Origin of the sequence: Alteribacillus sp. JSM 102045 (assembly GCF_041949975.1) — a bacterium.
Lineage (GTDB): Bacteria > Bacillota > Bacilli > Bacillales > Marinococcaceae > Alteribacillus.
In genome coordinates this window covers 1-43,241 of sequence record NZ_JBHFQG010000032.1, presented here as the reverse complement: position 1 = coordinate 43,241, position 43,241 = coordinate 1, and the positions used below count along the sequence as shown (strand labels likewise).

The 43,241-nt window shown below is 38.9% G+C and carries 34 protein-coding genes and 2 pseudogenes; 32 read left to right on the top strand and 4 right to left on the bottom strand.

Going from position 1 to position 43,241, the window contains the following annotated elements; translation table 11 throughout:
- From ACE1TI_RS17215 to ACE1TI_RS17135, 17 genes and pseudogenes are all read left to right on the top strand, one after another.
- A pseudogene (locus tag ACE1TI_RS17215) lies at positions 1–285 on the top strand (thiamine biosynthesis protein MoeB); the annotation flags it as partial.
- A 33-nt stretch (positions 286–318) separates the two neighbouring features.
- Positions 319–795: a molybdenum cofactor biosynthesis protein MoaE gene (locus ACE1TI_RS17210; protein ID WP_375008790.1), complete on the top strand. Its 477-nt coding sequence runs from the start codon at positions 319–321 to the stop codon at positions 793–795.
- Complete coding sequence (gene moaD / locus ACE1TI_RS17205) at positions 788–1,021, top strand: molybdopterin converting factor subunit 1 (protein WP_375008789.1); 234 nt, start codon at positions 788–790, stop codon at positions 1,019–1,021. The genes ACE1TI_RS17210 and moaD overlap by 8 nt, the downstream gene beginning before the upstream one ends.
- A gap of 522 nt (positions 1,022–1,543) precedes the next feature.
- Positions 1,544–2,650, top strand: coding sequence for an XdhC family protein (locus ACE1TI_RS17200; protein ID WP_375008788.1), 1,107 nt, complete (start codon positions 1,544–1,546; stop codon positions 2,648–2,650).
- Between the two features lie 14 nt (positions 2,651–2,664).
- The gene (locus ACE1TI_RS17195) at positions 2,665–3,276 is read left to right on the top strand and encodes a nucleotidyltransferase family protein (protein WP_375008787.1); all 612 of its coding nucleotides are present in this window, start codon (positions 2,665–2,667) and stop codon (positions 3,274–3,276) included.
- Complete coding sequence (locus tag ACE1TI_RS17190; RefSeq protein WP_375008786.1) at positions 3,269–5,695, top strand: xanthine dehydrogenase family protein molybdopterin-binding subunit; 2,427 nt, start codon at positions 3,269–3,271, stop codon at positions 5,693–5,695. Before ACE1TI_RS17195 ends, ACE1TI_RS17190 begins: the two co-directional genes overlap by 8 nt.
- A complete protein-coding gene (locus tag ACE1TI_RS17185; RefSeq protein WP_375008785.1) occupies positions 5,696–6,151 on the top strand; it encodes an SRPBCC family protein in 456 nt (151 codons plus the stop codon). It begins immediately after the preceding gene.
- 35 nt (positions 6,152–6,186) lie between these two features.
- Complete coding sequence (locus ACE1TI_RS17180; RefSeq protein WP_375008784.1) at positions 6,187–7,068, top strand: FAD binding domain-containing protein; 882 nt, start codon at positions 6,187–6,189, stop codon at positions 7,066–7,068.
- Between the two features lies 1 nt (position 7,069).
- Positions 7,070–7,564, top strand: a complete 495-nt coding sequence (locus ACE1TI_RS17175) for a (2Fe-2S)-binding protein (protein WP_375008783.1) — start codon at positions 7,070–7,072, stop codon at positions 7,562–7,564.
- Positions 7,565–7,579: 15 nt separating this feature from the next.
- On the top strand, positions 7,580–9,139 hold the full coding sequence (locus tag ACE1TI_RS17170; protein WP_375008782.1) for a class I adenylate-forming enzyme family protein: 1,560 nt from the start codon (positions 7,580–7,582) through the stop codon (positions 9,137–9,139).
- Positions 9,139–9,942, top strand: a complete 804-nt coding sequence (locus ACE1TI_RS17165; protein ID WP_375008781.1) for an enoyl-CoA hydratase/isomerase family protein — start codon at positions 9,139–9,141, stop codon at positions 9,940–9,942. The genes ACE1TI_RS17170 and ACE1TI_RS17165 overlap by 1 nt, the downstream gene beginning before the upstream one ends.
- 64 nt (positions 9,943–10,006) lie before the next feature.
- Entirely contained in the window at positions 10,007–10,810 is an 804-nt protein-coding gene (locus tag ACE1TI_RS17160; protein WP_375008780.1) for an enoyl-CoA hydratase/isomerase family protein, read from the top strand.
- 152 nt (positions 10,811–10,962) lie between these two features.
- The gene (locus tag ACE1TI_RS17155; RefSeq protein WP_375008779.1) at positions 10,963–12,192 is read left to right on the top strand and encodes a benzoate/H(+) symporter BenE family transporter; all 1,230 of its coding nucleotides are present in this window, start codon (positions 10,963–10,965) and stop codon (positions 12,190–12,192) included.
- 189 nt (positions 12,193–12,381) lie between these two features.
- The gene (locus ACE1TI_RS17150) at positions 12,382–13,914 is read left to right on the top strand and encodes a class I adenylate-forming enzyme family protein (RefSeq protein WP_375008778.1); all 1,533 of its coding nucleotides are present in this window, start codon (positions 12,382–12,384) and stop codon (positions 13,912–13,914) included.
- 92 nt (positions 13,915–14,006) lie between these two features.
- Complete coding sequence (locus tag ACE1TI_RS17145; protein ID WP_375008777.1) at positions 14,007–14,951, top strand: helix-turn-helix domain-containing protein; 945 nt, start codon at positions 14,007–14,009, stop codon at positions 14,949–14,951.
- 168 nt (positions 14,952–15,119) lie between these two features.
- Positions 15,120–16,217 carry an NAD(P)-dependent alcohol dehydrogenase gene (locus ACE1TI_RS17140; protein ID WP_375008776.1) on the top strand — a complete coding sequence of 366 codons (1,098 nt, stop codon included), beginning with the start codon at positions 15,120–15,122 and terminating at the stop codon, positions 16,215–16,217.
- A 21-nt stretch (positions 16,218–16,238) separates the two neighbouring features.
- The gene (locus ACE1TI_RS17135; protein ID WP_375008775.1) at positions 16,239–17,708 is read left to right on the top strand and encodes an aldehyde dehydrogenase family protein; all 1,470 of its coding nucleotides are present in this window, start codon (positions 16,239–16,241) and stop codon (positions 17,706–17,708) included.
- Between the two features lie 180 nt (positions 17,709–17,888).
- On the opposite strand, the pseudogene ACE1TI_RS17130 reads toward ACE1TI_RS17135, so the two are convergent.
- Positions 17,889–18,057 (bottom strand): annotated as a pseudogene (locus ACE1TI_RS17130) (IS3 family transposase); the annotation flags it as partial.
- Positions 18,058–18,360: 303 nt separating this feature from the next.
- Here ACE1TI_RS17130 and ACE1TI_RS17125 point away from each other — a divergent pair.
- On the top strand, positions 18,361–18,630 hold the full coding sequence (locus ACE1TI_RS17125) for a cupin domain-containing protein (RefSeq protein ID WP_375008774.1): 270 nt from the start codon (positions 18,361–18,363) through the stop codon (positions 18,628–18,630).
- Positions 18,631–18,778: 148 nt separating this feature from the next.
- Here ACE1TI_RS17125 and ACE1TI_RS17120 read toward each other — a convergent pair whose 3' ends face one another.
- Positions 18,779–20,080 (bottom strand): purine/pyrimidine permease, encoded by a 1,302-nt coding sequence (locus tag ACE1TI_RS17120; RefSeq protein ID WP_375008773.1) that lies wholly within the window; start codon positions 20,078–20,080, stop codon positions 18,779–18,781.
- 381 nt (positions 20,081–20,461) lie between these two features.
- Here ACE1TI_RS17120 and ACE1TI_RS17115 point away from each other — a divergent pair, with 381 nt between their 5' ends.
- The 14 genes from ACE1TI_RS17115 (at position 20,462) to ACE1TI_RS17050 (ending at position 39,321) form a co-directional block, all read left to right on the top strand.
- Positions 20,462–21,451: a LacI family DNA-binding transcriptional regulator gene (locus ACE1TI_RS17115; protein WP_375008791.1), complete on the top strand. Its 990-nt coding sequence runs from the start codon at positions 20,462–20,464 to the stop codon at positions 21,449–21,451.
- 18 nt (positions 21,452–21,469) lie between these two features.
- A complete protein-coding gene (locus ACE1TI_RS17110; protein WP_375008772.1) occupies positions 21,470–22,651 on the top strand; it encodes a thiolase family protein in 1,182 nt (393 codons plus the stop codon).
- A gap of 15 nt (positions 22,652–22,666) precedes the next feature.
- Complete coding sequence (fabG, locus tag ACE1TI_RS17105; protein ID WP_375008771.1) at positions 22,667–23,407, top strand: 3-oxoacyl-ACP reductase FabG; 741 nt, start codon at positions 22,667–22,669, stop codon at positions 23,405–23,407.
- Positions 23,408–23,424: 17 nt separating this feature from the next.
- Entirely contained in the window at positions 23,425–24,303 is an 879-nt protein-coding gene (locus ACE1TI_RS17100; protein ID WP_375008770.1) for a 3-hydroxyacyl-CoA dehydrogenase family protein, read from the top strand.
- A 17-nt stretch (positions 24,304–24,320) separates the two neighbouring features.
- Entirely contained in the window at positions 24,321–25,931 is a 1,611-nt protein-coding gene (locus ACE1TI_RS17095; RefSeq protein ID WP_375008769.1) for an acyl CoA:acetate/3-ketoacid CoA transferase, read from the top strand.
- 4 nt (positions 25,932–25,935) lie between these two features.
- Positions 25,936–26,961 carry a DctP family TRAP transporter solute-binding subunit gene (locus ACE1TI_RS17090; protein ID WP_375008768.1) on the top strand — a complete coding sequence of 342 codons (1,026 nt, stop codon included), beginning with the start codon at positions 25,936–25,938 and terminating at the stop codon, positions 26,959–26,961.
- 99 nt (positions 26,962–27,060) lie between these two features.
- Positions 27,061–27,558, top strand: coding sequence for a TRAP transporter small permease (locus ACE1TI_RS17085; RefSeq protein ID WP_375008767.1), 498 nt, complete (start codon positions 27,061–27,063; stop codon positions 27,556–27,558).
- Complete coding sequence (locus ACE1TI_RS17080; protein WP_375008766.1) at positions 27,555–28,826, top strand: TRAP transporter large permease; 1,272 nt, start codon at positions 27,555–27,557, stop codon at positions 28,824–28,826. Before ACE1TI_RS17085 ends, ACE1TI_RS17080 begins: the two co-directional genes overlap by 4 nt.
- A gap of 15 nt (positions 28,827–28,841) precedes the next feature.
- Positions 28,842–30,047, top strand: a complete 1,206-nt coding sequence (locus ACE1TI_RS17075) for a class I adenylate-forming enzyme family protein (RefSeq protein WP_375008765.1) — start codon at positions 28,842–28,844, stop codon at positions 30,045–30,047.
- Between the two features lie 268 nt (positions 30,048–30,315).
- A complete protein-coding gene (locus ACE1TI_RS17070; protein ID WP_375008764.1) occupies positions 30,316–32,112 on the top strand; it encodes a GmrSD restriction endonuclease domain-containing protein in 1,797 nt (598 codons plus the stop codon).
- A 208-nt stretch (positions 32,113–32,320) separates the two neighbouring features.
- Positions 32,321–32,929, top strand: a complete 609-nt coding sequence (locus tag ACE1TI_RS17065) for a recombinase family protein (protein WP_375008763.1) — start codon at positions 32,321–32,323, stop codon at positions 32,927–32,929.
- Positions 32,930–33,023: 94 nt separating this feature from the next.
- Positions 33,024–35,036 (top strand): type I restriction-modification system subunit M, encoded by a 2,013-nt coding sequence (locus ACE1TI_RS17060; RefSeq protein ID WP_375008762.1) that lies wholly within the window; start codon positions 33,024–33,026, stop codon positions 35,034–35,036.
- Positions 35,033–36,325: a restriction endonuclease subunit S gene (locus ACE1TI_RS17055; protein ID WP_375008761.1), complete on the top strand. Its 1,293-nt coding sequence runs from the start codon at positions 35,033–35,035 to the stop codon at positions 36,323–36,325. The genes ACE1TI_RS17060 and ACE1TI_RS17055 overlap by 4 nt, the downstream gene beginning before the upstream one ends.
- Positions 36,322–39,321 (top strand): type I restriction endonuclease subunit R, encoded by a 3,000-nt coding sequence (locus tag ACE1TI_RS17050; protein ID WP_375008760.1) that lies wholly within the window; start codon positions 36,322–36,324, stop codon positions 39,319–39,321. Before ACE1TI_RS17055 ends, ACE1TI_RS17050 begins: the two co-directional genes overlap by 4 nt.
- A gap of 225 nt (positions 39,322–39,546) precedes the next feature.
- On the opposite strand, the gene ACE1TI_RS17045 is transcribed toward ACE1TI_RS17050, so the two are convergent.
- Positions 39,547–41,100: a UvrD-helicase domain-containing protein gene (locus ACE1TI_RS17045; protein ID WP_375008759.1), complete on the bottom strand. Its 1,554-nt coding sequence runs from the start codon at positions 41,098–41,100 to the stop codon at positions 39,547–39,549.
- Positions 41,087–42,859 (bottom strand): ATP-dependent nuclease, encoded by a 1,773-nt coding sequence (locus tag ACE1TI_RS17040; protein ID WP_375008758.1) that lies wholly within the window; start codon positions 42,857–42,859, stop codon positions 41,087–41,089. Before ACE1TI_RS17040 ends, ACE1TI_RS17045 begins: the two co-directional genes overlap by 14 nt.
- Positions 42,860–43,241: the final 382 nt, after the last annotated feature.

The following is a 43,241-nucleotide window of genomic DNA, read 5'->3' as shown; positions in this document are numbered from 1 at the left end:
TACCTGTACTTAGTGAACGAACAGGACACAAAGCTTGAAGTTTTATGCGGACGAAACACCGTCCAAATTCGTCCCTCTGAAAAACAAGAGTATGATTTTAACAACCTGGAGAGCGAGCTTAGTGAATTCGGTAAAGTACGTAAAAACAGCTATCTTCTCATTTGCAAGCTAAGCGACTGCCGGCTCGCCGTTTTTCAGGACGGCCGGGTGCTTGTCCATGGAACAAAAGAAATAAACAAAGCCAAAGATTTATACCACCGCTTTATCGCAAAAGAAAAGGAGTAGAGATGATATATATTTTCAAAAGGTGGGAAAGAGATGAGTGAAAATAAACGCTTTGAGGTGACGGATCATCCTATTTCCATAGAGGATGTCATTCAGAAAGTCAAGCGCCGTGAATGTGGAGCGATTACGACCTTTATCGGCACCGTCCGTGAATTTACACATGGTAAACGAACATTAAGGTTGGAGTACCAGGCCTATAAAGATATGGCTGAAAAAATGCTCGCACAGATTGATAAGGAAGTACAAGAAAAATGGCCGGATACGAGGAGCGCGATCACTCACCAAACTGGCACATTAGAAATATCAGACGCGGCTGTCGTGATCGCCGTATCCTCCCCTCACCGAAAATCTGCTTACGAGGCCAATGAGTACATCATTGAGCGTATCAAAGAGATCGTGCCTATATGGAAAAAAGAGCATTGGGATGATGGCTCAGCCTGGATCGGGGATCAGTTAGAAAACACTCCCTATCCGGAAGGAAAACCCCCGAAAGGAGCAAGCAATGATTAAAGTGTTGTTTTTTGCCCGGCTGCAAGAAGAAACCAGAAAGAACAGTTTGGAAATAGAAAAAGCTGGTGTAACAATAGACCAATTAAAGCAATGGCTTGAAGAAGAACATGGCTTATCTTCTCTTGATCATACGATGGCAGCAGTAAATGAAGAGTATGCTGATGGATCGGAAGTGCTTGAAGAGGGAGATACGGTTGCTTTGATTCCGCCAGTAAGCGGCGGGTAGGATTGAAGTATCACTCAAAGCGCATTTCCGTAATGATTTGAAATAACGGGCCCTTTAGGCCAACTAGACTATAGCTCATAATATCTTCTAACTTCTTGATCCATAAAAAAACACGCTGAATGACTAATCCTAATAAGTTGTTCAGCGTGTTTTTTTATGGGGCGAATCAATTATTCATAAAAATAACTTGTATAAGTAAATCGCAACTTTCAATATTTTGCTTTTAATTTTTTAGATAAAGCGAATTATCCTGATCAAAAGCTTCTTACAGAATATTTCTTATATAAATGAAAGTTTAAAAAATTATTAAAATGCCGATTGAAGTTTTGGCAAGACACGTAATATAAATTGAGGGAAAACCCGAGAAGAATAGGCTTAAGACCACAAAATAAAACTTTTATTATTTTTAAAATCCTTGTCGAAAAAAGCAAAATAATGAAAATGGAATAAAGTGAATTTTAAAACAATTACATCAAAACTATTTATATAATCCACTTATAACCGTTAAATGAGGTGAATATTATGCTTCATCTTATAAATGAACTAGAACATTGCTGGCTTCACAAAGAAAAAGCAGTAATTGCCACTATTATAAATACGGAAGGTTCAACATACCGTCAGACTGGAGCTAAAAGTATTTTTTATGAAAACGGAAATATAATTGGCGTTTTAAGTGGGGGGTGTGTAGAAGGAGATATATTTGAATATTGTAAGACAGTTATGAGAACTGGAGAACCTCAAATTATAAATTATGATTTAAGAGACGAGGATGCTTTATGGGGGTTAGGAGTTGGATGTGACGGAGGACTCACCATATTTCTCCAATTGTTTGACCCGGAAAAAAATCCTTTGGTCGCTCACAACATTCTACTCACTTATCGTAAATCATTAACGAGTCCCGAGCCCTATAGACTTGTTACTGTGACAAGATCAGGAGAAGAAGAAAAAATATCTGCGGGCAGTGTGTGGGACTATAACGATTTTATGGAAGAAACCGACCCTTCAAAGGTGGAGGATTATACATTATTTAAAATAAAAGCGCTTTCTAAAGAAGAGGGGAAACCGTTTCCAGTTGAATGTTTTATGGAAACTATACAACCTACTCCAAAAATTGTAATTTTTGGAGCAGGATCCGATGCCGTTCCAGTTACTCAATTAGCAAAAAATTTGGGGTGGCATGTGAGTTTGGTTGACCATCGTCCTGAATACTTGACGAGAGAAAAGTTTCCACATATAGACCGTTTCGTGCATATTTCTTCTCCAGGTGATATGGAAACATTGGACTTTGAGGGAGATGTGTCCGTTGTCATCATGTCTCATCATTTTGAAAAAGATTTGTTTTATTTAGAGAAAATGTTATCAAAAAATCTAACATATCTTGGGGTTTTGGGAGCTAGACAACGAACAAGAAGATTAATGGAATCGCTAGAAAGACAAGGAACAACTTTTCCAAGCGATATGAGCAATTTGCATTATCCGGTGGGGCTTGATGTCGGTGCAGAAACTCCAGAGGAAATTGCGTTAAGCATTCTAGCCGAAATGTTAAAAGTGAAAAACGGTCGTAACGGTTCATCTCTTCATTTGAAGGCAGGTTCCATTCACGGACAAAAAATGAAAGTGCTTTCATGAAAAGGTTTTAAAAGATGAATAAAAAAACAAAAATTTGGTTGGTTGTATTAGCGGCGGGATTCTCTACGAGGATGGGAGCACAAAAGCTTTTATTTCCCGCTCCTAAAGAAAGCATGTTAAGAATGGTTGTTAAAACAGCATGTAACAGTAAAGCTGATGGAATAGTTGTTGTGCTCAATCCACATTTCCCATTATTAGAAAATGAGTTGAAGGATTTGGATGTAAAAGTTGTTTGGAATAGTGAAGCTGCATCAGGAATGAGTACTTCCTTAAAGAAAGGAATAGATAACTTGCCAAAAGGTATCGACGCAGCAGGTATTTTACTTGGTGATCAACCTGGTATGAAAGAAGAAGTGATAAATGACCTCATTAGCCATTACACAAAAGAACGTGTTGTTATCAGTCAGCCAGCCTATGACGGAATTCCAAATCATCCAGTACTTTTTGATAAAACATTGTTTAAAGATTTAAAAAAAGTAAGTGGAGATAAAGGAGGCAGAATGGTAATAGAAAATAACAAAAAAGATCGCCGCTTGTTGCATAAAAAAGGATTTAAACTGCATGACATTGATACAAAGCAAGACTATGAACGTTATGTTCTAAAAGAGGTGTTCAAAAATGACTGATAGAATTGGACATTCTATGCGCAGGGTAGAAGATGCACGATTAATGTCAGGTGAAGGAAGTTATGTTGATGACTTAGAGCCTTTCGCTAATATTCATCACGCAGCGATTTTGCGCAGTCCGTATGCCCATGCAAACATTAAAAAAATCAATACCGAACAAGCCTTAAAGATGGAGGGGGTTGTGGACGTACTAACCGGAGAAGATATTTTAGAACATACAAAACCCTTCCCGGTAGGTGTATCAGAACCTATCCATTATTACCCTGCAGCTGTAGATAAAGTGAGATTTGTAGGAGAGCCTGTAGCTGTAGTAATAGCAAAAGATCGGTATCTCGCTGAAGATGCGTTAGATACGATTAAAGTAGAATATGAACCTCTTGATGCCGTAGTCGACATTGAGGAAGCAATGGAGCATGATGCACCGATTTTACACGAAAATATCGGTACCAATATTGCTAACCAGCGATTCTATGATTATGGGGATTCAGAAAAAGCTTTTGAAGAAGCGGATATGGTCATAAGCCATAAATTTCACTTTCCAAAATATAGTGCTACTCCCGTAGAAAATTATGGAGTTATCGCAGATTATACATCTAGTGAAAATCAATATACCGTATGGGCTAACTTCCATGGCCCGTTTACTTTACACACTGTGATGTCAGCCGCATTAAATGTTCCAAGTAACCAACTGCGGTTGATGGTACCAAAAGATATCGGCGGAAGTTATGGAATTAAATCCGGTATGTTTCCGTATATCGTTTTAATGGCTGTAGCTGCCAGAAAAGCAGGAGTGCCAGTGAAATGGACGGAAGATCGACAAGAGAACTTGATGGCCAGTTCTAGTGGAACAGACAGAGTGACCTGGATAGATGCAGCTGTAAATAATGATGGTACGATTCTTGGAATGAAAATGAAAATGGTAGACAACGTTGGCGGATATATAAGGGCCCCTGAACCAGCGAGTTTATACCGAACGCATTCTAATACGCTTGGACCTTATAAAATAAAAAACTTACAGATGGAAACAGTCGCTGTTATGACAAATAAAAGTCCTACTGGACTCATACGAGGGTACGGAGGACAACAGCTGTATTTTCCGCTTGAGCGCATGATGCAGCACATTGCAAAAAAGTTGGATATCGATGCAGTCGATTTAGTAGAGAAAAACTTAATTCCTTCCGATGCTTTTCCGTATGAGACTCCTTCTGGGGGCATTTATGACAGTGGTAATTATCAGAAAGCCTTGAAAACGGCCCTGGACACAGCTCAATATAACGAATTTAGAAAGAAACAAAAAGAAGCGTGGAAGAAGGGAAAGTATCTTGGTATCGGTTTAGCAGCGATTGTGGAACCTTCGGGGTCTAACATGGGTTATGTCACGGTCGCTCTAACGCCAGAAGAGCGTCAACAGTCTCTGCCTAAATCAGGATGTGCAGAAGGAGCTACTGTCAGTATTGATCCACGAGGAAGTGTTACGGTCAGAATCAGCACAGTACCATCGGGACAAGGTCATGAAACGGTAGCTGCACAAATTGTTAGTGAAGTGTTAAATGTGGAACCAGAAGCAGTAAAAGTAATTGCTGAGATGGACACTGCCACAAACCCTTGGTCCGTTGCTTCAGGAAGTTATTCCAGCCGCTTTGCTCCCATTGGGTCAAGTGCTATATACCAAGCTGCTCAAAAAGTTCGTAATAAATTGCTTCGTATTGCGGGACACCAACTTGGTGAGTCTTCACAAAACTTAACCATTAAAAATGGCCGGGCCGTAGCAGAAGAAGATGAAACAAAACAAGTGAGCTTAAAAAGGTTGATAGGTACAGCGCATTGGAACCCGACAGATTTGCCAGAAGGCATGGAACCAGGCATGCACGAATCTGCGTTTTATACAATTTCAGCAGCTAAGGCACCTGCACATGACGATACAGTGAATGGATCTGTAACGTATGGTTTTGTTGCAGATGTAGTTACCGTGGAAGTAGACCCTGATACAGGACATGTAGACATTTTAGATTATGTGACTGTACATGATGCAGGTAAATTGCTCAACCCTACTATAGCAAATGGACAAATATTAGGGGGACTGGCGCACGGACTTGGCGGAGCTATGTTTGAAGAGCTGGCATATGACAGTAATGGACAACTGCAAAGCGGCAGTTTTATGGATTACCTTTGTCCTACTGCTACAGAGATTCCAAACATTACAATCGAACATCAAGAAACACCTTCTCCGCTCACCCCTTTAGGAGCTAAAGGTTTAGGTGAAGGAAACACTATGAGTGCTCCATCAGTCATAGCAAATGCAGTAACGGATGCTTTGACGCCCTTTGACATTATGATAGATGACCTTCCTCTTTCCCCAGATAGAATATGGAGAAAGATTCAAGAAAAAAAACGAGCTGTTGTAAAGGAGGAATACTAAATGGAAGGCAAAGGCGAAATCAAATTACCAGGTAACAAGGAAGAGGTATTTAACCAATTAATGGATCCTGACGTTTTGGAAAAATGCATTATGGGATGCAAAGACTTAGAAAAAATGGAGGAAAACAAATATAAGGCCGACCTTTCCGTAGGTATTGCGTCTGTTAAAGGAAAATATGACGCAACCATAACATTAACGAATGTGGAGGAACCAAACCACTACACTCTTATTGTGCATGGGGAAGGCAACCCAGGAATTGTGGATGCAGAAGGAAATATTCATTTAGAATCTGATGGAGCTAATGAAACGTTACTTCATTATACGTATACAGCTGACGTGAAAGGAAAAGTGGCATCTATTGGGCAGCGTATGCTCGGTGGAGTTGCCAAGTTAATTATAAATGACTTTTTTAAGAAAGCTAAAAAAGAATTACAAAGGCAGCAGTCCGCTTCCTAGTATTGGCGATTACCGTTCAAAAAGGAGTGAGAGAAGTGAAACCGGCTCAATTTGACTATTTCCGTCCATCAACAGTAAAAGAAACATTAGAGCTTTTAACCGATTATGGAGATGAAGGAAAAATTCTTGCGGGAGGGCAAAGTTTTATCCCTATATTGAATATGAGGATGTCAGAACCGGAGTGTCTGATAGATATTAACCATTTAAAAGAATTAGATTATATAAAACTGGAGGAAGGTTATTTAAAAATAGGTGCTCTCACGCGCCAAAGCGATTTAGAGAAATCTGAATTAGCAGCAAATAATGTTCCGATTCTTAGAGAAGCCTCTAGATTTATCGGTCATTCTCAGACAAGAAACCGCGGGACAGTAGGGGGAAGCCTGGTTCACGCCGATCCCAGTGCAGAACTTCCTCTTACTCTCTTAACTCTAGGTGCAAAAGTGATTATTTCGAATGCAGATGAAGAAAGAGAAGCTCCTTTGGATGAATTTTTTCTAACTTATTTGACAACAGATATGATGCCTGATGAATTGCTGACAGCTATTCATATACCGATAGATTCCATTCCAAAAGGATACGCTTTTGAAGAATTCAGCCGCAGGCATGGAGACTTTGCTCTAGTTGCTGCAGCTAGCATGCTTGATGTTGACGAAGACGGAAACATTTTAGGTGGAACAATAGCAGCAGGAGGTATTGATGCTGTTCCCTTGTTGGCAGAAGAAGACGATTTCAATCTATTAATAGGACAAAAATTAACCGAACAAGGGATAAAAGAAGTCGTACAAAAAATGGTAGAGAAAGCCGAGCCGGATTCTGATTTACATGCGTCAGCAGAATATCGAATAAATTTAGCAGAAGTTTTAATAAAAAAATCCTTGCACAAAGCTTATCAAAGAGCAATTGAAAGTGGGGAGTAACATGATCAAAAAAGTAGAGAGCAAGGAAAAAATGAAGATACAAACGATGATAAATGGAAAATCTCACGAAAAAGAAGTAGAACCGCGCAAGCTGCTTAGTGATTTTTTACGGGAGGATGTTGGGTTGACAGGTACACACGTTGGATGTGAACACGGAGTGTGCGGAGCCTGTACTGTTTTACTGGATGGAAAAGCAGTTAGAAGCTGCCTTATATTTGCTGTTCAAGCTGATGAAACAAAGATCGAAACCGTAGAAGGGCTAGATAATAATGAGACCGGGCGTTCACTGAAAGAGGCTTTCTCAAAACATCATGCGCTTCAGTGCGGTTTTTGCACACCTGGAATTTTAATGTCTAGTGTGGAGTTTTTAAATGAAAATTCTCAACCAGAGAAGCAAGAGATTAAAGAAATGTTATCCGGTCACTTGTGCCGTTGTACTGGATATACAGGTATCGTTGAAGCTGTTCAACAATCAACCGATGGCAATTCTGAATAAGGAAGGTGAAGATCTTTGAATTTAGGTTCCCTTTTTGAGTTTGCTGTCTCCAGATATCCTTTATCAACAGCAATCGTAGAAGAGGATACTCGTTATAGTTATCAAGAAATGGACCAAATGACAAACCGATTAGCTTTTGGTTTACAACATTTGGGCGTGGAACAGGGAGACAGGGTTATTACTCTAATAAAAAACCGAAAAGAAATGGTTGCCCTTTATTGGGCTATTCAAAAAATTGGAGCCGTTTTCACTCCTATTAACTATAGATTATCAGCGGATGAAGTAAAGTATTGTGTGCAAAACGCTGAAGCGAAGATGGTGGTTTATGAACAAGTTAGTGAAGAAGCGGTGATGAAAGCGACCGAGCAAAATAAGCCATTGCTAATGAGTATTCACGACGATTCCAAAGCAGATACCACTTATCAGAAGGTAATCTCACAGAAAAATGAAAATTTCAAGAAACCTGTAATATCAGAGAAGGATTACTGCCTTATGCTTTACACCTCAGGCACGACTGGAAAACCTAAAGGAGTCCCGCGCACACATAAAAACGAGTATGGTGCAGCTATAGCTCATATTATTCAAAATAAATATGAACAAAAAGAAAGTACTCTTGGTATTATGCCGCTTTATCACACGATGGGAATGCGCTCGCTTTTATCGATGGCATTTTTAAATGGAAAACTGGCTATGATCCCAGATTTTGAACCAAAAAAAGTGTTAGAAGTAGTAGAGAAAGAGAAAATATCTAGTGTTTATTTAGTCCCAACGATTATTCATGATGTGCTGCATCATCCAGAATATGAAAAATATGATCTGACGTCGTTACGGAAACTTGGTTATGCAGGAGCAGCTATGACCCAAGCACTCACAGAAGAATGCTTTAAAAAGCTATCCCCTGAAGTATTTGTCAACCATTATGGCAGCACAGAAGTATATACTTTCTCCATCTGTGATTACTTAGACAAAAAACCGGGATGTGCTGGTAAAGCTGGGTTTCACCAAAATCTTCGCTTGGTCATTCCTGACCCGGATGGAAACGCTGCACCAGATGACATTGTTGAAAAAGGAGAGCCCGGTGAAATTATTGTAGACACGAGGTCGATTGAAGCTTTTCAAGGATATTGGAGACGAGAAGATGCGACAAAAAAATCTTTGCGTGACGGCTGGTATTTCACCGGCGACATGGGCATCGTAGATTCAGATGGAGACCTATATGTGGTTGGTCGAGTAGATGACATGATAATTTCTGGCGGTGAAAATATTCATCCACTCGAAGTAGAAGATATATTGTCTGCACATCCACATGTTTCTGAAGCAGCAGTGGTCGGATTGCAGGATGATCGATGGGGTGAAAAAGTAGTGGCGTTTATTGTAGCTAACAATGCCTCTGTAACAGCAGAAACATTAGATAATTATTGCAAAGATAATGCTGCTTTATCTAATTTCAAGCGTCCCAGAGACTATGTATTTTTATCAGAAATCCCCAAAAGCGCAGTAGGAAAAGTGTTACGTGCAAAATTAAAAAACGGGGAGTACAAAAAAGCAGAGGACTCAGAGGAAGGTGTCATGTAATGTCAGAAAATAATGTACTTTCAGAACAAAAGTGGGACCACATTAGGGTGGAAAAGAATGAAGAACGGCAGACGGCAACTATTATATTAGATCGCCCGGAGAAAATGAATACAGTCAGTTATATAGCACGAGCACATTTTAATGAAATATTTCAGAATTTAAATCAAGACGAAGATGTCCGTGTCATTGTTATAAAAGGAGCAGGAGAAAAAGCGTTCACTTCAGGCGGCACTATTAAACAATTTTTAGACCGTCACCCAGAAGAGTTATCGGTGCTGCATGAAAATGTGGCAGCGCCTGAACGTTCGCCCAAACCAGTCATTGCTCAATTACAGGGATACACGTTTGGAGTTGGTTTAGAAATTGCGATGACTTGTGACTTTCGAGTAGCAGCGGATAACACAAAATTAGGACTGCCAGAAATGAATTTAGGGATGATACCAGGAAGCGGGGGAACCCAGCGAATTGCAAAAATTGCCGGGGTCGGGCGAGCAAAAGATATGATTATGCGAGCCCGCCGCATTGAAGCAGAAGAAGCAAAGGAGTGGGGATTGCTGACAGAAGTGGTGCCCCATAGCGAATTAGACAAGGCCGTAGATAATCTTGTAGATGAATTAGTACGCTTCTCGCCATTAGCCCAAAAAGTAGCAAAACGCATACTCAACTCTTCTCAGGATACCCCGCTAAGCACCGGTTTAGAGCTGGAAGGATATGCGTATGGAATGCTGCGTTCAACCGATGACTTTCGCGAAGGAGTCGATGCTTTCTATGAGAAGCGAAAGGCAAATTTTACAGGAAAATAAGCCGGAAGACACGACAAAAGGTTAAATAAAAAAATGAAAAGGTTAGAGGAAGGTGGAATGTGTCATGTCAGAAAATAACGTACTTACAGAACAAAAATGGGACCACATTAGGGTGGAAAAGAATGAAGAGCAGCAAACAGCTACTATTATATTAGATCGTCCGGAGAAAATGAATACAGTCAGTTATATAGCACGAGCGCACTTCAATGAAATCTTTCACCGATTAAATCAAGATGAAGATGTCCGTGTAATTATCATAAAAGGAGCAGGAGACAAAGCGTTCACCTCAGGCGGCACTATTAAACAATTTTTAGACCGCCACCCGGAAGAGCTGTCGGTATTGCATGAAAACGTGGCAGCACCTGAACGCTCCCCCAAGCCAGTTATTGCTCAATTACAGGGGTACACGTTTGGAGTTGGTTTAGAAATGGCGATGGCTTGTGACTTTCGGGTAGCAGCCGATAACACAAAATTAGGACTGCCAGAAATGAATTTAGGGATGATACCAGGAAGCGGGGGAACCCAGCGAATTGCAAAAATTGCAGGAGTAGGACGTGCAAAAGATATGATTATGCGAGCCCGCCGTATTGGAGCAGAAGAAGCGAAAGAATGGGGGTTGCTGACAGAAGTGGTGCCCCACAGCGAATTAGACCAGGCGGTAAATAATCTGGTAGAAGAACTAGTACGCTTCTCGCCATTGGCTCAAAGAGTATCTAAGCGCATACTTAACTCTTCCCAGGATACCCCGCTAAGCACCGGTTTAGAATTGGAAGGATATGCGTATGGAATGTTGCGTTCAACGGATGACTTCCGTGAAGGAGTCAATGCTTTCTATGATAAAAGAAAAGCGGACTTTACCGGGAAGTAATTAACAAAGCATTGGAATTGAAAACAAAAATGTTAAGAGGTTTATTGTTGAAGGGTCTATTATGACCCTTTTACATTCATATTTACATTTAAGCGATCACATTGAATAAAAATTCTGTTTATTCAGATAATTAACTGTATAGGAGGGATTAAATGACTGAACGTAAATCAGTACTTAAGTCGATGAATGTAAATACGATTAGTGCTGGTGTTCTCGCAGCAATTTTTGGATGTACAGGTCCAGCTTTAATTGTAATGGGAGGCGCTCAAAATGGAGGATTAACTGAAGTCCAAACGATTTCGTGGCTTTTCGCTATTTACTTTTTCGGAGGTTTATTAGGTATTATTTTGTCGATACGTTACAGACAACCGATAGCTGGTGCTTATACTATCCCTGGTGCTGTTCTTGTAGCAGGTGCTCTATCAAATTATTCCTTAAATGAAGCAGCAGGTGCTTACCTTGTTACAGGACTTATTGTATTTGTGTTAGGAATAAGTGGTCTTATTAGTAAGGTGATGAACTGGATTCCTGTACCTATCGTTATGGCAATGATAGCAGGGGCTATGATTTCATTTGGAACAGATATGATTCTTTCTATTGAAGAAGCTCCGCTTATTGCGGGATCAGCGATATTGGTTTATTTACTATCTTCCGTTTTGATAAAAAAACTACCTCCTATTTTACCTGCATTTATGGTTGCAGCTATTCTAGCAGTTTCAATGAATCAATTTGTAATGGGAGATATGGAACCAAGTTTTATTGTTCCGCAATTAGTTCTTCCTGTATTTAGTTTGGATGCAATCATTTCTATTTCTATTCCACTTGCGATACTTGTTATCGGTGCAGAAAATGCTCAGGCAACCGGTGTATTGATTACACAAGGATATAAGCCTCCGGTAACTGCTATGACCTTATTAAGTGGAATTGGAGGAATGATAACCTCTTTCTTCGGTGGCCACAATGCTAATGTCGCAGGGCCGATGACAGCAATTTGCGCATCGGAAGAAGCTGGAAGAGACAAACAAGCTCGTTATTCATCCGTATTTGTAAATGGTGTCATATTTGCTGCTTTTGGTTTATTCGCTGGAATAGCTGTTCCTTTTGTCACTGCGATGCCGGGTGTATTAATCGGCACGATAGCAGGACTTGCTATGATTGGTGTTCTTTTAAACTCTCTTCAATCTGCTTTTTCAAAAACGAAATTTCAAATTGGGTCTTTCTTTGCCCTTATCATTGGAATATCGGAAATTAACTTTTTAGATATCAGTTCTCCTTTCTGGGCAATAATTGGTGGTGTCATTGTGTCTCTTATTATGGAAAGAAAAGATTTTAGGATAATTAAAGAAAAGCGGACCAGAGAACAACAAATTGAACCTGCATAATACAAATACTAAATGGGAAGTAACAAAAATTTCGAAATGGTTTGAGTACAGTGCAAGACGCTAGAATTTAAAATTGATAAAATGAAATGAGGGAAGCTATAAAAATACGGTAAAGGCGTTTTTTAGTTAAATTTTCTAAGCGTCTGCTTGCCTGAGGTATGCTAAACTTCTGTTAAGGAGTGAGAAATCTTGCATTTAACTGACCTTTTCGAATCTACTGTTAATAGATCCTCTAATCAATATGCAATTTTTCAAGGAGACAAGTGTTATACATTTTCAGAAATAAATGAAAAAGCAAATCGAGCTGCGTCATCCATGCAAAGGCTAGGAGTAGGGAAGCAAGACAGGATAATGGTCTTGTTAAAAAACAGGGTAGAAAATATTGTTTTGTTCTGGGCTGCTCAAAAAATTGGAGCTATTTATGTTCCGATTAATTTGAGGATGTCCTTAGAGTATATTCAATATTGTATAAACGATGTGGAAGCTAAAATGATTATTTTTGAAGAAGCCAGTCGATATCTATTAAAACCAGACCACTTGAAACATAAACCTATAATAGTAAGTTTGCAAGGTATAGCAGATTTAAGCTATGAAGAATTGGTTAAAAATAATTCTTTGAGTTTCAATATTCCAAGGAAAAATGCGGATGATTTATCTACTATTCTTTATACGTCTGGTACCACAGGAAAGCCAAAAGGAGTTCCTCGTTCTCATAAAAATGAATACGCTTCCACAATGGCTCATATTGTCCAAAATCGCTATGTTGTCCAAGATTCAACACTTGGAGCAGTTCCTTTATACCACACAATGGGTTTGCGTTCTCTTCTATCTATGGCTATTTTAGATGGAGAATGCCATACCATGCTAGATTTTGATCCGGTTGAAGCATCGGAAATTATCAGTAAACAAAGGATTAGTTGCTTGTACTTATTGCCAACCATGTATCATGACCTTATTTATCGTTCGAAAATAGAAAATCTGGATGTTTCTTCTGTGAGGGTCCTTACATTTGCTGGTGCCCCAATGTCAAAAGAAATAATAGAGAAATGTAACGAAATATTTAAGCCTCAAGAATTTATTAATCATTATGGAAGTACGGAAATATATACTTTTACTACTTCAAATAATGTGAAAAACAAGCCTTGGAGTGCTGGGAAGCCAGGAATACATCAAAACATTCGATTAGTCGCTATAAATAAACAAGGAAAGAGTAACCCTTCAGATGTAGTAAATGATGGAGAAGTTGGTGAAATAATAGTGAACATAAATTCAGCTGAAGCCTTTAAAGGATATTGGAATCGCCCAGATGTTACAAATCATGCTATAAATGGCGGCTGGTATTATACTGGTGATTTAGGGAAGTTGGATGAAAAAGGTGATTTAACAGTGGTTGGAAGAGTGGATGAAATGATCCTGTCGAATAGTGAAAACATACATCCGCAAGAAATTGAAACCTTTTTATCAAACCATCCTTTAGTAAAAGAAGCAGCCGTAATTGGAGAAAAAGATGAGAGATTTGGCCAAATAGTAGTTGCTTTCATAGTCCCGGAGAAAAACAATGTAACTGTTCAAGACCTTGATCAATATTGTAAAGAAAGCTCCAGTTTATCAAACGATACGCGGCCAAGAAAATATATTTTTATCTCTGAAATCCCATTAAATAGGGCAGGGAAAGTTGATCGATTAGGATTAGTTCAGGGCCGTTACGCTGAGGTAGAATAAAATCTTTTGGCGGTAAAATATTAATGGTAATATTTTATAATTTCATATATAAACACTTTGAGCAATGTTGGACAAGCAAAAGCAGAGGCTTGGTGATTATAGTTGGAAAACATAGAATTTTAAGTGTAAAGCGTATTTATTTTTGGTGGCGTTTACAAAAAGACCTTAACAAATGCCATTACTTAACAATTATTGGAATACTACCTATGATCGAAGGTGGTAAATGGGAGGTGAAGGAATTGTCTCAACTATTAATAATAGATGATGATATGGATAACTGCCAGAAAATAAGAACGATTGTAGAAGATAGTCCGTATAAAGATTTAGAAATATTTGAAGCAGCTACAGCTAAACAAGGTTTAATGATTTTAAAGAAAAAGCAACCGTTAATAACAATCCTTGACCTTTCACTGCCAGATAGTAATGGTATAGACACAGGAGAAGAAATTCTTGCAACATATCCACATATTTCCATTGTCGTTACGACTCACCTTAAAATGTTTCAACCTGTGCAGGATAGCATAAATGCCGGTTTTTCAGCCTTTCATCTTAAACCAATTTCTAAGAGTGACTTATTAGGCACATTTGATCGCCTATTTGCTGCTGAGTTGGTTAAAGAAAGCAAACAGGTTTTAGAAATACAAGGAAGTATGAATTCTTTTGAAACCGATTTCGCAAGCCCAATTCAAACTGCCATTGACTATATCCAATTAAATTATCACAGACCAATTACTTTGCAAGAAGTTTCAGATATGGTTTATTTAAGCCCTTCTCATTTTAGCCGAATGTTTAAAGATGAAACAAAAACGACTTTCATCGAGTATTTAACAGAGATAAGAATCGAGAAATCTAAGCACTTTTTAAAATTCACTTCTTTGCCAATAGAAGTGATTGCGCACAATATTGGTTTCTCAAGTGCTGGTTATTTTTCAACCACTTTTAAACGTTTAGAAGGGAAAACACCCAGAGAATACCGCAATATGTTTACTAATTTTATAGAAAAACCTTATTCCAGTTTAAAGGATATAGGTATCTAAATAAGCTACTCGCAGTGTTAGCAAATAGAATTTAAAGGAATTTCTTTCATTCATTTCATTTATGCACCTCAAAAATTTCAAAGATAATAAAGTGATAATTTAAAACTTTAATATATTTTATTTGTTATCATTGATACTGTAAACGCTTACAACTAACGGAGGGGTACTATGCTAAACACTAAAGCGGCTGTGACTCATGGTAAAGGTGAACCATTCAATATCGAAGACGTCATGATAGATGATCCAAAAAACGGAGAGGTGCTTGTACGTATTCAAGCTGCTGGGATATGTCATACTGATTTGATTGTAAGAGATCAATATTATCCTGTTCCTTTGCCAGTTGTATTGGGTCATGAGGGTTCAGGTATAGTCGAAAAAGTAGGAGATGGAGTTACCAGCGTAAAGCCTGGTGACCATGTAGTTATGTCATATAGTTCTTGCGGGGATTGTGTCAATTGCCAAAGCGGAAACCCTTACGCTTGTAAAAAATTTTATGATCTGAACTTTACCGGTACTATGAAAGACGGTTCTTGCAGGTTACACCAGAATGGAAAAGACGTTCATCATTTCTTTGGCCAATCTAGCTTTGCTAATTATTCCATCCTCTCAGAAAGAAATGTTGTGAAAGTTCCCAAAGACGTTCCACTTGATTTATTAGGGCCATTAGGGTGCGGAATCCAAACGGGAAGTGGAGCTGTCCTCAATAAATTAAAACCAAAATCTGGATCTAATATTGTCATTTTTGGATGTGGAGCAGTAGGTTTAAGTGCTGTTATGGCGGCAAAAGTAGCAAACTGTACAACGATCATTGCAGTAGACATTAATGAAAGCCGTTTAGAATTAGCAAAAGAACTTGGTGCCACTAACACCATCAATCCAAAACATGTAAATACAGTAGAAGAAATTAAAAGAATGACAGGAGGTGGTGTGAATTATTCAATCGAAACCACAAGCCGTCCTGAAGTTTTACGTCAAGCTGTTGATTGTCTAGCGACATTAGGAGAATCCGTTGTCATTGGTGCTCCACCTGTTGGTACCGAAGTGCAATTTGATGTAAATACTATTTTATTTGAAAGATCCGTAAAAGGAGTTTTACTGGGATCCTCTGTTCCTCAAGTATTCATTCCACAATTAATAGAACTGTATAAGCAAGGAAAATTTCCGTTTGACAAATTAATAGAATTTTATGAATGGGAAGACATCAATCAGGCGAGTGAAGATTCAGAATCAGGAATAACGATAAAACCAGTGCTAAAAATTAGTTAACGTTTTAAGGAGGAAAATGAAATGACTGTAAAAACGTATAAATATTCTAATTGGACCAATAACATGATTAATGGTTGGAGAGAAGGATCAAGCGAGAAAATTTGTTCAGTAACAAACCCTTATAATGAAGAGATCTTAACAGAGTTTAAGTTTGCTAGTAAAGATGATATTAATGAGGCCTATCAAGCAGCTGAAAAAGCCCAAAAAAGCTGGACAAACGTTTCTGCACTCGAAAAAGTTAGTATTCTTGAAAAAGCTTCTGATATTATGAAAGACAAGAAAGAAGAACTCATCGAACTTCTTATAGTAGAAACAGGAAGCTCCTATTTAAAAGCAAGTATAGAAGTTGACTGCGCTATTCAGGATATCAAGTTAGCTGCTACTTTTCCATCCATGAATAGAGGGTCAATTCGCCCCTCCTCCATTCCAGGAAAAGAAAACAGAGTCTACCATGACCCTGTAGGCGTTGTTGGCGCCATCACTCCGTGGAACTGGCCCCTGCATTTAACCATGCGTGTTGTTGCACCTGCCATCGCAACTGGAAATGGCATTGTAGTTAAACCAGATCTTCATACACCAATAACTGGCGGACTCATTATTGCCAAAATCTTTGAAGAAGCTGGGCTTCCAACCGGGGTCCTGAACGTAACTGTTGCCGATCTTGAAGAAATCGGTGACTCTTTCGTAGAACACCCCATTCCAAGTGTCATTTCCTTTACTGGTTCAACAGCTGCTGGAAAACATGTAGGATCTCTTGCAGTCAAGAATGTAAAAAAACCCGCTTTAGAACTAGGTGGAAACAATGCGTTTATTGTTTTAGATGATGCTAATCTAGACGAGGCCGTTTCTGCAGCGACGTTCGGTAAATTCATGCATTCTGGGCAAATTTGTATTGCAATTAATCGCATTATAATCGATCGTAAGTTATACGAACCGTTTGTTGAGAAATTTATGGACCAGGCTGAAAATGTTAAAGTAGGGGATCCTCGTGATCATGATACTATTATTGGCCCAATGATCAATCGAAAGCAGGTTGATAGAGCATTAGGCATTATTAACAAAAGTGTTGAGCAAGGAGCTAAGCTGCTTAAAAAAGGAAATGTCGAAGGGAATCTCATGGAGCCTTTTATCCTCGGAGATGTAACCAATGAGATGGAAATTGCCCAAAATGAGGTGTTTGCTCCCGCAGCTTGTATTATTCCTGTTGATAGTGAAGAAGAAGCCATTCAAGCGGCGAATGACACTCCATTTGGTTTAAGCGGTGCCGTTTTTTCAGGTTCACTTGAAAGAGGAATCGAAGTCGCCAAACAGGTCAGGACAGGCATGATTCATGTTAACGATCAAACCATCAATGTCGAACACAATGTTCCGTTTGGCGGAGAAAAGAGTTCAGGTTTAGGTAGATATTGCGGGGAATGGGCATTTGAAGAGTTTACAACGGAAAAATGGATATCTGTACAAAAAAAAGCTAGAGAATTTCCGTTTTCATAATACGCATCAGCTGCATCCAAGTCACTTCCCTAATAAATCTAACAAGCCTCTCAAAAGTTCAGTGAACTTTTGAGAGGCTTGTTTTTAGGGGACGAACAGTGGTTAATTTTATGAAAGTTGGGGAGCAATTTAATAATCTTGAGGGAATAAAATGGTATGTCAACACTAAACTGGACAGATTTATAAACGTTCATATTCAGCAGGAGTTAAGTATTCTAGTGATCCATGAATGCGAATGTTGTTGAACCAATGAACGTAATCAAAAAGTTCGCGATCAAGTTCATTGGTTAGGGAAGCTGCGGCTGTGGATGAACTCTGTTTTGATGGTCTTAAAGGTGGCTTCAGCGACGGTTTTTTATGAGCATAGCAGACCTAACTCATGACAAACTAAAAATGGTTGTAGTAATTAGTTCAGAGATAGATAGAATAGCTAGTATTAAAAATTGAGTGTCTGAGGGCATAAAATATCTCCTTTTCATAATTAACATCTAATTTATCTTTGAGTAATAGAATAATTTTATTCGTTTCAAAAAGGAGCTAGGTTTTTAATATGAAAATTTGTACGGCGAACTACTTTTAGATTAAGACATTTGTAAATTTTATGGATTTTCATAGCAGAATTCTTATCACAAAATTGAAAAAAGTTTAAAAATTGCCAAAATTAAATATACCAAAATTAGGAAGGGAAGATCCGGCCGACGGGTATACGGCCGTATTTATGAATCCATCCACCGGCCAGCCTGCGAACGTGAATATTGCCCCCTGGGTACAACGACTGCCAAAAGGCTTTCACTGTCAGGCCCACCGTCACACGAACAAATCGATTCTTTATATTCACGAAGGCTCTGGGTATAGTGTTATCAACGGCCAAAAGTTCGTGTGGGAAGCAGGAGACTTTTTATCCATCCCAAGCTGGGCATGACATGAGCATGTTAACACCAGATAGAAAGAGACGCATATATTTTCTGTGCATGATACGCCCATTATGGAAACGTTCCGCTTACAGTGGGAAGAAAGCGGATCGGCACAGGAGATCACAACAGATTCTCGTATTTTTTCGGCCCCGTTCCTTATGTAGAATTCTTGCGCTGCTTTCTTCTATCTAAGCCTCGATAAAGCTGTTCAAGGATAAGACAAGTGAGTGTACCGAGAATGAGTCCGTTGTTCGCAAGCGACATGACTATGCTCGGCAAATGTGTGAGTGTTTCCCCAGGAACAAATAAACTTCCAAATCCGATCATGAGAGAAAGCGAGATAATGAAAAGCTCCTGTTCTGTCATTTTCAACGAATAATATTCACGCACTCCGAGGGAGGCGAGGCTTGCAATCGTAATAAAAATAACCGCATAGCCAACCGGGGCAGGGATATTGGCCGCAAAAGACGTAAACACGGGAAAAAAGCTGAGAATGATAACAATGAGACTTCCGATGATAAAAGGAAGGCGCTCCACCGTTTTTGTCGTCAGCAAAAATCCAGCCGTGGCTGATATCGGAACATTGCCAACGGCGGCAAAGATTCCGCTCAACCCCTGATTCACGCCTGTAATAATGCCTGCCCGGTTGTAATCGGGGTTTTCTCTTGTTTTAGTCTGGGCTTCAATAACATTTCCGACCACTTTCATGCTTGCGATCATATTCGTTAACAAAAGCATTGCTGTCATTAAAGCAGTCAGAATCATGCCGCTTGATAGTTCGGGCGGCCCAAAAGCCAGCGGCTCCGGCAGAGAAAACATAGCTGCCGGCGCGGGAGGAGTCTTCGTAAGATTAAGCAAATAGAAGACAATCCAGCCGGTAAGTAAACTAATTAAAATGGAATAACTACGAATAAAAGGAACGCTTGACTTGGACAATAAAATCGTAAAGAGTAAAATGCCAATCGCAGGCCAAGCGACTCGAGGATCCACTCTGTCTGTAAAATAGCCGATCCCTAAAATACCTTGAATAAAAGATCCGCTCAATTGAGAAACAAGAAGAATCAAATATGTACCCGTAACGAGCGGAGTGAATAATTGTTTGATAGCATCAATCCATCGAAAAACACCAGCTATCAGAAAAAGCGCACCACTGATCAGCATCCCCGCTTCGAGCTGACGAAGCGCGCTTTCCCCCGAAAGGCCGCCAGAAGATACGAGGCCGGCGTAGACAATAAAAATGCCCCACCATAATCCCGCCGGACCTTCCATTAGAGGAAGACGGTGGCCAAAAAGCACTTGCAATAAACCGGCGATTCCTAAAACGAATAGCGTCCGCTGCAAGAATGAGGATATCTCAAGAGAAGACATACCGAATGCCTCTCCGATCACAATCGGAACAATAACCGTCCCCGCTAAAATGAAGGCGACCCACTGCAAAGAAGACAGAATAACCTTCACAAGAATCCCCTCCCTTTGTTTTCTATCATCCTTGTACAGTTTATCACGAAAAACCTATGAAAGGTTGTGTGAGGAAAAATTGGAACGACCACAAGTTGAAATGAAACATACGACAGTATGGTCAACATACAAAACCTTACTCCCATTTCTATTAGTAATATTTTGTAAATATTAGGGAATTTCACGAGTGAAAGTTAAATAACAAAAAAATTAAAATTTACTGAAAATAAGGGTAGACAAAATAAAATTTATTCTATACAATCTAGTTAAACGTTTAGCTAAACGTTTAACTATTATTTTCATCCACCTCTTTCATCAAGTTGACAGAATACTTATACTAAGAAAGCAGCGAATATTGCGGAGGTGGTTACGTTGAGTAGTATGAAGGAAGTGGCAAAGAAAGCGAACGTATCGGTGGCAACCGTTTCAGCAGTCATTAATGATAATAAGTTTGTAAGTGAAGAACTCAAAAACAGAATTGAACAAGCTATTATCGAACTGAATTATCGTCCAAACCGGTTCGCTCAAGGATTGAAAGGAAAAAAAACAAAACTGATTGGAGTGACTGTAACAGAGCTGACAAATCCATTTTATCCAAACATGCTAAAACAAGTAGAAGAGCTTTCTTATAAAGATGGCTATAATTTAATCCTCAGCACAACGGGTGATAACGAAGACAAGGAAGCGAAATTGCTGCAGTCTATGATTGATTTAAATGTAGACGGCTTGATCCTTTCTACGATTGACAGTGAGGATTCAAAAATTCTAAAGCTTGTAGAAAAAGCTGACATTCCTTTTGTTCTTATTAACAGAGCTCCTGCTGAATTTAGTCACAATAAAGTAAGTGTGGATTCTTTTAAGGTGGGAAACATCGCCACCGAACATTTAATTTCTTTAGGGCATCACAAAATCGCATTTTTTGGCGGTCAAAGACAAAACAGTATCGAAAGACAAATCGGCTTTCGCCGTACATTAGAAAAACATGGGATCGAACTTGAGGACCGATTCAACATCGATGCCAGCTATGATTTTGAATTAGCATATGAGAAAGCAAAACAACTGCTGACTGAAAAGAATCCGCCAACGGCCGTATTTGCAGCAAGTGATACGATGGCGTATGGCGTTGTAAAGGCATGTATCGACCTTAACATTTCAATCCCTAAAGAGCTTTCGGTGATAGGTTCTGACAATGTGCCATTTTCAGAAGATTTTAGAATTCCACTGACAACGGTCGACGTTCATGGAGAGAGAATGGGAGCACAAGGATTTGAGTTATTACATGAAAATATTGAACAACCTAAAGAATTCAAGCCGCAGCAAATTTCAATAGAGCCATCTCTCGTTATTCGAGAAAGCACGGCTGAAAAATAATAAAAAGGTGGTTTTCACATGAAAGAGGTTGTAATTGTAAGCGCTTCACGTACGGCGGTAGGAACAATGGGGGGAGCTATTAAAGATGTGCATCCTGCAGATCTTGGGGCAGCCGCAATCAATTCCGCTGTTGGAAAAGCTGGAATAGATAAAAACACGATTGATGAAGTTGTGATGGGGTGTGTTGGGCAGGTAGCAGAAAACGCATTTATAGCCAGAATGTGTGCTCTGCGAGCTGGGCTTCCCTCTTCTTCCACTGCCTATACGGTGAACCGTCTCTGTGGTTCTGGTTTGCAGGCCATCAACAGTGCTGCCCAGCAAATCCAAACTGGAAACGCAGATGTGGTGGTTGCAGGTGGAACTGAGAATATGGACTTGCTTCCGTATTACGTTAGAAAAGGCCGCTACGGCTACAGAATGGGACACGCCCAATTAGAGGACGGACTCATAACAGCTCTCACCGATCCTTTTGGCCAATATCACATGGGGGTAACAGCAGAAAATGTAGCGGAGCGCTATAACATTTCCAGAGAAGAACAGGACGAATTTGCTGTTCGAAGTCAGCAGAACGCCATCGAAGCCATAGAAAATGGCTGCTTTGACGAACAGATTGTACCCATCGAGCTGAAAGATAAGAAAGGAAATGTTGACACCTTTGAGGTGGACGAGCATCCGCGTAAAGGAGTAACGGTGGAAAAACTAAGCAAAATGAAGCCGGTATTTAAGGAAAATGGAACCGTCACACCAGCCAACTCATCGGGCATCAACATCGGGGCAGCGGCTCTTGTGGTAATGTCTAGAGAAAAAGCAGAAGAATTGCAAGTGAAACCGCTGGCCGTCATAAAGGAACAGGCAGTGGCAGGCGTGGATCCAGAAGTTATGGGTTATGCCCCAACACCAGCAGTAGAAAAATTAGTCAAGGTCTCAGGAGTGGAACTTAATCAAGTGGATTTAATGGAGCTGAACGAGGCATTTGCTGCTCAGGCGGTAGCGGTTATTCGTGATCTTGATATAAATATGGAGAAAGTGAACGTTAACGGCGGAGCGATCGCTCTAGGACATCCCATTGGAGCCACAGGTTCAATCGTAACAGTCAAGCTTCTTCATGAGCTGCAGCGCAGGGGTCAAAAGCGGGGCATATCCACGATGTGTATCGGTGGAGGCCAGGGAATTGCTACATTATTTGAGATATGTGAATAAAGGAGAGGTTTTGCAATGATTGATCTTACTCATAAAATAGCGATTGTAACAGGAGCAGGAAGAGGAATGGGAAAAGGAATTGCAGAAAAATTAGCCTCCTTAGGAGCCCATGTAATAGTAAGTGATGTGGATGAAACGACCGCAAACCAAACGGTAAATCACATTAAAGAAAAGGGGGGCACTGCTGAGGCCAATGTATGTAATGTAGCGGATAAAGAGCAGGCAGAACGTATCGTAGCAGATACGATTTCACAGCATGGGAAGCTTGATATTCTTGTTAATAACGCTGGTATTAATAGAGACAATTTACTTCACAAAATGTCAGAACAGGACTGGCAGCAGGTGATGGACGTGAACATAAATGGAGTCTTTCATATGATGCATCCAGCCGTCGTTCATATGAGAGACAGGCAAGAGGGAAGAATTGTGAATATTTCGTCAGCGAGCTGGCTTGGTAATGTAGGACAAGCCAACTATGCAGCAGCAAAAGCGGGTGTAGTAGGTCTAACGAAAACGGCGGCAAGAGAGTTAGGTAGAAGAAATGTGACGGTTAATGCGATTTGTCCAGGGTTTATTGATACCGACATGACTAGAGGCGTACCAGATAACGTATGGGATCTTATGATTAGTAAAATTCCAATGGGAAGAGCCGGCAGCCCGGAAGATGTCGCAAACTGTATTTCCTTTTTATCATCAGACCAAGCAAACTATATTACTGGAGAAGTGATCAATGTAGGCGGAGGAATGGTGTTATAACTTTCGGAGGTGAGAGCATGTCTATTCAACAAGTAGCCGTTATAGGCGGCGGCTTAATGGGCAGGGGCATCGCCCAAAATGCAGCGGAAGCAGGCAAAAATGTAACCATCATAGAAACATCAGAGGAATTAGCTGAAAAAAGTATGGCCGCAATCCAAAAACGATTGCAAAGAGATATTGAAAAAGACCGAAAAACCAACGTGGAAGCAGAAGAAGTCATGCAGTGTTTAGAAGCAAAAGTAGGTTTAGATTATATTAAGCAGGCTGATCTAGTCATTGAAGCCGTGCCAGAGCAATTAGAAATCAAAAAATTAGTATTTCGAGAGCTTGATACAGTCGCAAAAGAATCAGCTATTCTTGCGACCAATACATCCGGTCTTTCTGTTGCAGCCATCGGTGCAGCAACCAAGAGACCAGAACAAGTGATAGGCTTTCATTATTTTTATCCTGTGCAGCTTATGAAACTAGTAGAAATCACACCGTCTATCATTACATCCGAAGAAACGGCGGAGCAGATGCAGGCATTTGCGGAAGACATCAATAAACAGCCGGTGAAGTGCAATGATTATCCTGGCTTTTTGGTGAACCGGCTATTGATTCCAATGGTGAACGAAGCCATATATTGCGTGATGGAAGGGGCTGACCCTGAGGATGTGGACAGAGCCATGCAGCTTGGCGCGAATCACCGGATGGGACCAGTGACACTAGCTGACTTTGTTGGTCTTGATGTACTCCTTGCCACAATGGAAGGCTTGTACGAAGGTTTCAATGATTCGAAATATCGCCCTTGTCCCCTCCTTAAGAAGATGGTAGAAAGCGGAAATTATGGCGTAAAGACAGGTAAAGGGTTTTATTACTACGAAAAAAACGGAAAACAAATACAGGCAGCAATATGATAAATGAGGGTCTGACAATGCAAAAACATGATAAAAAGGTAGACGTTTCTGAAGTGACAGAGCTGATACAGGCTAACAGTACATTAGCGGTGTGTGGATTTTCAATGATGGGTGCCTGTGAAGATATACTGCAGGAAATCGAACGAAGTTATTTAAACGAGGGACACCCATCCGGGTTGACCCTTCTCCACGCAGCAGGCCACAGTGACCGAAAAAATGGAATTGAGCATTTGGCTCATGAAGGATTGGTTGATAAAATTATTGGTTCCCACTGGGGGCTTGCCCCCACCTGGGCATCTGTCATTTCAGAGAATAAAGTGGAAGCACATTGCTTATCACAGGGGCAATTGACTCACTTATTCCGTGATATGGCAGGTGGGAAACCAGGTACGTATTCCAAAGCGGGAATTGGAACGTTTTTAGACCCTCGAATAGAGGGAGGCCGAGTGAATGAAAGAGCGAAAGAAAAGGATAGTCTTGTCGAACTCCTTCATATTAAAGGAGAAGAATACCTTTTTTACAACCAGGTACCTATTGATGTTTGTATCCTAAGGGGTACGACCGCTGATGAATATGGAAACATTACGATGGAGGAAGAGGCATTAAAATTAGAAGCGTTATCTGTGGCACAGGCGGCAAAGCGTTTTAATGGAAAAGTGATTGTGCAAGTGAAACAGGTTGTCAAACGAGGATCCCTGCCAGCACGAGATGTAGTCATCCCTGGAACGTGCGTCGATTATATAGTTGTCACAGAAAACAGTATAGATAATCATAAACAGATCTCAAGTGCTGTCTTTAATCCTATGATTACAGGTGCGATGAAGGCACCAGATGAACGGATGAAGGAGAAAGAATTAAGTGTTCGTAAGGTCATCGGCAGAAGAGCTGCATTGGAGCTTTTCCCTGATGCCATTGTCAATTTAGGCACGGGGATCCCTGGGGACACAGTTGGACCCGTTTGTAGTGAAGAAGGGCTCCTTGATCATATTCATTTAACGATTGAATCGGGAGCTATTGGCGGTATCCCTCTTGGAGGAACAGATTTTGGAGCAGCAAGAAATCCAGAAGCGATCATCGAACATCCCTATCAATTTGATTATTATAATGGTCGAGGTGTCGATGTCACCTTCATGGGAGGTGCTGAAGTTGATCAAAATGGAAGTGTAAATGTAAGTAAATTTGGCAAAATGACCACTGGCTGCGGAGGTTTTATCGATATTACCCAAAATGCGAAAAAGGTTGTCTTTTGTTTTACCTTTTCTGCTGGCGGGCTGCAGGCAGATATCACAGACCATTCTTTAAACATTGTTCAGGAAGGAAAATACCACAAATTTGTGGACCAACTTCATCAAATTACGTTTAGCGGAGCATTTTCCCAAAATAAAAAACAGAATATTCTGTATATAACAGAGCGTGCGGTATTTGAATTAACGGAAAAAGGATTAGAGATTATCGAAGTGGCTCCAGGCATTGATCTAGAACGGGACGTGCTAGACCATATGGCCTTTAAACCTTCTATATCAGCCAACCTAAAAACCATGGAAGCCTTTTTATTCAACCCAGACAAAATGAACATCTTAGATGCGTTTCTTGAAAAAAGAACGAAAACAGTAAGCATTGGAGGTTAAAAGGATGAAAAGAAATAGAAAAGCAGCAGGTGCGATTTGCACAGCAGTGATGGTTGCATTCATGGCAGCATGCGGGAACGGAAACGGAGAAAGTCAGGAAAGCAGTGCACAGTCTGAAGAGGAAGTGGTCATTGATGTGAGCCTTCCTCTTGGGGCTGAATCTCAACAGGGTGTCGGAGTATTAAAATTCGGCGAAGAATTGGAAGCGCTTACTGACGGTCGGATTACCATTACTCCTCATTACGATAATGCCCTTGGTGCCGAGCGTGAAGTATTTGAAGGCATGAGTTCGGACACGGTAGACGCCGGCATTATTTCGACCGGTCCAATGGGAGGATTTATGAAGGAATTCCTTCTCTTTGACCTTCCTTACGTTTTTGAAAATCATGATCACGCATATGCCTTTCTTGATAGTGAGCATGGAGACGAGCTAGCTCAAATAGTAGAGGATGAAACAAACGTGAAGGTGCTGGCCTGGATGGAAAATGGCTTCCGTCATAACACCAACTCTGTCCGTCCAGTGGAAAAGCCGGAAGACTTAGAAGGGATTGATCATCGTACCCAGGAGAGTGAAGTACAAGTGGATACATGGAAGACATTTGGAGCTAATGCGACTCCGATGGCGTGGGACGAAGTGTATACTGCTCTGCAGCAGGGTGTCATGGAAAGCCAGGAAAACCCTCTTCCAACCATTTATGATGTGAACTTCTATGAAGTCCAGGATTATTTAAACTTGACCCAGCATGTTTATCACCCGGCTCCATTAATGATGAGTAAAACATTATACGACAGCTTTAGCGAAGAGGATCAGGAAGCGATTATGGAAGCGGCGGCTGCTGCCTTGCCGGTTCAGAGAGAAGAAAGCCAGAAGCAAGAGGAAATGTATTTAGAAGAGCTTGAGAATGAGGGGATGGAAGTCACAGAACCAGACCATGAAGCGTTCCGTGAAAAAGCAGAGCCGGTCATTGAGAAATGGGCTCCAGAGGTAGGAGAAGATCTCGTTGACGCTGCGATAAATTTTGACTACTAAAAGGAGATTAAAAAGATGCTGTTCTTTTTATAAGAGTATCCATGCTCGACTCTTAAGGAAAAGAACAGCTCTTTCTTCTTTTGAAAAAGGGGAATTCATATGAAGCAGGCGCTATTGTTATTTAATCGTGGAGTAAACATGATGAACCGACTGATTGAATGGGTACTTGCCATCCAGCTGATCATAATGACCATTCTTATATTTTGGCAGGTATTTGCGCGTTTTGTAATGGGTACTCCGTTAACCTTTTCTGAAGAAATAGCTAGATTTCTCATGATATGGCTGACCCTCTTAGGGGCGGCATATGCTTACCGAAAAGGAACATTAATCTCTATAGACTTAGTAAATGAGTTGTTAAAAGGACGTGTAAAACAAGTTTTAAACACCATTGTCTTCACGCTTGGAGCCATATTTTCTCTTATTCTTATTGTTTATGGAATCGAAATGGTAGGAAATGTCGCCATTCAACGTGCACCGAGTACTGGAGTTTCTATGCAATTTCCAAATCTTGCAATTCCAGTTGGAGGCATACTGATTTTCATCAATTCCATTGCGTTAATTATTGACCAATACACGAAAAAGGAGGATGCAGCGTGATAGCTTTGTTATTTTGCCTTCTGGGGGTGCTATTTGTCATAGGGCTGCCCATTGCATTCTCTTTAGGACTGGCCAGCGCAGTTACTGTATGGGCTGGAGATCTTACCAGGATGGTAGTAGTGATTCAGCAGATTTTTAATTCAATCAACTCCTTTCCTTTGATGGCCATCCCGTTTTTTATCTTAGCAGGGTATCTTATGCAGCACGGCGGGATTTCCCAGAGGCTGGTCGATTTCTCAAACGCCATCGTCGGCAACATGTCAGGAGGCCTAGCGATTGTTGCTATTTTGACGTCATTGTTTTTCGCTGCTATTTCAGGTTCAGGCGCAGCTACCACTGCCGCTATCGGTTCGATATTGATTCCGGCGATGGTTCATAAAGGTTACAATGTAAAGTTTGCCTCCGTAAACCAGGCAACAGCTGGGGCTCTAGGTGTTATTATTCCTCCTAGTATTCCGATGATTTTGTATGGTATCGCAGCCAATGTTTCTATTGGTGACATGTTTTTTGCCGGCATCATTCCAGGTATGCTGATTACCATTACTTTAATTCTCTATGCCTATATCTTTTCAAAAATAAAAGGTTATGGAGGATCTGAAAAAAGCTCTTTGAAGGAACTATTTGTAACCGGGCGAAAAGCGATGCTCGCACTCATCATGCCCGTGATTATTTTAGGCGGAATTTACGGCGGGGTTTTTACTCCAACAGAAGCTGCTGTTGTGGCGGTAGCCTACTCTTTTGTAATAGGTGTATTTGTTTACAAAGAGATCAGTTTCAAAGACTTAAAAAATATTTTTACGACGTCCGCTGTAACGACGTCGACCATTCTAAGTATTATTGGTACAGCCGGTTTATACAGTTATATCATGCAAAACCTGCGGGTACCTATGTATATCTCTGAGCTTTTTCTCAATGCGACGACAAGTATGATTGTGTTTATTCTTATTGCCAACGTCCTGCTGCTTGTTGCAGGCATGTTTATCGAAGCAGCGGCCGCTATTTTAATTTTTGTCCCAATTTTACTTCCGGTCGCAACCGAATTTGGCATTGATCCCCTTCATTTCGGTGTCATTATGATCGTAAATCTAGCAATGGGGATGTTTACCCCGCCTGTAGGTCTAAACCTTTTCGTTGCCTCACAAATATCAAAGGTAAGCATTATGAACATGTCTAAAGCGGTGATTCCATTTGTACTTATTGTCTTACTAGACTTAATGATTATCAGCTTCATTCCAGAGTTATCGACGTGGCTTCCATCATTAGAGTAAAAGGAGAGAAGGGCAATGACTAGACCAGAACGTCCAATAAATCTATATGACTTATTACACGACAGTGCTGCACGCTGCCCTCATAAAGAGGCGGTGGTGTTTCAACATAATAGAAAAACGTATCATGCTTTGAAAAAAAACAGTATACCAATTCGCAGACGTTCTTCGAGGGAAGCTGGGCGTATTTATACTTCAGGAACAAAGGGGAAACCAAAAGGAGCAATGCTATCACACGGTAACATTCTTCACTCGGTATTAAACTATGAAAAGCATCTATCAACGAATAACAAAACGGTTACCTTGTTAGCTGTTCCGATGTTTCATGTGACCGGTCTGATTGGCCAGATGTTTCATATGGTCAGAGTCGGGGGGAAGAGTGTTATTTTACCCCGATACCAGACGACGCCATTTATCCAAACCATCGAGAAGGAAGGCATTACCTTTTTATTTAATGTTCCTGCTATCTACCAAATGCTTGTTTCAACCTGCGAAAAGAATTCATTTTCTTCATTTAAAGGCATACAAGTCGTTGCGTATGGAGGGGCCCCGATGAATACGCCTTTATTACAAGAGCTGAGAAAATGGTTTCCGAACGCAAACCTTCATAACACATACGGTGCCACAGAAACGTCTTCCCCTACGGCCATCATGCCGCAGGTCTATCTGGAGAGCAAAATAGAAGCGGTAGGAAAACCCGTGCAAGGAGTAGAGGTGAAAATCATAACAGAAGACAATAAAGAATGTGCCTATGGGGAAATTGGAGAGCTATGGGTGAAAGGACCGATGGTCATACCTCGATACTGGAACAACGAAAAAGCAAACAAAACAAGCTTTGAAGAGGGGTATTGGAAAACCGGGGACTACGCCTGCCTGGATCAAGACGGCTTTCTTTACATCAAAGATCGAAAAAAAGACATGATCAACCGGGGAGGCGAGAAAATTTACTCGATAGAAGTAGAGAGTGTCCTGCTTAAACATCCTGACATAAAAGAAGCAGCCGTAAAAGGAGCCCCCCATAAGCTGTTCGGCGAATGTGTAGAAGCCTTTGTCGTTCCAGAAAATCGTTCCGTTGAAAAAGAGAAGGTTCTACAATTTGTCGCTCAACACCTCGCTGATTACAAGGTTCCAGAACATATTCATTTGATAGACGAATTAGCCCGAAACCCCGGCGGCAAGGTGATGAAGCACCTATTAACAAACGAAAAATCCACGAAACAATAAAGGGCACTTTCAAAAAGTGCCTCATTTTGTTGCCTAGAGGCTTTTGAAAAATTAACTTTATTATCTAATAACTAGTTTTTCTTGGAAATCTATCTTGTAAAATTTATACAGGCATAATATACTTTTAATGTAAAGGAATTGAAACATTCATTTATTAACTTTACTGTTTGTAAAAATGTAGATCTTAGATGATGGCCCGTATAAAAAATATAGACATGATGCCAGAGATAAAAAGGCGTCATTTTTTTTTGGAAGTGGGAGGATTTTTATGTCCAATTATAATGTAAATAACAGCACAGTAAATGCGCTTCTTAGTTGGATTGAGCAAGATATTATTGCTATTCCAGAAATACAGCGACCGTTTGTATGGAAGTCTTCTAAAGTTAGAGATTTAATGGACTCGTTATATAAAGATTATCCGGTTGGATACATAATTACTTGGCAAAACCCAGAGGCACGATTAAAAGACGGCACGGTTTCTCATGGTAAAAAGATATTAATCGATGGCCAGCAACGTGTGACTGCTTTAATGGCAGCTATTTCAGGGAAGGAAGTCGTGGATCATGACTATAAGAAAAAACGGATAAAAATTGCTTTTAATCCCATTGAGGAAATATTTGAAGTTCAGAATCCTGCCATTCGTAAAGATAAAAGATGGATTCCAGATATAGCTGAAATATTTCAACAAGGTTTTGATACATTCGGCTTTATTGATAGTTATTGTAATGAAAACCCTGAGATTTCTAGAAATGAATTAAATGAAATTATTCAGAAACTATCCCAAGTAAGGTATAGTTCCATTGGTATTATAGAGCTGGCTCATACCCTTGATATAGAAGTAGTCACAGAGATTTTTATCCGTATTAATTCGGCAGGTGTCAATTTGAGTCAAGCTGATTTTGCTATGTCTAAAATATCTGTGAATGATAAATATGAAGGCCCTCTAGTTCGAAAAACGATTGATTATTTCTGCAATTTAATTAAAAAGCCTTCTGTTTATGACAACATTAAAGATAATGACATAGAATTTGCGAATACCGAAAACTTCAATAAAATCAAGTGGGTCAAAGATTATAATACTAATATTTATGAACCCAGTTATTCAGATTTATTACGTGTAGCGTTTACATTCAAATTTTTGCGAGGAAAATTATCTAATTTGGTAAGCCTATTATCAGGTCGTGACTTTGAGACAAGAGAATACAAGGAAGAAATTACAGAAGAATCTTTTGAGAAATTATATGATGGTGTATTGAAATTTATTGATGAAACCAACTTTAAGCGTTTTATAATGGTGCTAAAATCTGCAGGAGTGATAAACGCAAAATTAGTTCGTTCTCAAAATGCGTTAAATTTTGCTTATGCTTTGTTTTTACTTTTAAGAGAAAAGAATATAAATGCATCGGATATTAATAAAATCGTGCGTAAGTGGCTAGTGGCTTCTATTCTGACAGAAAGATATTCGGGTTCACCAGAATCTATGTTTGATTTTGATATAAAACGTTTTGCCGCTAATGAGAATCCTATGACGTATGTAAACAATGTGGAGGCGGGCGAATTATCTGATGCGTATTGGGATAATATTTTAATAGGAAACTTGGATACTTCCGTATCTAGCAGTCCATACTTCAACTTATATATCATGTCCCAAATCTATGATAACGATAATGCATTTCTCTCAAAATCTATTACGGTTCAGCATTTAATTGAAGAACGCGGCGATGTTCATCATGTGTTTCCAAAGAAATATCTTCAGTCCAATGGTTACAACAATAGAAGACAATATAACCAAATAGCAAATTACGTTTTTACAGAGCAAGCCGTAAATTTAGCCATAAAAGCAGAGGCCCCTAAATCCTATCTAAATAAAGTAAAGGAACAAATAAATAAAGATAAATTATTGATAGGAGAAATAGATAATGATGATGAGCTAATATACAACATGAAAATGAATTGTATTCCAGAATCCATTTTTAATATGGAAGCCAGTGACTATGAGCAATTTTTACAAGAACGAAGAAAATTGATAGTAAACAAGATTAGAACATTTTATGAAAGGCTATGAATTTAGAAATCCAGCAGGCTTAATATATCAAATTTTTTAAAATATGTGTTCTCGCTCCTGGAGATAACCCTTCAACTTTTAACACACAGTTGAAGGGTTAGAAAGTTTGTTTAACCTGAGTACACCCTGTACAAACAAAAAGGAATCCAGTAAAATCAGGGTATTCACATGTTCAAACAGACTTGTTCAATAGGTGGGAGGAAAAAAGATGATTTTTGGGTACGCTAGAGTAAGTTCCAAAGATCAAAATTTGTCTCGGCAGATAAAAGAGTTAGAGGAGTTTGGCTGCGAGCGTATTTATCAGGAAAAACAATCCGGAAAAGATTTAAATCGTCCCGTTTATCATGAGATGCGATCGAAAATGCGTTTTGGAGATGTCTTAGTCGTTCACGATCTGAGTCGTTTCGGTCGTAATAAGGAAGACATTCGAAATGAATGGAAGTCCTTAATGGAAGAAGAAATTGATATCGTCGTTCTAAATATGCCAGTCCTTGATACAAGAAGGTACAAGGATCTTGAGGGAGTAGGACAGCTGGTATCTGATATCGTACTTACTTTATTATCTTGGATGGTGGATGAAGAACGAGAACGAATAAGAGCAGCACAACGAGAAGGAATTGAAATTGCGAAAGCTCAAGGAAAGTTTAAAGGTGGAAAGAAACGTTACCATTCTGGTGCAACCGGTAAGGATAAAGTTATTTATGATCGGGTGGTACAATTATTGAAAACAGGAAAAAGTGTGATGGATATCCATAGGGAAGTAGGGGTTTCAAGGAATACTATATACAATATAAGAAAAAACTTACAAGAACATTAGTATATCAATTGTTTTTAAAAAAGAAGAATTAGTTATCTATTGTTATAATTAGATGTAAGTTTGTTTAATGAGTCGTGAAAAAGGAGCAGGTAAAATGGTTAATTTTCAAGATAAAGTACAATTTTTATGGACGATTGCGGAAATTTTGCGAGGTCCTTATAAACCGGATGACTATGGAAAAGTCATTCTACCCATGGCAGTACTACGCCGGTTTGACTGTGTCTTACAAGATACAAAAGAGGAAGTATTAGAACAATATGAGAAGTACAAAAACCTACCGGAAGAGGCACGGGACGAGATTTTAAACCGTGTCTCAGGTCAGCGTTTTAACAATACGAGCAACTATGACTTTGGAAAACTGATTAATGATTCGGATAACATTGCTGATAATTTCCGTGATTACATAAATGGTTTTTCAAAGGTAGCGAGAGATATTATTGAGTACTTTGACTTTGATACACAAATTGAAAAAATGGATCGGAATGACCTCCTCTATCTTACCGTGAAACGTTTTTCAGAGATCGATCTTCATCCAGAAACAGTCTCTAATTTGGAAATGGGTTACATTTTCGAAGAATTGATCCGGCGTTATTCAGAACATGCAGAAGCTGGTGACCACTATACCCCTCGTGAAGTAGTAAGGTTGATGGTAGGTCTTATGTTTAATGAGGATGAAGATATCCTCACAAAACCGGGAATCACACAGACTCTCTATGATAGTTGTGCTGGGACTGGCGGTATGGGTTCCATTGCCCAGGAGTATTTAAAGGATTTAAACCCATCTGCTGAGCTGGAGTTCTTTGCTCAAGAATTTAATGAAGAATCGTACGCCATGTGTAAGGCAGATATATTAATAAAAGGAGAAGAGGCCCGCAATATCCGTTTTGGAAATACGCTCTCCAGGGATGCATTTCCTAATGAAACCTTCGATTATTTAATTACAAATCCGCCGTATGGAGTTGAATGGAAACCGGCAGAAAAAACAGTACGGGAAGAACATGAAGACCTAGGCCATGAAGGTCGATTTGGAGCTGGGCTACCTCGTATTGGGGACGGACAGCTTTTGTTCCTGCAGAATCTTGTTTCAAAGATGAAGCCAGTCACAGAGGAGAACCCAAAAGGGTCGCGTCTTACAATTATTATGAATGGATCTCCGCTGTTTACAGGGGATGCCGGAAGTGGAGAAAGTGAGATCCGCCGTTACGTGATTGAAAATGATCTTGTAGAAGGAATAGTGGCTATGCCACCCAGTCTTTTCTATAATACTGGTATTTCTACTTACATTTGGATATTAACAAACAATAAAGAACCTTGGCGACAAGGGAAAATCCAGCTAGTGAATGCGGTTGATTTCTATCAAAAGATGCGAAAGAGCCTTGGGGAAAAGCGTCATGAAATTTCAGAGGAGCAGATTAAAGAGATAATTAAACTTTACGGGGAGTTTAAAGAAGGAGAGCATGTCAAAATCTTTGACAATGAAGATTTTGGCTACCAAAAAATTGTTGTAGAACGACCGTTAAAGCTAAATTTCAAAGCCGATAACGAGCGAATAAAAAGGTTATATGAACAGAAAGCTTTTCAAAATCTAGCGAAGACGAAGAAAAAAGGAGAAGCAGGGTTGAAAGAGGAAAAAGAAGGACAGAAGAAACAGCAAAACATCGTAAAAGCCCTGCAATCTATGAGTGATGGCCTGCTCTATAAAAATCGTGAGGAATTTACGGACGTTTTGAAACAGACTTTAAAAGAATACGGAGTGGACACCAAAGCTACGTTAGTAAAAACAATTTTAGCAGCTCTTTCCGAGAAAGATGAGACAGCGGATGCCTGTGTAAAAAACAAAAAAGGTGACGTCGAACCAGATCCAGACTTACGCGACACCGAAAATGTCCCATTAAAAGAAGACATTCACGAGTATTTCGAACGGGAAGTACTACCGCACGTCCCAGACTCCTGGGTCGATAAATCAAAAACGAAAATAGGATATGAAATCCCATTCACACGTCATTTTTACAAATATAAAGAACTACGACCTTCTGAAGAGATTAAGGACGAAATTCAGGAGTTGGAAGCGAGGATATTAGAGAAGTTGAAGAAGGTGTTGGAATGAATTTTAGAGAAAAATCCTTAGAAGACTGGGAGTTGTTAAAAGTTTCGTGGCTCTTCGAAGAGATTAGCAGTGGAACTACTCCAAAATCTACTAATAATGAGTATTACAATAGAGCAGAAGTGGCTTGGATCAATACTGGAGATTTAAATGATGGGTACTTGTATGTTACCAATAAAAAAATTTCTAAACAGGCAATAATAGACTATCCAACTTTGAAAGTATATCCTGCGAATTCTTTGGTTATTGCGCTATATGGCGCTACTATTGGAAGGCTATCAATTACTAGGATACCTGCCGCAACTAATCAGGCCTGTTGTGTAATGACACACCCAAAAGGTGTTAGTAATAAATTTCTATTTTATTGGTTTCTCTCCAACCGAGAAAAAATTATTGAACTTTCGGCAGGAGGAGGGCAAAAAAATATAAGTCAGTCGATAATTAAGTCTTTAAGGGTTTTGCTTCCCAACAAAGAACTACAAGAACAAATTGTGCAGTTTCTTGATCGAAAAACTTCAGAAATTGATACCCTTATTGCTGATAAAGAAAAACTCATCAAACTTCTTGAAGAAAAACGTCAAGCTATTATAACAGAAGCTGTTACAAAAGGACTTGACCCTGATTTGAAAATGAAAGATTCGGGGGTGGAATGGATCGGTGAAATTCCAAAAAAGTGGGATGTTAGCACATTAAACCTGCATTTTATAGAGTCAAAAACTAAAAATGAAGGTAAAAAAGAGCAGAACGTGCTGTCGCTGAGCTATGGGAAAATCAAAAGAAGAGATGTAGAGAGTAATTTTGGACTTTTACCAGCTTCTTTTGAAACGTACCGTATAGTAAATAGTGGCGACATCGTTTTGCGTTTAACAGATTTGCAAAATGATAAACGTAGTCTCAGGGTTGGTTTGGTGCAAGAGAGGGGGATAATAACTTCTGCATATTTAACACTCATTCCTAGAAATACTATTACTAGTGAGTATGCTAGTCTTCTTCTACACTCTTATGATCTACTAAAGGTTTTTTATGGATTCGGAAGTGGAGTAAGACAGTCCATAGGCTATCCAGACTTAAAAAAACTACCAATACTATTACCAAGTATTGAAGAACAGAAAAAGATTAGCCAGTATTTAAATAATTATTTAAAGAATATGGATAAGACTCTTGAAGAATTAAAGGTTCAAATTGAGAAATTAAAAGAATACCGTCAATCTCTGATCTATGAAGCGGTTACTGGGAAAATTGATGTGCCTGACTACGAGGACACCGAGGAGGACATGGAGGTGAGGTTGTGAGTGTGGATTACAGTGAACGAGGATTCGAAGAAAACATTGAGCATGAGTTAGTACGGTCAGGGTATCGGCAAAGGATATTAGAGGGGACTGCTTTGCATACGTTTCAGAAGTGGGCGGTTGATCAGGACATTCTGTTTGAGTTTCTGGAAGCCACACAGCCTAAAGCGCTGGAACGGTTAAAGAAAGTCTACAAAGAAAAGTATGAATACAAAATCATGGACAGACTGGATAAAGAGCTGAAGCGACGTGGAATGATTGACTGCCTTCGACATGGGATTAAAGATTACGGTGTTACTCTTCGTCTTGCTTATAATCAACCGGTCACTGATATGAACCGGACTCTCGTAGAAAGATACGAACAGAATATTTTTACTGTCAGCCGACAAGTCTATTACAGTACCGAAAACCGGAACTCGATTGATATGATGCTGTCTTTGAACGGCCTTCCACTTATAGTCATGGAATTAAAAAATCAATTGACTGGTCAAACGGTAGAAGATTCCAAGAAGCAATACCAGGATAACCGTTCTCCTAATGAGTTGTTATTCCAATTTAAGAGGAGAGCTGTTGTCTTTTTTGCAGTTGACACTGATGAAGTTTATATGACAACGCAGTTAAATAAAAAGAAGACCTTCTTCCTTCCATTCAACAGAGGAAACAAGGGTGGGAAAGGTAATCCAGTCGTCTATGACGATTACAGAACGTCCTACTTATGGAAAGATATTTTGCAGAAAGACAGCTTGCTTGATATATTTTTCCGGTTTGTGTACATCCAGAAAGAAGATATCAAAGACAGCAATGGTGAGATTATCGATGAAAAAGAGGTTGTTATTTTCCCTCGTTTCCATCAGCTGGATGCGGTTCGAAAATTAGAAGAGGATGTATCTGTTCATAAGGCCGGGAAAAACTATTTGATCCAACATTCAGCCGGGAGCGGGAAGACGAACAGTATCTCCTGGTTAGCTCATCGTTTTGCCAAGCTTCATGATGAAGATGATGAAGCTATTTTTGACAGCGTCATTGTTATCACGGATAGACGGGTGTTGGATAAGCAGTTGCAAGATGCTGTCTATCAGTTGGAGCACAAGGCAGGAATGGTGGAAAAGATTGATGAAGATTCTAACCAGCTGGCCCGGGCGATTACCAATAAAACAAAGGTGATTATTACAACGCTCCAGAAGTTCCCATTTATTTTAGATAAGGTTGGCGAATTCAACCGTGGAACATACGGCATTATCATTGATGAAGCTCATAGTTCTCAGGGCGGAAAGGCTTCGAGTGCTATGACGGCTCTTCTGTCGAATAAGTCATTAGAAGAGGCATATGAAGAGAGCATGATGGAAGAAAGTGAAACGACGGACGCGGAAGAACGGATGCTTGAAGTGATCGCGAAAAGTGGGGATCAATCAAATATTTCCTTCTTTGCCTTCACGGCCACTCCGAAAGCAAAAACGGTAGAACGGTTCGGCACCTTGCAGGAAGACGGTACTTATGCCCCGTTTCATGTTTATTCGATGCGACAGGCAATTGAAGAAGGTTTTATACATGACGTATTGGAAAATTACGTCACATACGACACTTTCTATAAAGTGGAGAAAAGTATTTCGGAAGATCCTGAAGTGGCTAAAAGTAAAGCGTCTAGGCAGATTGCGCGTTTTGTTTCCTTGCACCCGCATAATATCGCTCAAAAGGCTGAAATCATGGTAGAGCATTTCCGTAATGTGACCCGTCATAAAATTGATGGACGAGCAAAAGCAATGGTGGTCACAAGCAGCCGTTTGCATGCCGTTCGATATAAGTACGCATTTGACCGTTACATTAAATCAAAAGGATATACGGATTTAAATACGCTTGTTGCTTTTTCAGGAACAGTAGAAGATGGTGGTCAGTCATACACAGAACCTGAAATAAACAAAATGGGCGAAAAAGAACTTCCGGACCGATTTCACTCCGATGATTACCAAGTGCTAATAGTAGCTGAAAAATACCAAACTGGATTCGACGAGCCTCTATTGCATACGATGTACGTGGACAAGCCATTAGATGGTATTAAGGCTGTGCAGACGTTGTCTCGCTTAAATCGGACGTGTGAAGGGAAAGATGATACATTCATTCTCGATTTTGCAAATGATCCTGAAACCATCCAACAAGCTTTTCAGACTTATTATGAAGTCACAGGACTGGATGAAGTTACAGATCCGAATATTTTATATGATGTGCAACATGAACTTGATGCGATGCAAGTGTATACAGAAGAGGAACTAGAAGCTGTCTCAAATCTTGAATTTAGCGATCATCCATCCAAAAACACCAAAATACAGACTAAGTTAAATTCATTCCTAGACCCTGCCGTGGAACGATTTAAATCGGAATTGAATGAAGAGCAACAAGAGCAGTTTAAATCAGCTGCTACTAAATTTGTACGAACTTATTCCTTTGTATTACAGATAGGTCCATTCTCTGACATCGATCTTCATAAACGGTTTGTTTATTTAAGTTACTTGCTCAAGAAACTGCCGAGGAAACCTCAGGACCCGGTCTATTTATCAGATGATGTCGCCTTAAAATATTACAGGAATGAAAAGGTGTTTGAAGGGAGTATTTCATTAACGGAAGAGGGTGGACAAAATCTTAATCCTACTCAATACGGTGGTTCAGGAAGCAAAGAAGAAGAAAAGGAACGTCTTTCTTCGATTATAGACAGAATAAATGAACGCTTCGGCACAGAGTTTACTGAAGCCGATAAGTTATCCCGAGACCAACTTTTAGCGGATATGAAAGCTAATGAGACGTTGGCAGAAAGAGCACAGAATAATACGAAAGATAATTTCAAATTCAGTTATGAAAAAACTTTTATGGACTTCGTGATTGATCGGATGCAGCAGAATGAGAAATTCTTCATGAAAGTGCTTGAAGATAGCGATTTCAAACAATTTTTAATGGAAGATATGTTTGATGAAGTCTACACCGATTTAAGAAACAGCAATCACTCATAGTGTTATAGATATCGTAGTAACCTATTTACCACAGTTATATAAATAATTTCCGCAACATCAAACATTGTTGTTATGGGAGAAGAAAACATATGAAAAACCACTCGAAGTGTTGATCTTATGAATATTAATGAATTTATCAACAATTTATTAGGAAAGTGGATAAATTGTACTGTAAAGAGATAGGAACTATTAAGAGTTGTTCCTATCTCTTTATCTCAACAGAAATCACTGTTTAATGTAAGCGTTAATTGAGGGAATGTGTTTAAATACCTTTCCAGCGTTTGAAATCTGTTCATTAGCAATTACGTTTGTAAGATGCTTATGATATCTATGATCATCTATAAACATTATAAATTTATTAATTGCTCTTGTTACACAAACATAGTGATTTTGAAGGTGCTCACTATTAAAAATTCTATAATAACGGGAAAAACTTATTACTTGGTTAAACTCTAACCCTTTAGAAGCGAACACCGTCATAACTTTATGTTTTTCTTCTAATAGAGTAAATGCCATGTCGTAATTTCTATTTGTGATACTTTCTATAAATTTTTTAATTTCCTTGTCGCTAATTGATATCTCTAGATAATTTGCTAAGTTGGAAACAGCCCTGCTAATCATTGTTTGATCTAAGTTTTCCCACTTTTTTAAAAGCTTAATTATCTTATCAATATCCTTTCTAGTTTGAATCCTTTCGTCAATTTGAGTATTGGATAAAAAATCATAAATAGAATAACTTTCATTCTTAATGTAGAATGCCAATTCTTTAAGAAGATGACCATTAGGGATGCCTTCATCAATTGGTGTTCTTGGTATATACACAAAATTGTAACCATTTTTATTTAAAATATCGGTTATCAATTGAGCGTCTCTGTTAAAATTAGCAATTATTGTAATGTCCTTAAGGATGTCAACATAATTGTCTTCAATAAGCTGCTCAAATTCTTCTAAAAATCCTACAAAGTTTCTTCCCTTTGAGGGAAATTCTTTTAGAATTACGTTATTTACATCGTTATTTAAGTGCTTGTAGTAACCAGGGTTGTGAAATAGATTTGCATAGTTTTCAATCTCATTATCACATCGAAAATTAGTCACAAGTTCGTATGCAGAGAAATTTTCATTAGACAATAATTCGAATACGTTACTCATGGCTCCACGCCATAAGTAAATAGCTTGTTTAGAGTCTCCCACGATAAATAATTTGATGCTTAAATTGTTTTTTAGCCACATAAAAAATCTATGCATATCTGAATCTGTATCTTGATATTCATCAATAAAAATCATAGCATATTTAGATTTAATATATTCTTGACAAGCTATTGAGTTTTTTATAATTATTAAAGCTAATCGGAAGTTGAAATTAAGATGGTTATCCCGGTAAGTGCCTAATACGTTCATGCTTTTTAATTGATTCAGGCCCTCTTCAAAACTCGAGAATTTATACACTCCATCATATTCTACGGAATATTCCCTGTTATAATCACTTCCTAGTGCATCTTGAATAAAAGGCCTTATTATCTCACTTTCAATAAAAGAATCATTTGTTTGAACCGACAAGCTGTTTTCAGTGTTTATACCTACTTTTTTCTTGATCTCTTTAGAAGCCTTTACTGTAAACGTGATTGCAGCGATTGTTTTGTGGTCTTCAATCTCTTGAAGTACTTTATTCATTTTATTGACCATAATGGTTGTTTTCCCCGAGCCAGCACTAGCAGAAATCACAATATTACCATTGTCCTCTAAAATTTCATCTCTAGCTTCTTGATCAATCAAATTCATGAGGAACCAACTCCCTTAATGGCTTAAACAATGAATCTTTTATGATCCTGGTACAATCCTCATAAGTTAGTCCATCTGTTAATTCAATCATATTTAGTAATTTATGGTCCTGAAGATATTTCACTGGATTTCCACCAAGTATTTCCTTCATTCTTTCACCAATTACTTCGTATAAATCATGCTCTAAATCGATTCTTGATAAATATATATTGTTTTCCTGGAATTTGTAGATATCATCTATGTAGTTGTCATATAAGCTCACTTTTTTATCTTTAACCATTCTTTTCTTTCTAGAATCTGGCCATTTAATCTTGCTATCCTTAAAAATAGAATAATCTATTTCTACCGGGGAAGCATTAATAGATTCAAAACCTTCCTGCACAATTTCTAAAAGGTTTAGACACCTATTTATACCAATCAAATCAAAAAGCATTTTATTATTATTCTTTGCTTTTAAATCATTATCGGTTTTTACAATTGGGATAATGTTAAGGCCTTTAAGTACCTTTACATACGGTTCAAATTTTATTCCACTAACGTCTAATATGTACCCCCCGTCTAATTCATAAGTTGGGTGCACTTCTTCTAAAATTTTTTGAAATAACACTTTTTCTGAAGGACCTTCAACTAGTAATACCTTATCTGCAAATAGTGCAGTTGCGAGGGAACTATTTAGTTCTTTTTTTACATTTCTGTATTCATCTTCTACAATATAAAGATAAGATTCACAGTTTGTCCTATTTTGTGAGTAAATTCTTATGAGGGAAGCATCATCCATTTCATATAGAAGTTCTGAAGAGTGTGTCGATAAAAAGAAATATTTATATACTTTAGAGTTAAACAATTGTTGTGATAGGGCTATCTGCATGGATCTATGTAGGCTATTTTCAGGCTCTTCAATTAGATGTATTATAATTTTATTACCTTCCTGCTCCTTTATTAGATGGTTTAATACCGAATATGCTAAGATTTTCTTTCTTCCATCTCCAGATGTTGGATAAATGTTATCGTCATCATCTTTTTTTATATAGGGGATCAAGTTACCAAAATAACTATTAATTGATAGCTCTGATTTCATCTCTATACTGATATCTTCATCTTTTAATTTTTTGTATTCATCAGTTATAACATCCTGAAAATTTCTTATAACTTCCATGCTACTGATTTTAGTATTTAATTCATTGCCTATTTGTTTGATATCGTTAGATATTTGTATGTCACCGTCACTTAATTTTGTTTGATCAAAAAGCTTTTTTCTGTTCTTTGTAAATGTATTTTCTAAATCTATTGAGGGATCAACGTAAACAATTCGAAATAGGCTGTCTATACTACTATATATTCCATTTTGATTAATTTCTTCTAAGTTTTTAAAGTCATTTCCCCAATACAGTTTTGGAATGCCAATCTCCTCACTATCATCATATGCCCCTTCTATTCTAAAATAAAAATTATCCAAATCGTCACTAGATCTTGCCCCGCCGACTTTTGCAATAATATGTTTTGAGTCCTCATCAGTTTTACGGTCTGAAATATCTACGCATAAAGTGATGCTAATTAACTTATTGGTATCACATTGGAAAAAATCAGTCTCCCTAAATCCTTCTTTCCGTATATTTCTATCGAGTAGAAATCTAAGGGCATAAAGCATATTGGTTTTTCCTACATCATTCATTCCAAATATAACGTTTTGATTTGATAAATCAATCTTTGCACATTCAAAGTTACGAAAGTTTTTAATCACTAAATTCTTTAATTTCATGCTAACCTCCCATGGAGTAGTAAGTAAAAACACACTCATTTTACCATATGAATTGATATTTAGGAGAAAAGCCAGGATTAATGTCTAATATTAAGGTCATACATCTAGTGGATTAATTTTTCGTTATAATTTTATTACTTTTAACATTATCAAAAAGGGTGAAACAATGAATATTGTAACTTTGTTTTCGAGACGACTTTTGAAACGTGTGTGTAACCCTTATTCGGTGTGAACTTTAGTGATAAATGACGTATAATTTTCAGGATTATTTGTCGTAAGGAGTTAATCTCTGGATAATTCCAGCGAAGCTGTCACCAGGAGAAAAATGATGGATTGTATTACAAGCGATCATTTTCATCATAAATTGTTTATTCTAAGTGGT

What these genes read in the sequence shown, in the direction of transcription:
- ACE1TI_RS17055 (WP_375008761.1), top strand. Translation starts at nt 35,033, where the DNA reads ATGAATTTTAGAGAAAAATCCTTAGAAGACTGGGAGTTGTTAAAAGTT.
- ACE1TI_RS17185 (WP_375008785.1), top strand. Translation starts at nt 5,696, where the DNA reads ATGGAAGGCAAAGGCGAAATCAAATTACCAGGTAACAAGGAAGAGGTA.
- ACE1TI_RS17045 (WP_375008759.1), bottom strand. Translation starts at nt 41,100, where the DNA reads ATGAATTTGATTGATCAAGAAGCTAGAGATGAAATTTTAGAGGACAAT.
- ACE1TI_RS17090 (WP_375008768.1), top strand. Translation starts at nt 25,936, where the DNA reads ATGAAAAGAAATAGAAAAGCAGCAGGTGCGATTTGCACAGCAGTGATG.
- ACE1TI_RS17140 (WP_375008776.1), top strand. Translation starts at nt 15,120, where the DNA reads ATGCTAAACACTAAAGCGGCTGTGACTCATGGTAAAGGTGAACCATTC.
- ACE1TI_RS17165 (WP_375008781.1), top strand. Translation starts at nt 9,139, where the DNA reads ATGTCAGAAAATAATGTACTTTCAGAACAAAAGTGGGACCACATTAGG.
- ACE1TI_RS17195 (WP_375008787.1), top strand. Translation starts at nt 2,665, where the DNA reads ATGAATAAAAAAACAAAAATTTGGTTGGTTGTATTAGCGGCGGGATTC.
- ACE1TI_RS17040 (WP_375008758.1), bottom strand. Translation starts at nt 42,859, where the DNA reads ATGAAATTAAAGAATTTAGTGATTAAAAACTTTCGTAACTTTGAATGT.
- fabG (WP_375008771.1), top strand. Translation starts at nt 22,667, where the DNA reads ATGATTGATCTTACTCATAAAATAGCGATTGTAACAGGAGCAGGAAGA.
- ACE1TI_RS17070 (WP_375008764.1), top strand. Translation starts at nt 30,316, where the DNA reads ATGTCCAATTATAATGTAAATAACAGCACAGTAAATGCGCTTCTTAGT.
- ACE1TI_RS17135 (WP_375008775.1), top strand. Translation starts at nt 16,239, where the DNA reads ATGACTGTAAAAACGTATAAATATTCTAATTGGACCAATAACATGATT.
- ACE1TI_RS17210 (WP_375008790.1), top strand. Translation starts at nt 319, where the DNA reads ATGAGTGAAAATAAACGCTTTGAGGTGACGGATCATCCTATTTCCATA.
- ACE1TI_RS17155 (WP_375008779.1), top strand. Translation starts at nt 10,963, where the DNA reads ATGACTGAACGTAAATCAGTACTTAAGTCGATGAATGTAAATACGATT.
- ACE1TI_RS17100 (WP_375008770.1), top strand. Translation starts at nt 23,425, where the DNA reads ATGTCTATTCAACAAGTAGCCGTTATAGGCGGCGGCTTAATGGGCAGG.
- ACE1TI_RS17190 (WP_375008786.1), top strand. Translation starts at nt 3,269, where the DNA reads ATGACTGATAGAATTGGACATTCTATGCGCAGGGTAGAAGATGCACGA.
- ACE1TI_RS17075 (WP_375008765.1), top strand. Translation starts at nt 28,842, where the DNA reads ATGACTAGACCAGAACGTCCAATAAATCTATATGACTTATTACACGAC.
- ACE1TI_RS17200 (WP_375008788.1), top strand. Translation starts at nt 1,544, where the DNA reads ATGCTTCATCTTATAAATGAACTAGAACATTGCTGGCTTCACAAAGAA.
- ACE1TI_RS17085 (WP_375008767.1), top strand. Translation starts at nt 27,061, where the DNA reads ATGAAGCAGGCGCTATTGTTATTTAATCGTGGAGTAAACATGATGAAC.
- moaD (WP_375008789.1), top strand. Translation starts at nt 788, where the DNA reads ATGATTAAAGTGTTGTTTTTTGCCCGGCTGCAAGAAGAAACCAGAAAG.
- ACE1TI_RS17065 (WP_375008763.1), top strand. Translation starts at nt 32,321, where the DNA reads ATGATTTTTGGGTACGCTAGAGTAAGTTCCAAAGATCAAAATTTGTCT.
- ACE1TI_RS17115 (WP_375008791.1), top strand. Translation starts at nt 20,462, where the DNA reads ATGAAGGAAGTGGCAAAGAAAGCGAACGTATCGGTGGCAACCGTTTCA.
- ACE1TI_RS17175 (WP_375008783.1), top strand. Translation starts at nt 7,070, where the DNA reads ATGATCAAAAAAGTAGAGAGCAAGGAAAAAATGAAGATACAAACGATG.
- ACE1TI_RS17110 (WP_375008772.1), top strand. Translation starts at nt 21,470, where the DNA reads ATGAAAGAGGTTGTAATTGTAAGCGCTTCACGTACGGCGGTAGGAACA.
- ACE1TI_RS17060 (WP_375008762.1), top strand. Translation starts at nt 33,024, where the DNA reads ATGGTTAATTTTCAAGATAAAGTACAATTTTTATGGACGATTGCGGAA.
- ACE1TI_RS17095 (WP_375008769.1), top strand. Translation starts at nt 24,321, where the DNA reads ATGCAAAAACATGATAAAAAGGTAGACGTTTCTGAAGTGACAGAGCTG.
- ACE1TI_RS17160 (WP_375008780.1), top strand. Translation starts at nt 10,007, where the DNA reads ATGTCAGAAAATAACGTACTTACAGAACAAAAATGGGACCACATTAGG.